The organism is Vibrio sp. NFR (assembly GCF_027587095.1).
Taxonomy (GTDB): domain Bacteria; phylum Pseudomonadota; class Gammaproteobacteria; order Enterobacterales; family Vibrionaceae; genus Vibrio; species Vibrio harveyi.
The window spans coordinates 1-57,671 of the sequence record NZ_JAPPTN010000005.1 but is presented as its reverse complement, the minus strand read 5'-3'; the positions used below and the strand labels follow the sequence as shown (position 1 = coordinate 57,671).

At 45.5% G+C, this 57,671-nt stretch carries 52 protein-coding genes, 2 tRNA genes and 1 pseudogene (1 of these 55 running past the window's edge); 20 read left to right on the top strand and 35 right to left on the bottom strand.

What is annotated here, in order from left to right; all coding sequences use genetic code 11:
- Positions 1 to 83, bottom strand: partial view of a NupC/NupG family nucleoside CNT transporter gene (locus OH463_RS10970; RefSeq protein ID WP_005432553.1) — the 5' end (the start) only. Its footprint begins 1,126 nt before the window's first position; the window shows 83 of its 1,209 coding nt (coding positions 1-83); it begins with the start codon at positions 81 to 83; its stop codon lies beyond the left edge, outside the window.
- A 561-nt stretch (positions 84 to 644) separates the two neighbouring features.
- On the opposite strand from OH463_RS10970, the gene OH463_RS10965 reads away from it, so the two are divergent.
- Positions 645 to 728 (top strand) — tRNA-Leu (locus OH463_RS10965).
- 29 nt (positions 729 to 757) lie between these two features.
- On the top strand, positions 758 to 1,369 hold the full coding sequence (locus OH463_RS10960) for a DUF2913 family protein (RefSeq protein WP_009703776.1): 612 nt from the start codon (positions 758 to 760) through the stop codon (positions 1,367 to 1,369).
- A gap of 97 nt (positions 1,370 to 1,466) precedes the next feature.
- Here the strand turns inward: OH463_RS10960 and OH463_RS10955 are convergent, their stop codons facing one another.
- Positions 1,467 to 2,867 (bottom strand): tryptophanase, encoded by a 1,401-nt coding sequence (locus tag OH463_RS10955; RefSeq protein ID WP_269991253.1) that lies wholly within the window; start codon positions 2,865 to 2,867, stop codon positions 1,467 to 1,469.
- Between the two features lie 296 nt (positions 2,868 to 3,163).
- The gene (locus tag OH463_RS10950; RefSeq protein WP_269991252.1) at positions 3,164 to 4,408 is read right to left on the bottom strand and encodes an NADH:ubiquinone reductase (Na(+)-transporting) subunit B; all 1,245 of its coding nucleotides are present in this window, start codon (positions 4,406 to 4,408) and stop codon (positions 3,164 to 3,166) included.
- Positions 4,409 to 4,577: 169 nt separating this feature from the next.
- Here OH463_RS10950 and OH463_RS10945 point away from each other — a divergent pair, with 169 nt between their 5' ends.
- Positions 4,578 to 4,985 carry a cystatin gene (locus OH463_RS10945; RefSeq protein WP_269991251.1) on the top strand — a complete coding sequence of 136 codons (408 nt, stop codon included), beginning with the start codon at positions 4,578 to 4,580 and terminating at the stop codon, positions 4,983 to 4,985.
- A gap of 47 nt (positions 4,986 to 5,032) precedes the next feature.
- On the opposite strand, the gene lhgO is transcribed toward OH463_RS10945, so the two are convergent.
- The 3 genes from lhgO to OH463_RS10930 all read right to left on the bottom strand — a co-directional run bounded on the left by lhgO (position 5,033) and on the right by OH463_RS10930 (position 9,490).
- On the bottom strand, positions 5,033 to 6,259 hold the full coding sequence (gene lhgO, locus OH463_RS10940; RefSeq protein WP_269991250.1) for an L-2-hydroxyglutarate oxidase: 1,227 nt from the start codon (positions 6,257 to 6,259) through the stop codon (positions 5,033 to 5,035).
- A gap of 8 nt (positions 6,260 to 6,267) precedes the next feature.
- Positions 6,268 to 8,391: a TRAP transporter permease gene (locus OH463_RS10935; RefSeq protein WP_269991249.1), complete on the bottom strand. Its 2,124-nt coding sequence runs from the start codon at positions 8,389 to 8,391 to the stop codon at positions 6,268 to 6,270.
- Positions 8,392 to 8,479: 88 nt separating this feature from the next.
- Positions 8,480 to 9,490: a TAXI family TRAP transporter solute-binding subunit gene (locus tag OH463_RS10930; RefSeq protein ID WP_005374185.1), complete on the bottom strand. Its 1,011-nt coding sequence runs from the start codon at positions 9,488 to 9,490 to the stop codon at positions 8,480 to 8,482.
- A gap of 836 nt (positions 9,491 to 10,326) precedes the next feature.
- Here OH463_RS10930 and brnQ point away from each other — a divergent pair.
- Positions 10,327 to 11,637 (top strand): branched-chain amino acid transport system II carrier protein, encoded by a 1,311-nt coding sequence (gene brnQ / locus OH463_RS10925; protein WP_045487086.1) that lies wholly within the window; start codon positions 10,327 to 10,329, stop codon positions 11,635 to 11,637.
- Between the two features lie 63 nt (positions 11,638 to 11,700).
- On the opposite strand, the gene OH463_RS10920 is transcribed toward brnQ, so the two are convergent.
- Complete coding sequence (locus OH463_RS10920) at positions 11,701 to 13,050, bottom strand: sigma-54-dependent transcriptional regulator (protein ID WP_045487088.1); 1,350 nt, start codon at positions 13,048 to 13,050, stop codon at positions 11,701 to 11,703.
- Positions 13,051 to 13,228: 178 nt separating this feature from the next.
- Here OH463_RS10920 and OH463_RS10915 point away from each other — a divergent pair, with 178 nt between their 5' ends.
- Entirely contained in the window at positions 13,229 to 15,289 is a 2,061-nt protein-coding gene (locus OH463_RS10915) for a sensor histidine kinase (RefSeq protein WP_269991248.1), read from the top strand.
- 146 nt (positions 15,290 to 15,435) lie between these two features.
- Complete coding sequence (locus OH463_RS10910; RefSeq protein WP_269991247.1) at positions 15,436 to 16,827, top strand: glycoside hydrolase family 1 protein; 1,392 nt, start codon at positions 15,436 to 15,438, stop codon at positions 16,825 to 16,827.
- Positions 16,828 to 16,942: 115 nt separating this feature from the next.
- On the opposite strand, the gene OH463_RS10905 is transcribed toward OH463_RS10910, so the two are convergent.
- Positions 16,943 to 18,979 carry a PhoX family protein gene (locus OH463_RS10905; RefSeq protein ID WP_269991246.1) on the bottom strand — a complete coding sequence of 679 codons (2,037 nt, stop codon included), beginning with the start codon at positions 18,977 to 18,979 and terminating at the stop codon, positions 16,943 to 16,945.
- Between the two features lie 255 nt (positions 18,980 to 19,234).
- Here OH463_RS10905 and OH463_RS10900 point away from each other — a divergent pair, with 255 nt between their 5' ends.
- Positions 19,235 to 19,573 (top strand): YggL family protein, encoded by a 339-nt coding sequence (locus tag OH463_RS10900; RefSeq protein WP_005453308.1) that lies wholly within the window; start codon positions 19,235 to 19,237, stop codon positions 19,571 to 19,573.
- Between the two features lie 706 nt (positions 19,574 to 20,279).
- Here OH463_RS10900 and OH463_RS10895 read toward each other — a convergent pair.
- On the bottom strand, positions 20,280 to 21,146 hold the full coding sequence (locus OH463_RS10895) for an AraC family transcriptional regulator (protein WP_009703629.1): 867 nt from the start codon (positions 21,144 to 21,146) through the stop codon (positions 20,280 to 20,282).
- A 166-nt stretch (positions 21,147 to 21,312) separates the two neighbouring features.
- Between OH463_RS10895 and OH463_RS10890 the strand changes: the two genes are divergently transcribed.
- Entirely contained in the window at positions 21,313 to 21,558 is a 246-nt protein-coding gene (locus tag OH463_RS10890; RefSeq protein ID WP_005453301.1) for a hypothetical protein, read from the top strand.
- Between the two features lie 543 nt (positions 21,559 to 22,101).
- Complete coding sequence (locus tag OH463_RS10885) at positions 22,102 to 23,004, top strand: LysR family transcriptional regulator (protein WP_005453299.1); 903 nt, start codon at positions 22,102 to 22,104, stop codon at positions 23,002 to 23,004.
- Here OH463_RS10885 and OH463_RS10880 read toward each other — a convergent pair.
- Both OH463_RS10880 and OH463_RS10875 read right to left on the bottom strand, forming a co-directional pair.
- The gene (locus tag OH463_RS10880; RefSeq protein ID WP_069218553.1) at positions 22,969 to 23,319 is read right to left on the bottom strand and encodes a DUF5329 family protein; all 351 of its coding nucleotides are present in this window, start codon (positions 23,317 to 23,319) and stop codon (positions 22,969 to 22,971) included. The two genes, OH463_RS10885 and OH463_RS10880, sit on opposite strands and share 36 nt — an antisense overlap.
- A 93-nt stretch (positions 23,320 to 23,412) precedes the next feature.
- Positions 23,413 to 24,426, bottom strand: coding sequence for an MBL fold metallo-hydrolase (locus OH463_RS10875; RefSeq protein WP_069218554.1), 1,014 nt, complete (start codon positions 24,424 to 24,426; stop codon positions 23,413 to 23,415).
- A 155-nt stretch (positions 24,427 to 24,581) separates the two neighbouring features.
- On the opposite strand from OH463_RS10875, the gene OH463_RS10870 reads away from it, so the two are divergent.
- The 3 genes from OH463_RS10870 (at position 24,582) to OH463_RS10860 (ending at position 26,917) form a co-directional block, all read left to right on the top strand.
- Positions 24,582 to 25,196, top strand: coding sequence for a TetR/AcrR family transcriptional regulator (locus OH463_RS10870; RefSeq protein ID WP_005453294.1), 615 nt, complete (start codon positions 24,582 to 24,584; stop codon positions 25,194 to 25,196).
- Between the two features lie 323 nt (positions 25,197 to 25,519).
- A complete protein-coding gene (gene rimK, locus OH463_RS10865) occupies positions 25,520 to 26,425 on the top strand; it encodes a 30S ribosomal protein S6--L-glutamate ligase (protein WP_005453290.1) in 906 nt (301 codons plus the stop codon).
- Positions 26,426 to 26,488: 63 nt separating this feature from the next.
- Entirely contained in the window at positions 26,489 to 26,917 is a 429-nt protein-coding gene (locus OH463_RS10860) for an ATP-dependent zinc protease family protein (protein ID WP_005432588.1), read from the top strand.
- A 59-nt stretch (positions 26,918 to 26,976) separates the two neighbouring features.
- On the opposite strand, the gene OH463_RS10855 is transcribed toward OH463_RS10860, so the two are convergent.
- Complete coding sequence (locus OH463_RS10855) at positions 26,977 to 27,735, bottom strand: MBL fold metallo-hydrolase (protein WP_269991403.1); 759 nt, start codon at positions 27,733 to 27,735, stop codon at positions 26,977 to 26,979.
- A 336-nt stretch (positions 27,736 to 28,071) separates the two neighbouring features.
- Between OH463_RS10855 and speA the strand changes: the two genes are divergently transcribed.
- From speA to OH463_RS26320, 5 genes and pseudogenes are all read left to right on the top strand, one after another.
- Complete coding sequence (gene speA / locus OH463_RS10850) at positions 28,072 to 29,982, top strand: arginine decarboxylase (protein WP_009696853.1); 1,911 nt, start codon at positions 28,072 to 28,074, stop codon at positions 29,980 to 29,982.
- A gap of 1 nt (position 29,983) precedes the next feature.
- Positions 29,984 to 30,904 (top strand): agmatinase, encoded by a 921-nt coding sequence (gene speB / locus OH463_RS10845; RefSeq protein WP_005432598.1) that lies wholly within the window; start codon positions 29,984 to 29,986, stop codon positions 30,902 to 30,904.
- A gap of 262 nt (positions 30,905 to 31,166) precedes the next feature.
- Positions 31,167 to 32,372 carry a multidrug efflux MFS transporter EmrD gene (gene emrD / locus OH463_RS10840; RefSeq protein ID WP_009705122.1) on the top strand — a complete coding sequence of 402 codons (1,206 nt, stop codon included), beginning with the start codon at positions 31,167 to 31,169 and terminating at the stop codon, positions 32,370 to 32,372.
- A gap of 253 nt (positions 32,373 to 32,625) precedes the next feature.
- Positions 32,626 to 34,791, top strand: a complete 2,166-nt coding sequence (locus OH463_RS10835; protein ID WP_026000149.1) for a S9 family peptidase — start codon at positions 32,626 to 32,628, stop codon at positions 34,789 to 34,791.
- A gap of 38 nt (positions 34,792 to 34,829) precedes the next feature.
- A pseudogene (locus OH463_RS26320) lies at positions 34,830 to 34,895 on the top strand (zf-TFIIB domain-containing protein); the annotation flags it as partial.
- Positions 34,896 to 34,969: 74 nt separating this feature from the next.
- Here OH463_RS26320 and OH463_RS10830 read toward each other — a convergent pair.
- The 21 genes from OH463_RS10830 to OH463_RS10730 all read right to left on the bottom strand — a co-directional run bounded on the left by OH463_RS10830 (position 34,970) and on the right by OH463_RS10730 (position 54,166).
- Positions 34,970 to 35,980 (bottom strand): porin, encoded by a 1,011-nt coding sequence (locus OH463_RS10830; protein ID WP_005453282.1) that lies wholly within the window; start codon positions 35,978 to 35,980, stop codon positions 34,970 to 34,972.
- 213 nt (positions 35,981 to 36,193) lie between these two features.
- A complete protein-coding gene (locus OH463_RS10825) occupies positions 36,194 to 37,063 on the bottom strand; it encodes a metal ABC transporter solute-binding protein, Zn/Mn family (RefSeq protein ID WP_005453281.1) in 870 nt (289 codons plus the stop codon).
- Positions 37,064 to 37,079: 16 nt separating this feature from the next.
- Positions 37,080 to 37,955 carry a metal ABC transporter permease gene (locus OH463_RS10820; RefSeq protein WP_005453280.1) on the bottom strand — a complete coding sequence of 292 codons (876 nt, stop codon included), beginning with the start codon at positions 37,953 to 37,955 and terminating at the stop codon, positions 37,080 to 37,082.
- Positions 37,955 to 38,680 carry a metal ABC transporter ATP-binding protein gene (locus OH463_RS10815; protein WP_009696849.1) on the bottom strand — a complete coding sequence of 242 codons (726 nt, stop codon included), beginning with the start codon at positions 38,678 to 38,680 and terminating at the stop codon, positions 37,955 to 37,957. Before OH463_RS10815 ends, OH463_RS10820 begins: the two co-directional genes overlap by 1 nt.
- Positions 38,680 to 39,603, bottom strand: coding sequence for a metal ABC transporter solute-binding protein, Zn/Mn family (locus tag OH463_RS10810; RefSeq protein ID WP_005453278.1), 924 nt, complete (start codon positions 39,601 to 39,603; stop codon positions 38,680 to 38,682). Before OH463_RS10810 ends, OH463_RS10815 begins: the two co-directional genes overlap by 1 nt.
- 24 nt (positions 39,604 to 39,627) lie before the next feature.
- Positions 39,628 to 40,179, bottom strand: a complete 552-nt coding sequence (locus OH463_RS10805; protein WP_009696848.1) for a DUF6162 family protein — start codon at positions 40,177 to 40,179, stop codon at positions 39,628 to 39,630.
- Complete coding sequence (locus OH463_RS10800; RefSeq protein WP_269991245.1) at positions 40,176 to 40,496, bottom strand: hypothetical protein; 321 nt, start codon at positions 40,494 to 40,496, stop codon at positions 40,176 to 40,178. Before OH463_RS10800 ends, OH463_RS10805 begins: the two co-directional genes overlap by 4 nt.
- Positions 40,497 to 40,540: 44 nt before the next feature.
- The gene (locus OH463_RS10795) at positions 40,541 to 41,371 is read right to left on the bottom strand and encodes a DUF4198 domain-containing protein (protein WP_005453274.1); all 831 of its coding nucleotides are present in this window, start codon (positions 41,369 to 41,371) and stop codon (positions 40,541 to 40,543) included.
- Positions 41,372 to 41,387: 16 nt separating this feature from the next.
- Positions 41,388 to 41,927: a DUF2271 domain-containing protein gene (locus tag OH463_RS10790; protein WP_009696846.1), complete on the bottom strand. Its 540-nt coding sequence runs from the start codon at positions 41,925 to 41,927 to the stop codon at positions 41,388 to 41,390.
- 25 nt (positions 41,928 to 41,952) lie between these two features.
- Positions 41,953 to 42,582: a PepSY-associated TM helix domain-containing protein gene (locus OH463_RS10785; RefSeq protein WP_009696845.1), complete on the bottom strand. Its 630-nt coding sequence runs from the start codon at positions 42,580 to 42,582 to the stop codon at positions 41,953 to 41,955.
- A 136-nt stretch (positions 42,583 to 42,718) separates the two neighbouring features.
- Positions 42,719 to 43,564 carry a CPBP family intramembrane glutamic endopeptidase gene (locus tag OH463_RS10780; RefSeq protein WP_050940805.1) on the bottom strand — a complete coding sequence of 282 codons (846 nt, stop codon included), beginning with the start codon at positions 43,562 to 43,564 and terminating at the stop codon, positions 42,719 to 42,721.
- 212 nt (positions 43,565 to 43,776) lie between these two features.
- On the bottom strand, positions 43,777 to 44,949 hold the full coding sequence (locus OH463_RS10775) for a tetratricopeptide repeat protein (RefSeq protein WP_005453266.1): 1,173 nt from the start codon (positions 44,947 to 44,949) through the stop codon (positions 43,777 to 43,779).
- The gene (locus tag OH463_RS10770; protein ID WP_005453264.1) at positions 44,946 to 45,566 is read right to left on the bottom strand and encodes an energy transducer TonB; all 621 of its coding nucleotides are present in this window, start codon (positions 45,564 to 45,566) and stop codon (positions 44,946 to 44,948) included. The genes OH463_RS10775 and OH463_RS10770 overlap by 4 nt, the downstream gene beginning before the upstream one ends.
- On the bottom strand, positions 45,566 to 45,970 hold the full coding sequence (locus OH463_RS10765; RefSeq protein ID WP_005453262.1) for an ExbD/TolR family protein: 405 nt from the start codon (positions 45,968 to 45,970) through the stop codon (positions 45,566 to 45,568). The genes OH463_RS10770 and OH463_RS10765 overlap by 1 nt, the downstream gene beginning before the upstream one ends.
- Complete coding sequence (locus tag OH463_RS10760; RefSeq protein ID WP_005453261.1) at positions 45,967 to 46,521, bottom strand: MotA/TolQ/ExbB proton channel family protein; 555 nt, start codon at positions 46,519 to 46,521, stop codon at positions 45,967 to 45,969. Before OH463_RS10760 ends, OH463_RS10765 begins: the two co-directional genes overlap by 4 nt.
- A complete protein-coding gene (locus tag OH463_RS10755) occupies positions 46,521 to 47,888 on the bottom strand; it encodes a MotA/TolQ/ExbB proton channel family protein (protein ID WP_009696843.1) in 1,368 nt (455 codons plus the stop codon). The genes OH463_RS10760 and OH463_RS10755 overlap by 1 nt, the downstream gene beginning before the upstream one ends.
- Positions 47,889 to 48,656: a DUF3450 domain-containing protein gene (locus OH463_RS10750; RefSeq protein WP_005453251.1), complete on the bottom strand. Its 768-nt coding sequence runs from the start codon at positions 48,654 to 48,656 to the stop codon at positions 47,889 to 47,891.
- A gap of 75 nt (positions 48,657 to 48,731) precedes the next feature.
- On the bottom strand, positions 48,732 to 50,816 hold the full coding sequence (locus tag OH463_RS10745; RefSeq protein WP_269991244.1) for a TonB-dependent siderophore receptor: 2,085 nt from the start codon (positions 50,814 to 50,816) through the stop codon (positions 48,732 to 48,734).
- Between the two features lie 196 nt (positions 50,817 to 51,012).
- Positions 51,013 to 52,386: a sensor histidine kinase gene (locus OH463_RS10740; RefSeq protein ID WP_269991243.1), complete on the bottom strand. Its 1,374-nt coding sequence runs from the start codon at positions 52,384 to 52,386 to the stop codon at positions 51,013 to 51,015.
- Positions 52,386 to 53,051 carry a response regulator transcription factor gene (locus OH463_RS10735; protein WP_239968234.1) on the bottom strand — a complete coding sequence of 222 codons (666 nt, stop codon included), beginning with the start codon at positions 53,049 to 53,051 and terminating at the stop codon, positions 52,386 to 52,388. The genes OH463_RS10740 and OH463_RS10735 overlap by 1 nt, the downstream gene beginning before the upstream one ends.
- A 161-nt stretch (positions 53,052 to 53,212) precedes the next feature.
- Positions 53,213 to 54,166, bottom strand: coding sequence for a lactate/malate family dehydrogenase (locus OH463_RS10730; protein WP_009702515.1), 954 nt, complete (start codon positions 54,164 to 54,166; stop codon positions 53,213 to 53,215).
- A 270-nt stretch (positions 54,167 to 54,436) separates the two neighbouring features.
- Here OH463_RS10730 and OH463_RS10725 point away from each other — a divergent pair, with 270 nt between their 5' ends.
- Entirely contained in the window at positions 54,437 to 55,153 is a 717-nt protein-coding gene (locus tag OH463_RS10725; RefSeq protein ID WP_005453243.1) for a glycerophosphodiester phosphodiesterase family protein, read from the top strand.
- A gap of 20 nt (positions 55,154 to 55,173) precedes the next feature.
- On the opposite strand, the gene OH463_RS10720 is transcribed toward OH463_RS10725, so the two are convergent.
- Entirely contained in the window at positions 55,174 to 55,656 is a 483-nt protein-coding gene (locus OH463_RS10720; RefSeq protein ID WP_009696839.1) for a L,D-transpeptidase family protein, read from the bottom strand.
- A 176-nt stretch (positions 55,657 to 55,832) separates the two neighbouring features.
- On the opposite strand from OH463_RS10720, the gene OH463_RS10715 reads away from it, so the two are divergent.
- Both OH463_RS10715 and OH463_RS10710 read left to right on the top strand, forming a co-directional pair.
- On the top strand, positions 55,833 to 56,828 hold the full coding sequence (locus OH463_RS10715; protein ID WP_269991242.1) for a 2-hydroxyacid dehydrogenase: 996 nt from the start codon (positions 55,833 to 55,835) through the stop codon (positions 56,826 to 56,828).
- Positions 56,829 to 56,912: 84 nt separating this feature from the next.
- Entirely contained in the window at positions 56,913 to 57,269 is a 357-nt protein-coding gene (locus tag OH463_RS10710) for a YibL family ribosome-associated protein (RefSeq protein ID WP_005530256.1), read from the top strand.
- Positions 57,270 to 57,492: 223 nt separating this feature from the next.
- On the opposite strand, the gene OH463_RS10705 is transcribed toward OH463_RS10710, so the two are convergent.
- Positions 57,493 to 57,583: transfer RNA gene (locus OH463_RS10705), tRNA-Ser, on the bottom strand.
- Positions 57,584 to 57,671 lie beyond the last annotated feature (88 nt).

Here is a 57,671-nt window from a genome sequence, read left to right as displayed (position 1 = left end):
TTGATTGAAGAACGGCTCTCTGACAGCAGGAACGCACAACCTAATAGTGCAACAATACCAAATAGACTAAATAGAACACTCATGAATCGGACCTACTGAACGTTGAAAAAGAAAGGAATGCCAAAAGCATTGGCAGAAGAAAGGGACAACGCATCGAGTGACAACGCACTCGTAGATCCAAATTGAAGGAAGAACGGATAGTTCGACATCTTATTTTTACCTTATACAAGCAATTGAACGTAGCTGGTCCGGTCCGTGGGGTCATTCACTGCTGGAGAGCTCTCGACTCTTCCTGCTCCATGTGACGGCTTGTATGGGTAAGGGTCCTGAACAACGAACCCTAATTCCCGCTTAAACGGGTCGCAAGTATAGCCAACAAAAAGAGATATTCATCACATTTATTTACGCAAACGTTCAAGCGTTCATAATTTAAGCAAAGATGCTATTTTGTGGTCATACTTGTAGGGAAAATAGGGGTATTAGGAGGGTGACCAATAGTGAAATCACCAAAAATGAACAATAAATGTCCAATCGAACACCAAAGACCAAAAATGAGCAATTTTGCTCTCGCCAATCTATGGATTTTGGATATACAATTTGGAACGCTTCATTTCGAAGCCTCTGTGTATTCAGAGCATCATGATGCCGAGATGGTGAAATTGGTAGACACGCTAGCATGAGGTGCTAGTGCCTTAGGTGTGAGGGTTCGAGTCCCTCTCTCGGCACCATTCCTTTCTTTCAAAGAATTTAGAGTGTAATGCAAAGTTCTAAACAGGCAAAACAGTCCGCTGACGCTAATCAATTACTTAGCGAGCTTGCGGTGCACGCCTTATTACACCTGCACTTCAAAATCCACGCATCATCGCGAATTCTTCCTCTTAAAGAACGTAACGACCTACTGCAAAAATGGCTTAAGCCTAAGCTCAAAAGTAATCGCTACAAACTGATTAAAAAGCCATTAAAGTCTCTGACTCAACAGGCAAAAGGGGAAAATGGCAATCTAGAAGCTTTACTTGAACGTTGTGTAGGTGCCGATAAACCTAGTAACCCACAACCTCACCTCGATAGCTACCTACTGCTGATCAACGAAGTCGAAAAGAAATTAGGTACGACGGTTCTGCTTTCTCGTCCTGAAGATGTCGATTTATCCCACGACCAACATGGTTGTTTGCTATGTGTTCTGTCTGATAACTTAAACCAACACTTCGACGATAATAACGCCTTAATCGCACCTATTTCGATGCTTTTCCGTGGACCTATGAGTCAACGTTCTCTGTTCTTAGGTAGTATTTATGCCAGCAATACCTTCAATTACGAAGTGCTGTACCAAGACGAGCAGTTTGTGCGAATCACGCTGGATTTAGCATAACTCGACACCCAGATGAGTTAAAAAAGCCGCGAAGTTCGCGGCTTTTTGCTTAATTAACGTTTATCAATCTCTGACGTATCGACAACCCGAAGAGTTCTCAATCCAGTTCGCGGAAACGAGCCGTAAAGTGGCGAAGTACTGGAGGTTCGTATTCAAACGTCAATCCTTTTAGTTCATCAGCACGATTCTTCAACTCGATGATCGCATCGGCGATGTAATCCATGTGATCGTTGGTGTAGACACGACGTGGAATGGTCAAACGCATCAACTCAAGTTCTGAAGCTTTTTGTTTACCCGTTTCCGGATCTCGACCAAGCAACAGTGAGCCAATCTCTACCGCACGAATGCCTGCCTCTAAATACAAGGCATTACACAGTACCTGTGCAGGGAATTGATCCGCGGGGATATGCGGTAAGATCTTCGCCGCATCAACGAAGACAGCATGACCACCTGTTGGGTATTGAATTGGAATACCCCCTTCGCGTAGACGTTCACCCAAATATTGTACTTGGCTAATACGGTAGTGAAGATAGTCTTCATCCGCACCTTCATACAACCCGCGAGCCAAGGCTTCCATATCACGACCCGCCATACCACCGTAAGTGACAAAGCCTTCCATCGGTACACATCGTGTTTGAACCGCTTGGAAAAGCTCTTGATGATCGCGAATACAACACATACCACCAATGTTCACCATCGGGTCTTTCTTCGCAGACATAGTGAGCATGTCGCCGTATTGGTACATCTCGCGAATGATTTCGAGAATCGATTTGTTCTCATAACCCGCTTCACGCTGCTTGATAAAATAAGCGTTCTCACAGTAACGAGCCGAATCAATCACCACAGGGATGTCGTACTTGGTTGCGATTTCGTACACGCTGCGCATATTTTCCATCGACACAGGCTGACCACCAGAGCTGTTACACGTTACCGTCGTGATGATCGCACAGATATTGTTAGAACCGTGTTCTTCAATCGTTGCCACCAGCTTATTGAGGTCAAAATTACCCTTCCAGTCGTATGGTGTGGTGGTATCAAACGCTTCTTCCGTCACCACGTTAATCGCTTTACCGCCATTGAGTTCAATGTGACCCGCAGTGGTATCGAAGTGGTAATTCGAGATAAATACGGGCGTTTCACCACCGCGAACCTGACGCATACGCTCAATCAAAGCTGGGAATAGAATTTGCTCCGCCCCGCGACCTTGGTGCGCTGGCACAGTAAGCTTGTAACCAAAGAAATGCTCCACCGCATCGCACAAGTTGTAATAGTTACGACTGCCAGCATAGGACTCATCGCCCATCATGATGCCTGCCCACTGATTGTCACTCATAGCACCAGTGCCAGAGTCGGTCAGCAGATCGATGTAGACATCATCACTACGAAGAAGAAATGGGTTGAAGCCCGCTTGTTTAAGGGCAACTTCTCGGTCAGCCAAGGTCGTCACTTTGATTGGCTCTACCATTTTGATACGGAACGGTTCTGGGATACGTTTCATTGTTAATTTCCTTATACGCACGACCCTACGCACTTAAGCGTAAGATTAAAAACAAACTGATAAATTGCTTTTCAATGCGGAAGCATTGAGGAAATTAACGTGCAGAGATTTTGCTAAGAAGAGACAAGCAGTAGTCTAGGTTGTACCAGAACGACAGCACCAAACGGCTATCGAGAATATCCTTAATTCTCATCGTCTTCGTCCTCCTGATAAAAAGAAAAGCCAGAAACCCCATGTCTCTGACCTTTTCAATATAGTGCAGTTTTCAACCAAATTTCAGTGAAGCTTACCTCATTTTACGAAGGTCTCACCCTTTTCATTCTGCGTTTGATGTTGTTCTCTTTGACCATGTAGTCGAACAAAGGAGCAAACAAGTTGGCAAACAGAATCGCTAACATAATGCCTTCCGGATAGGCGGGGTTGAGTACACGGATAAATATCGTCATCACACCAATCAAGATACCGTAAGCCCACTTACCACCGTTAGTGAACGCAGCGGATACTGGGTCTGTCGCCATAAAGAAGGTACCAAACGCAACACCACCAATCACAAAGTGCCAGTAAAACGGCATAGAGAACATAGGATTAGTATTCGAGCCAATCGCATTAAGCAGTAGCGATGTCACAGCTAACCCCACAAAGACCCCAGCAACAATTCGCCACGAAGCGATCTTCATAAAGATCAGCACCAAACCTGTGAGCGCAATCAACAAGGTCGAAACTTCCCCCATTGAACCCGGAAGGTTACCAACAAATGCATCCATCCATGAGATTGGTTGGTCCGTCATGTTGTTCGTCAAAGCACTTTGACCACCTTCATACCATTGGCTCAGCGGTGTAGCGCCAGAGTAACCATCTGCCGCAACCCAAACAGCGCCGCCAGACATGTTAGCGGGATAAGCAAAGTACAAGAACGCGCGCCCAGCCAATGCTGGGTTTAGGAAGTTACGCCCCGTACCGCCGAAGATTTCTTTCGCCACTACGATGCCAAAAGTGATACCCAACGCGGCTTGCCACAATGGGATGGTAGGCGGGAGAATTAAAGCAAAAAGAATAGAACTGACAAAAAAACCTTCATTCACTTCATGTTTACGAACGATAGCAAACAGCACCTCCCAGAACCCACCAACCACAAACACTGTCGCGTAGACAGGCAGAAAGTACGTGGCGCCGACAAGCATTTTACTTGCCCAACCTGCTTGGCTTGCGACTTCTACCGAGCCCCAAACCCAGCTTAGCCCCCAAGAGGCATCAATGGCTTGCTGCGCTGCCACTTGGTCAAGGACATAGAGCAAAGCGTCGCTGGATTGTTGCCCTATGTTGTACATACCCCAGAACATCGCAGGGAAAACGGCTAACCACACCATGATCATGATGCGCTTTAAATCGATGCTGTCTCGAACATGGGTAACGCCATGATTCACTTTACCCGGCGTATAAAAAAGGGTTTCAACAGCTTCGAAGAGTGGGTAGAACTTGTGATACTGGCCTCCTGGTTCAAACTTTGGTGAGACCTTTTCAAAATAATGCTTCAGACTCATAACGTCTCCTCCTCTAAAGAGTGTTACGAATAGCCATCGAAAGGCGATCGTTTTTAACTCTTTCATCTTTCCGATACGTATCTATGAGCTGTTACGGAATGCCTCGTGATTATGTAAACCGTGAAAGTCGTGCTTATACTCAATCAATAGCAAAACAACGGAGTGAATTATGAAGTTAAGGATGATGTGGACGGCTGTTTTGGTGTTATCTGCCCTGCCATTTGCAACCAGCACATTTGCAGTCGACAAACAAATGTCACCAGCTTTGAAGAAGAAAATGCAAGCCATCTGCAGCTCACAAGGTGGTATACCAGGTGGTTGGCAGATTGCGAAAGTTACACCAGATGCGGAGCGCTCACTCAGTATGATTCTGCATCAAATGAACGCGACGGATAAGCTAAAACAAATCAATGATGTAAGAACTCAAGTCGTTGGCGGCATACACTACGCGATGGAGTTTGAACTCAAAGACGGGGAAGTGTGGAATGCGATTGTGTTGCACAGCGCCCGCGGCGATTACATGATCGAAAGACACGCCAAGAAGGGCGAACTTTGCCCTAAAGATGGCAACTCCTAATTCCCAGATTCAAATACAACAAAGGCGACAGGTTAGTCGCCTTTGTTTTATACCATTTTCGCCTCTATCTTCTCATTCACTTTATCGCAAATATATTCCCCAATGGGCATTGCAGATGTCGCTGCGGGAGACGGTGCGTTGCAAACGTGCAGGCTTCTTGCGCTTTCAGCAAACAAGAAGTCATGAACCAAGGTACCATCAGACAACACCGCTTGCGCACGAATACCCGCAGGATATGGTTTGAGATCTTCCACCTTGATGCTTGGGCAGTATTTGTTGACCAATTTGAGATAGCCCGGCTTCCACCATGAGTTTTTAAACTCATCCAATCCGGTTTTTAGATGCTTTTGTGTCACCTTCCAGAAACCGGAGAATCTGAGCATTTGCATGGTATCTTGCAAGCTAAAGTTGACCTTGTCGTACCCTTCCCGCTTCCAGCCTTGCACCGCATTTGGACCGACGGTCACACTGCCGTCAATCATGCGAGTCAGGTGGACACCTAAGAATGGCAAATCAGGGTCTGGAATTGGATAAATAAGATGATTCACCACTTGGTCGTGTTTACTATCTAAGCGGTAGTATTCACCACGATAAGGGATGATTTGGAAATCGGTCGGAATAGACATCATCTTAGTCATGCGATCCGCCATCAAGCCGCTGCAAGTGACCAAGAACTTAGCATTGAGCTGCATGGTTTGACCGTCTGAAATACAGGTCAGTTGAACTTCTTCGTCCTTCTCTTCGGCAGCCACCACTTTGGTTCTCAGGCTGATTTGCCCGCCGAGCTTTTTGAACTCTTCCGCCATCTGCTCAGTGACCAAACGATAGTCGACAATACTGGTGGTTTTGACATAAATCGCGCCCAAGCCAGTGATGTTTGGCTCAGCCAGTTTGAGTTGAACTTCATCTAGTAGCTTTACGTCGATGCCGTTGACATGGCAGCGCTCATAGAGGGCATTCATGCGTTCGACTTCTTGCTCGTTTGTCGCAACAAGTAACTTGCCACAGTTCTCCACCGGGATATCGTGCTCTGCACAGAACGAAATGGTTCGCTCTACCCCACGCTTACAAAAATCCGCTTTTAAGCTGCCCGGAGCGTAGTACACCCCAGCATGAATCACACCGCTATTGTGTCCGGTTTGGTGCTTGGCAAAACCGGACTCTTTCTCAACCAATAAAATGGATTTGTCTGGGTGACGTTGTTGCAGTTGCCATGCTGTCGATACGCCGACGATACCGCCACCGACAATAATGTAGTCATAGACTGATTTCATACGACCTCTTATAAAACCGATAGTTGAGATTGTTGCAATTTGAACTTACGACCACTGTAAATGAACACCGCGACAAATACCGCGCAGCTTGCCACACGAACCAAGATTGGGATGTCGTGCCAAACCAGCAATGTACCCACCACTACCAACAAGAGACGCGTCAGAATGTTTAGAGGACCTTCCAAGTAGCCTTCAATCGCACCAATCAATGCATAGGTACCGATGATGGCAAAGAAACCCACGGTAATCACTGACGTCACATCCCAACTTACTAAGCCTGTGTAAGCAATCAACAGCGGTACAAGATACAAACCTTTGGCGATTTTCCACGCCATCAAACCAGTGCGCATTGGGGGTGTTTTCGCGATAGTTGCCGCAGCGAATGCGGTCAAACACACTGGAGGCGTAACGTTGCTGTCTTGCGATAACCAGAAGATGATGAGGTGAGCAGCCAGCAATGCCAAGCCTACCGCTTCCATACCCAAACTTTGCTCTAGTAGGGTTTCCATAAAGTCCGCAGGTACTAGCGCCACCATTTGTTTCGCGGTTTCCAACGCCATTGGTGCGTTAAGCAGTTCCAACTTTTCTGGCGCCGCCAACATAAAGATGGCTTTTGCTTGTTCAGGCAATTGACCCGATACCATCAATTCAAGCAATTGGTTCTCTGCAATCAACTTGTAAAGCGCAGGGGCAGACAGTGTACCCAATACAATATACGCCGCTGTCACAGGTAAACCCATACCCAAAACAAGAGAAGCGAGCGCAATCAGAACGATCATGATGAACAAGTCGCCATTCGCCCAACCGTCGATCATCAATGAGAAGGTGTTGCCGATGCCCGTTGTACTGATCACGTTGATCACCAAACCGATACCCACCAGCAATACGGCTGTTGTCGCCATGTTTTTCGCACCTTGCGATAGCGCTTCGATGATCGCTTTTGGTCCCATCTTGTGATCTTTCGAGAACCAAGACGCCACCACTACTGAAATGATCGATAGACCAGCAGCGTAAGTTGGCGTAAAGCCTTGAACCAACAAAGTAACCAATACCGCCAGCGGGATAAGGTTGTGCCAACCGCTGATCAACACTTTTAATAGAGACTCATCACTGGTCGTGATCTTCTGAACGCCGCTGCGTTTGGCTTCAATACGCACAAAGAACGCAACAGACAAGAAATAGATAAGAGCAGGAATGAAAGAAACCGCAATGATATCAACATAAGGAATTTGCGTGTAAGACGCCATGATGAAAGCACCCGCCCCCATCACTGGTGGCATCAACTGACCACCTGTCGACGCTGCAGCTTCAACCCCCGCCGCAAAGCGCGAAGGGAAACCTGCTTTTTGCATTAAAGGAATACTGATAACACCGGTGGAAACCGTATTTGCCACACTTGAGCCAGATACTGAGCCCATCAAACCGGAGCCAATCACTGCGATAAAACCCGGACCACCAATGATTTTGCCAGCCGCAGCACGTGCCACATTGATGATGTAATCACCAACACCAGAGCGAACGAGAAACGCACCAAACAGAATGAACATGAATACGAAAGTCCAACTGATGCGCGAAATAGAGCCAAACATGCCCTCAGAGGAATAGAAACTGCGGTAGAGCAAGGTTTCCATGCTCAAACCCGGAAAGTGGAAAATACCTGTTGCCCACTTACCCCAGAGCACAACGTAACTGAGACACACCACAATCAGCACTGGAATAAACCAGCCCATGGTGCGTCGAATCAGCTCAATAACAATCAGAATTGCCATGATGGCGAAGACCCAATCGCTGGTCACGAACTTCACACCGCGTTCGTACAGCGCATCTTCGGCATAGGGAATGTAGAGCAAACACGCGACCGCGCCCATAGCAATTAACACATCGATACCGAGTGCAATCTTACTCTGCTTGAGAGAGATATGAGCCGGATACCAAAGCGCACAAATCACCGCAAAGCCAGCAAAGTGGGTCGCGGAAATCCATAACTCTGGTAACGTCGATAAGGTATTAAACCAAATGTGCAAAGCAGACAACACCACGCCAAACACTGTAATTGTGGTGGTTACCCACGGAAAATCAGTGCGCGTGGGCAGCTCAAACTTCTGCAATTCCTTTTCTATTGAGTCGCTCATCTCATACTCCAAGCTCTGGCGGCTTTTTCCATCTTAGAAATCGGTAGGGATAAAATGCCCCGAGCCGAAACTCGGGGCTAAGTAGGCGTTATTTCGCCATTAGATCTGATGGGATTTCGATGCCCATTTCTTTGTAGTAACGCGCTGCGCCTGGGTGAAGAGGCACTGGCAAACCAGCAATCGCTTTCTCAATCGCCATTGCTTTTGTTGCTTTGTGGATGCCTTGTAGGAACGGCAGGTTCTCGTAGATCGCTTTGGTTAGCTGGTAAACGTCTTCTTCCGAGATATCTTCACGAACAGCCAAGAAGTTTGGCTGTGCAATGGTGGTGATCGGTTTATCTAGACCTGGATAGGTGTTCGCTGGGATCTCGTACTTCGTCCATAGGTTGTAGTTACCGTTCGCCTCTTTAATCTGCTCATCGGTAAACGAAAGAATCGAAATGTCTTTACCCAACGCAGCAAAAGCTTGAGTAACCGCACCAACAGGTACACCTGCAGGCGTGTTCATGCCGTCAATGGTACCGTTTTGAAGTGCGCTCGCGCTGCCGCCGTAGCCCATGTAAGCAAGATTGAATTTATCAGGGTCGACCTTCAGACCTTTCATGATTTGGCGACCCGAGTTCTCAGTACCAGAGTTCTTCTTACCGATAGAGAACTTCTTGCCATCTAGGTTGTTCAGGTCAGTCACTGTGCCAGTTTTTGCTAAGTCAGAGCGAACAATAAAGTGCTCAACGTTTTGCCACAGCATAGAGACTGAACGCAGCTGCTCTTGGCGACCGCTCTTCTCATAAGGACCTTCACCAGACCAAGCCCACGCACCATAAAGACCTTGTAGAATCGCGAACTGTGCTTCGTTTTCGTTCAGCAGTTTGACGTTTTCACCAGAGCCCGCAGAGCTGATTGCAGAAAGGGAGAAGTGGTGCTTTGGTGCCAATTTCACTTTGCTTAACGTCGCCAACGCTACGCCCACAGGGTAGTAAGTACCACCTGTCGATGCCGTTGCAAGAATGTAACTACGATCTTCTGCCGCAGCGTTAGCAGCAATACCAAAAGAAGTCACAGCGACAGCCAAAGCTTTTACCAGCTTATTCATTTTCATTATTACTCTCCGTGTAGTCGTTTCACGATTGGGGATTTACATCATGTTAAATCTTTATTAACAACAAATTCCCTAAAGCAATTGAAATGCCAACTTTTAAGTCATTGTATTTATTGACATAAGTACAGAAAGACATCAAAAATGAGCAAAATTATGCTGATTTGATAGCAAAGCGATGAGCAAGATCTTGCTTATTCAAGAGGAGAAGGTTGCACGCCTAGATCGCAAAAGGTTAATAAAATGTGATCAAGACAAAATAAATGCACGATTCACTAATAAGCAATATTTTGCCGATGCAATTTTGGATTGAACTGCAACTAATGAGCGTCTTAACAATAAGAAGAAAAAGCGCATCATTCTAAACTGCTCACTTTACCAGCGGAGGTTTATAGCCTAAACGACTACAAATAGCACAAAAATACAGCAAAACAAGCCATGTTAATGAAATGAAAAGTCATTTATTCTAATTTTGAGTTTAAAAACCAGTTCGATCCACCAGTTCAGAAACAAACATTGACCGTATCAACTTATTTTCTACTTCGGGGTTGTGCCAATAGCCTCATGTTCGTTAGGGTAACTACACACCAAGGCAAACGTATTCCTTGGTGCTTTTTTGTCACTAAGGATCACTCATGTCAGCAACTGCGCAATCACAATTCGCTTTAAAACGCCCATCTGGCGTTGCTGCTGCGATCCTCCTGCTCTCTCTGGAACTGATTCAGAGCTGACAGGCTATATCTAAACTTTCTGTCAGCTTGAGAAGAAGCTGACGGGAACACCACATACTCCTCCCATTCCTTTCAGTTTCTTCCAAGCGAAACATAAGAGGAATAACAATGTTAAGCGCACGCAATATCGCCGCTTTGGGCTTCATGACTTTCGCCATGTACTTAGGCGCGGGTAACCTGATCTTCCCTCCATTTTTGGGTTACCAAGCAGGTGAAAACTTTCTGAGCGGGATGTCTGGCTTCCTCTTAACGGGCGTAGGTCTGCCTGCAATGGCACTGGTGATGGTCGCTATCGTAAACGGTTCAGACAAATTAACCGCCGCCCTACCTAAACCTTTGGCGACCAGTTTTTGGGTAATGGTATTTATCGTGATTGGTCCTGCATTCGTAATACCACGTGCGATTACCGTGGCTTACCAATTTAGCTTTGCACCAATGTTTGGTGATGCCGCTTTGGTACCTTTCACAATTGCTTTCTGTGTTATCACCATTTTGTTTGCGCTATACCCGGGCAAATTAGTCGACAACCTAGGCAAGATCTTAACCCCGGCATTGATGGCTATTTTAGTGATCATGTCTGTAACCGCTCTGGTTTATCCAGCCGGCGAGCTTACTACTGCAACGGGACCATATGTATCTGGCGCATTTGCTGAAGGCTTAACCCAAGGCTACATGACCATGGACGCGCTAGGTTCTATCGGTTTTGGTTGGATCATCTTCCGAGCGATTCGCAGCATGGGTGTGGATTGTCCGAAAGCCACCGCAAAATACACGCTGATCGCAGCTTTGATGTACGCCGTTGCCATGGCATTTGTCTACATCTCATTGGCTTACATTGGTTCGACAAGCTCATACTTGGGTTCTGAGTTCAGTAACGGCGGCGACATCTTAACGGCATTCACCTTCAGCCACTTCGGCGCATTTGGTTCACTATTACTAGGTGCCGTGATGGTATTGGCGTGTTTGACTACTGCTATCGGCGTAACCACAGCAGGCAGTGAGTTTTACGACAACACTTTCAGCAAAGTGAACTACAAAGGCTGCGTGATCACGACCATGGTATTGGCAGGTTTGATCGCTAACGTAGGTCTAGAGCAACTATTGGCTATCACATTGCCAGCCGTTGTGGCGCTTCACCCAGTAGCGATTGCATTGATGATCATGGCACCAGTGCGTAACAAGATGTCGCAAATCATGGTCGTCGCGACGGCGTTCACTGCTCTAACGTTTGGTTGTGTTGATGCGCTGCACATCCTAGGTTACATGCCAGAAGCCGCAAACCAATGGTTAGACAGCAACATGCCGCTGTACCACTACTTTGCAAGCTGGATTGTTCCGACGATTGCGATGGTGATTGTGGGTGTCGTCTTTACCCGTAAGGCAAACCAACAACACACCGAGTTGGTAAACCAAGCGTAGATTAGCGAGCACCTCAACAAAAAATACTTCAATAAAAAACGGCTTCCTCAGAAGCCGTTTTTTCTATGTATAGTCAGAGCGATTTAAACCAAACTTCTGCATCTTTTGGTTGAGGGTTCGGCGCGGTAAATCTAGCTCGACCATCACATCCGTAATTCGTCCTTCGTGTCGAACTAGCGAGTCATGCAGCACTTTACGTTCAAAGTTGTGTAGCTGAATCGCCAATGGAACGCCTGCTTGTGTCTCTTCGGTTGTAGAAGATGGTCGGCTGGAGAGAATTTCCATCACGGAGACGGTTTCATCCAGTGCAAAACGCATCGCGACATTCCTCAGCTCACGCACGTTACCGGGCCAAGCGTAAGCAAGAATGGCTTTTCTATCGGCTTCACTCAGCGGACGACTCCCTGGATTACTTTTCAGAGCAAAGTGTTCGAACAAGATCAACGCGTCTTCTTCTCGCTCACGTAGTGGTGGCAAATAGATCTGCGCCACATTGAGGCGGTAGTACAAATCCTGACGAAACTCGCCATGATCATTGAGATCTTCTTTCGCAGCGGCGATCACTCTCAAATCAACCGAGATCTGTTGATTGCCCCCAACGCGCTCTACTGTATGTTCCTGTAATGAACGTAAGACTTTCACCTGCATAGACAGTGGCATACTCTCGATTTCATCAAAGAATAAGGTGCCTTTATCCGCGTATTCCAATTTACCAATGCGCTTTTTACCTGCCCCGGTAAATGCCCCTGCTTCGTGCCCAAACAGCTCACTTTCAAACAGGTTCTCAGGAATAGCACCACAGTTGATTGGCACAAAATGATGGGGGCTGCGTTGGCTTTCATTGTGCAAACTGGTCGCTACCAGCTCTTTACCACAACCTGTTTCACCGTAAATAATCACGTTAGTATCAATGCGCGCTAACTTGGCAACTTGTTCTCTAAGCTGTTGCATCACTCGGCTTCGCCCAATCAACACTTCTTCTAAGCCGCTAACGCTAGACAGATACTCTTGGCGATCTTGAGTAGAAGTTTGTGCGCGATAACTCTCGACCGCATCGGTCACTCGCTGGGATAGGCGCTCAGGTTGGAAAGGTTTCTCGATAAAATCGAACGCACCGTTTTGCAACGCCCCTACTGCCATATCGACATCACCATGTCCGGTGATCAAGATAACCGGCGTTGGAATGTGATTGGCAATCAGGCTTTCTAGTATCGACAAGCCGTCGGTGTCCGGCAGGCGAACATCACTGACAATCGCATCAAATTCTTGGCTAAGAATGGCGGCTTTGCCCTCCTCCCCCAAACTAAACGCGGTCACGTCGAACCCCGCGAGTTGCAACCACTGACTGGTAGCCTGACGAACAATGTCATCGTCTTCGATAAGTGCAATTTTAGGGATGTCGTCAAAAGCCATGAGTTACTGCCTGCTTTATGGGGTGGGAAAGAAATCGCTCTTTGTTAACGGTAGCAAAAACCACTGAGGAGAAAAGGAGCTAGATCTCACTTCTTGATTACAAGTCTTTAACATCCAACCAGTTAGGCGCACTCTTTAATGACTCTCGGTGAGAACGCACTAGCTGAATGGAGTCAGTATGCAGCGCAAAAGGAATGGCAAAACATGGCTTGTGGTCGCAATTGCGGCAGTGCTGATGTTGTCTTGCTATAGCGCCAGTAGAGAGGTCGCCCGTCAATGGTTAAGTGTGCAAACTCAAACCGAAGCTCAGCAAAAGCTGCTCGACTATATTGGTGAAGTTCGCCGTGCACTTAAACGCTTCTACCATCTGCCTTACCTTGTTACCAACAATCCAGAAACCATCGCGTTTGTGAAAGGAAACCGAACTTATTACGAACCGTTGCAAACCCAGCTGACTCAACTCGATAAAGCTGCCAATACAGAAGGGTGGTTAATCCTGTCTAACTCTGGCGAAGTATTGGTATCGAGTTTGATCGAAGAGCGCTTTAGCCTGTCTGACCGGAAAGCCATTGTGGAACAAATTCACAATCAAGGCGGCGGTGTTTCCTTGGTGAACAAAACCAAAGGTTCGAGCCCGTTGTATTATCTTGCAGCCCCTATCTACGACGGTCTGGATATCGCAGGCATTGTGGTGGTGCAAATCAACCTCAGCCTGTTGACCGAACAGACCATTACTAGCCAAGACATCATTACGTTGCAAAATCGCCAACAACGCTTTTTCCTATCGAGTAGCTCGCTTTATAATGCTGACTGGTTTAACGAACCGAGCAACACCGTTCAGTTAGAAACGCAACGCTTATACGACAACACCAATATCAGTGTGTGGACGCTCAACCAACAACGTTATTTTGCGCACACCGTTAAATTGGATGATTTGAATTGGTACGTAAGCTACCTCACCCCTTCTAAGCCGATTCAACAAACCATAAACGTGATTGGTTGGAGCGTAGCGGCGCTGCTCTTATTGGCTGTACTACTCGTCATCATTGGTCTACAACGTCGCCAAAAGCACATCAACCAACAGCGAATTCAAGCCCTGTTGGAAGAGTCCCAACGCCGCTTGAAACAGATGATCAATAAGACCCACGTAGGTTTGCTATTGATTGATGAACAAGGACAATTGTTCGATCTCAACCCAATGGCAAAGCGCTTGTTCTGTTTGCCAGAAAGCGTCAATCGACACGCTTTTGCTTGGGAATTATTCGACGCAGGTAATCCCAATTCCACCACACTTAAGTTACTAAAGGACTTGCCTAAACATAAAGAGCTCGCAGAGATCAGCACGGTTGAAACCATTGCCAGACGCAGTGACGGTAGCGTCTTCCCTGTACTGTTCTCGCTGACCAGTTTCCCTTGGCATGGTGAGCAGTATTTCCTTGCAACAATCATCGACATCACTAAGCGGAAAAAAGCTGAGCAATCGCTGCAACAAGTAAACCAAGAGCTGGCGCAGCGGGTAGAAGAGCGTACTCAAGCGCTAAAAGAAGCGCAAAGCCAGTTGATTGAATCGAGCAAAATGGCCGCTTTGGGTCGCATGTCGAGCGCGATCACTCATGAGCTCAATCAGCCACTGACAGGCTTGCGTACCCTGCTCACCACAAACGAACTGTTGGCAGAACGTGGCGAAACGGAGATGATGAAAGCCAACAATGTTTTGGTACAGAAGCTGATTGATCGCATGGCAAGCATGACCAGTCAGTTAAAGACGTTCGCCTACAACAAACCAGAAAGCTTACAGACAATTTCTCTCACCTCTGCACTCGAAGATACTTTGCGGGTGTACCAATCCCAATTAGAGAACGTGGACGTACGTGTGCGCGTTCCTCATGACTTACCTAACATCATGGGTGAAGAACAACGGCTACTACAGGTCCTTGGCAACCTTGTGTCGAATGCATTGGATGCAATGGACCAAACCGCCAATCCACAGCTGAGTTTGATCGTCACCCCAACCGACAATCAAGTAGAGCTCACGGTAAGTGATAATGGCTGCGGCGTCTCGGATAAAATGCTTGAATCCATGTTCGAACCATTCCAAACCTCAAAGAAAATTGGTAAGGGATTAGGACTGGGATTAGCGATCACCGCTAATAATATGCGCGATATGAACGGGCAAATTATCGTGAATAAAAATGAACAAAATGGGCTGATTTTCACTTTATTGTTCAAGTCAGCGTGATTTTGGATCGATTACAAAACCACCGTTAGAACTAAGCATCCCCGTCGTTTGAGAAAAACACGATCTCGATACAAGAATCCCTCCTTGACCTACACTATTCTCGAACACAGAAAACATACACTTCAAAACGATAAAGAGTGAGAAACATGATTAAGTTTCCTGAACATTTTCTTTGGGGCGGTGCTATTGCTGCAAACCAAGTAGAAGGGTCGTACAACCTTGGGGGTAAAGGGTTATCGACATCAGACATGCTGCCAAACGGTATTTTGAGTCCGCATCAAACCCGTGAAGAACGTACGCCGGGTATCAAAGACGTGGCGATCGACTTCTACAATCGCTACCCAGAAGACATTGCGCTATTTAAAGAGATGGGCTTTAACTGTCTGCGTCTGTCTTTGGCATGGAGCCGCATCTTCCCGAACGGTGACGAGCTAGAACCTAACGAAGAAGGTTTGGCGTTCTACGATAAAATTTTTGATGAACTGGCGAAGCACGACATCCAACCTTTCGTGACCTTATCTCACTACGAAATGCCTTACGCACTGGTTGAAAATTACGGCGGTTGGGGTGATCGCCGCGTCATCGAATTCTTCGAACGTTATGCTAGCACCGTGCTGGATCGCTACAAAGACAAAGTGAAGCTGTGGTTAACGTTCAACGAAATCAACATGTCACTGCACGCACCATTTACTGGTGTTGGTTTGCAAGAAGATGCCAGTGAACAAGAGATTTACCAAGCGATTCACCACCAACTAGTCGCAAACGCAAAAGCGGTAAAACTGTGTCAGCAAATCGTACCAAACGGCAAGATTGGTAACATGCTACTTGGCGCAATCAACTACCCGTACACTTGTAACCCTGATGACGTGCTTGCTGCAATGCATGAAAACAACAAGTGGTTGTTCTTCGGTGATGTACAAACACGTGGTCAATACCCTGGCTACATGAAGCGTTACTTCCGTAAAAATGGCATTGAAATTCAGATGGAAGCAGGCGATTTAGAAGAGATCGCATCAGCAAGTGTCGATTTCATCTCATTCAGCTACTACGCAAGTGGTTGTGCGAGCGCGGATCCGAAACAAAAAGAAGTGGGTAACATCATCGATAGCGTACCAAACCCATATCTTGAGAAGAGCCAATGGGGTTGGTTGATCGATCCAAAAGGTCTGCGCGTTCTGCTGAACTTCCTTCACGATCGCTACCAAAAACCGCTGTTCGTCGTAGAAAACGGATTAGGTGCACGTGATGAAATCGATGAAAGCGGTGAGATTCAAGATGATTACCGCATCGCTTACTTGAACGACCATCTTGTACAAGCACATGAAGCGATCCTGGATGGCGTTGAGCTGATGGGCTTCACCAGTTGGGGACCCATCGATTTGGTCGCGAACTCAACCGCTGAAATGAGCAAACGTTACGGTTACATCTACGTTGATCGCCACAACGATGGTCAAGGTACATTAGAACGTAAACGTAAGAAGAGCTTCTTCTGGTATCAAGATGTGATTCGCACTGCGGGCGGCTCACTGAAAAACTAAGCTTATTATCTAGATACAAGCCTAGATACAAAGTGCATGTTTATTTAGATATAAAACAGCAAAGCCCTGCAAACGCAGGGCTTTTCTTATTCCCGATTCCAATTCAGTCACATGACTAAACGCCAATTTCACCACCGTCTTCACGGCGAATAACCACCGTTGCGGCACGTGGGCGCAGTTTCATACCCGCAGGTGTTTCTTCCGCAGCATTGTCGCTGTAAGGCCAGTTACCCGGATGCTGAATGTTCACGAACAAGGACTTGTAATCTGGGCTAATGGTAAAGCCCGTCACTTCACAGCCGTTAGGACCAACAAAGAAACGCTTCAGCTCAGCTTGGTTATCTGCACCAATCACCTCTTGCGTACCGTTTTCATCCGTCAGTTTTGAAGGCACGACAGCAAGCATTTGGTCATTGGTGTAAGACGTCACTTCATCTGCGCCGTTATCCGTTTGAATCCACAGGATGCCACGAGGATCAAACGCCAATCCATCTGGGCTCGCAAATTGATTCAGTTCTGTCAGGCTGGAACGGTTAGTGTCCGCATCGCCGTTAGCAGGAGCTCCAAACACGAAGATATCCCAAGTAAAGTCTGTCGCCGCTTCCCCTTCATCCCAACGGATTACGTGACCAAACTTGTTGTTCAAACGTGGGTTCGCAGGGTTGGTCTCATCCGTACGTTTGGTGTTATTCGTCAGCGTTAGATAAACCGAGCCTGTGAATGGGTCAACAGTACACCACTCAGGGCGGTCCATTGGCGTCGCACCGACAAGATCCGCCGCACCTGCTGTGTTAAGAATAATTTCAGCCAACGAGTTAAAGTTGTCTGCCAATGTGCCACCAGAGACTGTCGCGCTGTCTAGTGTCAGTGGTAACCAAGTACCAGAACTGTCTTCATTAAAGCGCGCCACATACAGTGTGCCTTCATCCATGTACTTATCGCCAGTGACCAAACGGTTTGTCGGGTTTGCATCTGCTGGGTCCCATGCTGCCGCCGACTCAAATTTGTATAAGTACTCGAAGCGAGAATCATGACCTGAGTAAAACACCACAGGTTTGCCTTCTTCAAGTTTACCAAACGTACAGCCTTCATGGCGGAAACGACCTAGTGCAGTACGCTTCTTCGCACGCGAGTTTTGCGTGTATGGGTCGATTTCAACAATGTAACCATGACCATTCGCTTCGTTACGGTAATCGTCCAATGCGCTTGCTCCGGTTGGTTCAACGTTAAATCGTGTAAACTCATCCAAACGCTCTTCAGCATTACCAGCCAACGTTTCCCAAAGATAACGAGTTCGCTCATCATCAACACCAATACGATCTTGTTCTTCAGTACGAACACCAGCATTAACGAAATAGCCCGGCCAGTTTTCTTCACACGTTAGGTAAGTGCCCCAAGGCGTAAAACCATTACCGCAGTTGTTTAATGTGCCACGTGCTTGGCTACCATCTTGCGAAAAGCGCGTAACAGTCAGGTCTGTATTTGCCACGGGGCCCGAGAGATCCATCACTGTCGCACCAGTATAACGGCGGTTTAGTGGATCGGTATCAACCAGTTTCCACATGTTGTCTTCAAGCTGAATGCGAACCACAGAGACACCGTGGGCGTTAATTTCTTTACGTACTTCATCGACGATAGTACGCGCACCGCCCACAACAGTAGGACCACTTGGGTGCAATGCTGAGGTATCAATGTATTCATGGTTAATACACAGTAATCCATCGGTGTCACTGTCGTTTAGTGAGAAGAAATGCATGCCGTCATGGTGCATACCAAGCGCATTAAGCTGATCGGCACTCGTGTTGCTGCCATCGTCTTTCCAAGCATTACCTTGTGCATTTAAAGGCGTCCCCCAAGGCACCAACACTTGTGCGACGTAACCTTGCGGAATCGAAACAGCATCTGTCAGTGAGCCAGGAATCGAATCAAAATTGAGGACTGCACTTGAAACGCCAGAGCTATTCCCCGCCGAAGTGCCCGAGCTAGAGGAGTTGCACCCAGAGAGACCAAATGCACCAAAAGCGGTCATTGCACCGACCCCCAAACCACCTTTCAGGATACTGCGTCGAGATAGGCTCGCTTCCAGTACTTCTTCAAAAGGCTTGTTATTACTCTGGTTGTAACGCGTCGCGTCGAAGGTTTCCTTACTCATGGTGTTGCTTTCCCAGTGTTAGGTTGAATTATAGGTTTGTATACCCAAGTGACTTCAAGATGCAGGATTCAGAGTGTTGTCATTGAGCGAGAGGAAGTTTGGAAGAGAAAAGTGACAGAACTAGTCTATCTTTATGAACTTTGTGTTTAGAAAATGTTATAAAACACACATCTATTCTATGTACTCCCGATTTTGCTTGGGCTAAGCCAGATTTGGGGGTATAAGGTGTACTCAAATCATCCACGAGAGATAATCATGAAACTAGATAAAATCGATAACAAAAATCGTCGTCTGCGTAAAAAGCTATTCCTAGGTGAATTCGCAATCCTAGGTTTTGAAATCAGCTGTGAAACAGACATCAACGACTTCGACCGTTACGATGCATTCGTAGATGAGTTTATCGACTACATTGATGGTCTAGATCTGTGCTTCGGCGGCGGCGGTCTAGAACTGTTTGAAGGTTTCCTATGTTCAACTGAGCGTTACGGCAGCGCGACAGAAGAGCAAAAAGCACAAGTTGTCGCTTGGCTAGAAGCTCGCCCAGAAGTAAGCAGCGCGAAAGCAGGCGAATTGGTTGACGCAAACTACCTGTAATTGCAGGGTCACTCTGTAATAAACAGAGTTGAGCAAGTAATGAGAAAGCTGGTCCTCGGACTGGCTTTTTTGCGTTTAGAAGCCGTGAATTTCTGAAGTACTGAGAACCGGAAGCGCGAACCACTTTGATGGCTTGGAACCGTTAGTCTTTGGGAGTATCTTGGTATTTGGGGATACGTAGATATCTGGAAAATGTGGTGAGCGAGAAATAATGGCAGTTTTAGATAATTTTAGAGCTGGCATTTTATGGAAGGTTATCCGTCCATTGCCAGCTCAGTGTCACGAGTGTGGTTAACTATGCTTTTTTGCTAGCGTCAGTTTTTGTGTCTTTCCAGTATTGGATACGTACACGATGCAACTGTGCTTTTCTCATCTTTTTCATAGCAATCTCCCTCATCTATATAGGTAGCGCTCATCATGAGCTTATTGTCTAAGGTTGTATTCCCCTCCAATCTATCGGGGAACGAATAAATTAACCGTGATTGATTTCACAACATAATGACAAAACACACCATGTTGCAGTCAATTTTTGAACAGTTCGACTGTGTTTTATCGTATGGCAAGGGTTAACCTATCCACTGAATATGACAGATTAATGGCAATCAAGTTCCCTATTCCATCTGTCATTGAATCTTAATAATGATTCTCGAATAGCCTAGCAATTAATATACCAGTTGCGCATAACGATACCACGCATGTGCTCAAGCTAAGGTTGGATTCGCTGCTGGTAATGTTGTCGGTAGTCTCGCGGAGTCAGCCCCTTGTAGGTTTTAAAATGGCGATTAAACAAAGCTTGATTGCGATACCCTACTCGCTCAAACACAATGCCAATGGGCAACTCAGTTGATTGCAGCAAGTCAGCGGCATGGTTAATACGCAGTTTCATCAAGCGTTGGCTAAAGGGTTCTTTAAAGTGCTTTTTAAACAGACGAGTCACCGCACTTTCACTCAGCGATAAATCATTAGCGAGATCGGCAAGTGTTATCTTGCGAGCGAAGTGTTGTTCTAGATACGCGCTCACCTTAGCAACACGCTCTCTTTCTTGTTGCTCATGTTCGCTCATCGAGAGATAAGAATGCGTCATCAGTGTTTTGGCTGCTTCATCATGCGCAAGTAACGAAAGTACATGAATAAAGCGAGCTAGTTGCTCCATCGCAGGTACTTTCATCAACTCATGAAGAAGCCCCACAACTTGTTGAGCAGTTCGCTCAGAGAACACTACTCCTTTATTTGCTGCCTTGAGCAACGGATCGAGTTTGCGCAGTTCCGTGCAATAAAACATCAGATTGGCAATCCACTCACGCTTAAACCAAATTACATGGGTTTCACAGTTATTTTCTACCAACGTGGAATGAATAGAATGAGGAACACCCGGCGCAATCAATAACATTTGATTGTGGGTCACTTCCAACTCGTGATGACCAATGTGCAGAGTTCCAGAAAAGTGTCGATGAATGACCAACTCGTACACATCATCATGAAAATGGAAGTCATACTCCTTTTTAGGCTCATCAATACGACGATAGCGCCAAGAAAAGCCAGGTCTCTGCGGTACTTTTTCGATGTGCGCCATTTGTCACTCCACAAGATAGTATTGTTATACGCGCAAATAATATCAGTATTACCGACACATTCTTTACTACGCCTCAATAGTATTGATATTGAGCGGTATACTATCAACTTAACTCTGTCACGTTCCTTATCCTTGCGTTGAAAAGAAGGCTAACCAAGGAGCTGTTATGAGTAATTTCAAAACTAAGCTGCGTCAGATCATGCAGAAAACTCGTGATGAATGGGCAATATTTGCAGTAAAAGAGATGGGAATTTCATCCGACACTGTCGCTAAGTCTTATGGCTACAACTCGAGTTGTGATCTTGAGCAAACTCTTAAACAAGACGAAAAAGACACCGATTCGTACATTCGCTCGACACCTTGTGCGAGATCTCTCACAAGCGATGTAAGTAAAAAGACCATTTTTGACTAAGAACAAATCAACCAATAAACCTAACTAATTGAAAATTATTAATTATCCTTTTTTAAGCAATATTCGCTGCCAAAGTTTTTTTACCTAGCTGATTGAGAGTAATCAGCAAAACAACAATACTAAACATGTCGACAGGATGTTGGCGGGAACAGGAAAAAAGCCTAAAGGATTGGGTATCTTCAGGATGAAGATTTGGTAGCTTAGGATGAGTTATCAGCAAGGATGTAGTTAAGCTCTAGGATAGAGTTCGCCCGTCAGGATGATAGGCAAGAATGGACACCGCTAGGAAGGCGATGAACAAGGAACTCGGTTAAAGGACTTAGCCACAATCAAGGATAGATGCAGGGAGCACCTATTAGTAGCCGGATTGCTGCGAAAAAGAATAAGCCCCGTCTGGGAAACCAGGCGGGGTTTTATTTTGCCCGTCATTTATGCTCCTCTCTACGTTCGGTCTTGCATCATGCTATTATTTCAGCAATTTCTTTAGCAGATTCATTCTCTGATAGACGCTTTCTTTAATAAACATCGAGCAAACGACGCCCTATGCTGAATCCAGTTTGGTTACACACATTCAAAACACTAGTTGAAGTCGGTCACTTTACTCAGACGGCAGAAAAGCTTTATATGACTCAACCCGGTGTCAGCCAGCACATTAAAAAGCTGGAGCGAGCTTGTCAGCATCCATTGATTAAGCGCGAGAACAAAAGCTTTGAACTTACGGAGCAAGGGCGCATGGTGTATGCCTACGCGCTAGAACTTGAAGAAAAAGAAAAAAGCCTACTAGAAGATTTGAGCTTTGATGATCCACACGCTGGATACTGCAAACTCGCATGCTCTGGTGCGCTTGCCTTGATGCTGTTTGATCCGCTCCTTGAAAAACAGAAACAACATAAAGGCTTATCGATTCACCTAGAAGCTGCGCCCAACCAATCTATTCTTAATGGCGTTGCTGAGGGTCGAATTGATATGGGCATCGTAACCTACTCACCAAATAAAAGCGTGTTCCAAAGCGAACAAATTGGTCGAGAGACTTTATGTTTGATCTTACCTAAATCCTACCGAGGAAAAACGCTCACACCGGAGTTACTGAAAAGCTGTGGTGTGATTGGTCACCCAGATGCTGAACATTACATGACGCTATTTTTCGATCAATGCGCCGAACCCTTACTAAAAGAGATCAAAGTCAGCGACATGCCGTTATCCGGGTACGTCAACCAGTTAAGCCAGATCTTACTGCCAGTGAGTAAAGGACTCGGCTTTACCGTTTTACCGCGCAGTGCGGTGGAGAGCTTTGCATTAAGAGAAGAGTTATATGTCGCCGAATTAAAGCAACCGGTATATGAAGATTTATTTTTGGTTAGAAAACGCAGCCGCACATTGCCACTGCGCTACCAAACCATCAAGCAGGTCTTATTGAATGTGATCGGTACTGCTGTTCATCAATGATGTCAGCCATTCTTCACTAGTAATACGCTTATCTTGGCAATCCACCCAATATTGCTTGCCAGATAACCAACTCTTTGACGCCACCTCTTTTATAAACACATCCACAGAATCAACGTCATCTTTGGCATAATCCCATTTGTTGCGCATGTGTTCTGCTGCCTCGCGATTGGTATACGCCTTGCCGTTACGGATAAAGGTGCAAGAGGATTGCTCAACTCGTTTTATCAACGTCGAGATATCTTCCTCTACTTCTGCTAATGCAAAGGTAGGCAGAATACTTAATGTAAGTAGCAACGACCACTTTGCTTTCATCATAGCTTTATCCTTATCCCTGACCACGTAACTACTACCAAGTAACTACTAATAAGTGGCTTAACTATTCAACTGTTTGGCTGTTTAGCTCGGCAATTATTGCCACCACGCCTTAACTGGCTGAGGCTCAGCAAGCTCCAAACGTTGCCCAATCTCAGGGCTAACTAAAGTCACACCACGTTCTTCACTGATGTCTAACGCACGTTGCATTGGTTCATTCCAATCGTGCATTGACAAATCAAATGTACTGTTATGAATTGGCATCATCACTTTACCCTGCACATCAATGTGTGCCTGGACACTCTGCTCCGGGAACATGTGAATATCTGACCAAAGGTCATTGTATGCGCCCGTTTCAATCATTGTGAAATCGAATGGACCGTACCTTTCACCAATCTCTTTAAAGCCATTGAAGTAACCTGAATCACCGCTAAAGAACACTTTATTTTGCTGTGCGTTGATAACCCAACTGCCCCACAGAGTCGTATCGCGGTCTGTCAAACCTCGACCAGAGAAGTGCTGAGTCGGAGTCAGTGTATATTCAATACCGTCGACAGAATGTGACTCCCACCAATCTAGCTCGACCACTCTTTCCTTAGGCACGCCCCAGTTCACCAGTAATTGCCCCACTTTCAAAGGCACCAAGAAAGTTCCAACCTTGTCACCAAGCTCTTTAATCGAGGCTTTATCTAGATGGTCGTAATGGTCATGGCTGATCACCACGACATCGATACTTGGCAAATCTTGCAAAGTGATTGGTGTTTGGTGGAAACGCTTTGGTCCTGCCCATTGGACAGGAGATGCTCGGTCACTAAAGACAGGATCGGTCATCACCAACTTACCATCAAGCTTCATCAACACGCTCGAATGACCAAGACGGTATATGACGTCATCTTGTTCTTCTAGTAGTTGTGTCGCAGTCATCGCATGCACTGGAATTTCAATTGTTGGGGTTGGATTCGCACGTTCAGTTGTGAAATAAGCTTTCATGATACCGAACATATCGCCCAAACTGCTTTTGTATTCCAACTCGGTGTTTGCAAATTTGTCCGGGTATGTTGGCGCTTTTTCAGTATCAACATTAGAACAAGAAATCATTGATGTACCCATCGCGAACGCTCCTACTGTGGCTAGCAAAGTTTTTTTCATAAAAAGTAAACCCGAACAAAAGTAAACTACACGGTGCAGTTTACATTCAAATTATCAAAAGTAAACTACTTAGTGTAAAATAGATCCAGAAATGATCTTCCTAACTTAACAAGTTTATGAATGTAAAAAGAAAAAGTCGTAGCGAGACCAAAAGAGAAGCGATTCTCTGCGCGGCGAAACAAGCGTTTCAAGAATTTGGGGTGCAAAACACCAGCATGGATAAGCTGTCTTCAATCGCTCAAGTATCAAAGCGAACCGTCTATAATCACTTCCCTTCTAAAGAGGCGATCGTGACCGAGTTGCTGACGGAGCTTTGGCGCTCATCAATGATGGACAGCGATATTGAACGTTTACCCACACTGCCGCTGAAACAGCAATTGATTGAATTGCTCTACAGTGAGATCGTCGTCGTGACGGAACCTAACTATATTGAATTAGCAAAAGTCGCGTTTGGACACTTTTTGTTTAAACCGGAAGATCTCAAAGAACAAGCTGAACGCATGTCAAAACAAGAAACCGCGTTACATCGTTGGCTCACCGAACATGCCCAAAACGGCGCGCTTAAGATCGAAGATGTGGATGTGGCAAGCATTCAGCTACATAACTTACTTAAAGGCAGTGCATTCTGGCCACAGTTAATGGGGATGCGTGCTTCTTTAACAGAGGAAGAGTCCAGAGCGCTAGCCACCCAAACGGCTGAACTCTTCTTAAGTCACTATAAAAACAACTAAAGTAAAGCGGTCAAATAGCCGCTTTTTTTAGTTTTCTCACATCGAAAAATGATGAATTTTTGACTCAATTTTCTTTTTCTCGTCCTTGACAGTCACACACAGCAAGGCGCGAGAGTTCGATAAATTATTTTTGTCGTATCGACGATATTTTTTCGTTTTCATCTCATGAGAAAACGCCCTAAGGTGCGCACCTCTGACGACGTGGTTGTCCAACCACAATTCTAAATCGTTGAAGCGAGTGGATTCTGTCACATCAATTAAACCCACTCACTATACTCTATATTTGTATTTTTAATTTGGTACTGACTTACTAAGGAATTGCCATGCGTATTGCTATTCTTTCTCGTAATGAGAATCTATATTCAACCATGCGCCTAAAGCAGGCGGGTGAAGAGCGCGGACATCAAGTTGATGTGATCGATACTCTGCACTGTTATATGGATATTACGAGTAACAACCCTAAGATTCGTTACATGGGTGAAGAATTGCCAAAGTATGACGCGGTTATTCCTCGCATTGGTGCATCTATCACTTTCTACGGAACTGCGGTTGTACGTCAGTTTGAAATGATGGGCACATTCTGTGTGAACGAGTCAGTAGCAATCAGCCGCTCTCGTGACAAGCTACGCTCTATGCAGTTGCTATCACGCAAAGGTATTGGTCTGCCTCGTACTGGTTTTGCTCACCACCCTGACAACATTCAAGACGTGATCAAAAACGTTGGTGGCGCACCATTGGTTATCAAGCTACTTGAAGGCACTCAAGGTATCGGTGTTGTACTTGCTGAAACAACGAAAGCGGCAGAAAGCGTTATCGAAGCATTCATGGGTCTAAAAGCGAACATCATGGTGCAAGAGTTCATTGAAGAAGCAAATGGTGCGGATATCCGCTGCTTCGTTGTAGGTAACAAGGTTATCGCAGCAATGAAACGTCAAGCAAAAGAAGGTGAGTTCCGCTCTAACCTTCACCGCGGAGGTTCTGCTCAGCTAGTGAAACTAACCAAAGAAGAGCGTGCAACCGCAATCAACGCAGCGAAAGTCATGGGTCTAAACCTATGTGGTGTTGATATTCTTCAATCGAAAAACGGTCCTGTTGTCATGGAAGTGAACTCTTCTCCAGGTCTTGAAGGTATCGAAACTGCAACAGATAAAGACGTTGCAGGTATGATCTTCGACTTCATCGAGAAGAACGCAAAACCAAACGCTAACCGTACTCGCGGTAAAGGCTGATAATTGTTTGAGTGGGAGCCTATAGACTAGGCTCTCTTTATCACTCATCGCTAGGATGACACTATGAATCAGAAAATGATCATTGGGAACGCCGAAGCAATTTGCTTACCTGAGTTAGGGATTACTCACCTTGAAGCGCGTATTGATACAGGCGCACAGACTTCTTCTCTGCACGTAGATAATCTAGAGTGCACTGAGCAAGACGGTCAGTCATACGTAGAATTCGATCTACACCCAGATGTTTACCACTTAGAACAAGTGGTTCGCTGTAAAGCTCCACTGAAGGCGAACCGCAAGGTGAAATCATCAAACGGAACGTTCGAACACCGCTGCGTGATCACAACGATGCTACGCATGGGCGACCAAGAGTGGCCTATCGACATCACGCTGACTAACCGTGAAAAGATGACCTACATGATGTTGCTAGGTCGTCAGGGTATGGCAGACAAAGTTCTGGTAGACCCGAGCCAATCTCACTTATTGGCTCCATAATCCCCGTAGCTTCAGATGAGCGAACTCCGTGGTCGCTCATCTGGCTCTTCTGTACTTTTCTAGCTGTCCTTTTCGCCATTCTCCTCTTTCATATTCTTACTTCTCAGTACAGAGCGCATTAACCCTTTAAGTTTTATCTTCGTCACTCGCCAATGCGTAATGGGTCTAACCGGCGCGGTATTGATGATGTGTTGATAAGCATCTTCATCAAACTCAACTTCACCACCATGTGCGGCCAATAAACAACTCGGGTTCATCTCAAAAACTCGTTTTAACGACCGACGATATTGGTTGGGATGAAAGATAGGAAACGGCGCAATCAAATGACTTTTTACCTGCACCATTAAATCCGCGACATAAAGCACATCCTGCTCAGCATGAAAAACCGATAAGTCTCTATCAGTATGTCCGGGGGTTTCCAATATTTGCCAATCAGAAAATCCTGGCACGGCGTCACCATCCACCAGCTCAATATCTGGTCTTAGTTTTCGCGAATACCATAGATTCCGCTTTGGTTTACGCATTCGATTCGCCATCCAACGCGCCAAAATCAAATCGGTCAAATGCATCAACCAACCATCAAAGCCGCCATACCAATGAGTGTCTCGTTTCGCAGCTAAGATCTGGCACCCCGTAAGATCTCGCAACTTGTGCGCAGCCCCCGCATGGTCAGGATGCATATGCGTGACCACCACCATTTTTAAGTCGGTGAACGAACGATTAAGCTGATGCTCAATAAAATCTTTGAGGTGTGGAATATCGGCTCGACTGGCGCCATCAAGCAACATTAACTTGTCTGGATACTCGGCGAGATACATGGTTTGGATGTATCCCTGAATTCTATGCAGCTGCAAAACATATCCTTGTTTTGTTGGGTCTTTATTCTTGTTTTTCTGCGACCAAATCCTTACTGGTCAGACCAACTATAACAGCAGAATGGACACTCTGTTAAATAAATGTTTACACCGCGACTCGACAACAGTTGTTAATCGAAAGAACAAATTTTAATCATTAGACTCTGATTGGGTTTTATCCGTTAATGCGCGCACACGGAGTTCGTGTCAGGGTATGAGGTTAGCGCCTCATGATTTGCTTTTTTGTATTTCCTCCTCCTATTTCAGCGAGGGTTTAAATACATTTTTGTGAGAATCGAGTTGGAAAAAGCAACTAAATTAGACCGCATCCGCGCGGACTACAACGTTCACTACTGGAGCCAAGGCTTCTACGGAATTGATGACCAAGGCGAGGTTTACGTATCTCCTCGTAGTGACCGTGCACACCAAATCCCTTTCAGTGCGATTGTAAAAGAGCTAGAAGCTAAGCAGTTGAACCTGCCTGTGCTAGTGCGCTTCCCGCAAATCGTGCACCAACGCGTGCATGGCATTTGCCAAGCTTTCAACCAAGCAATTGAAGAATACCAGTATCCAAACAAATACCTGTTGGTGTACCCAATTAAAGTAAACCAACAGCGTGAAGTGGTTGATGAAATCTTAGCGAGCCAAGCGCAGCTAGAAAATAAACAGCTGGGTCTAGAGGCAGGCAGCAAGCCAGAACTATTGGCGGTACTGGCATTGGCTCAACAAGGCAGCTCCGTGATCGTGTGTAATGGCTACAAAGACCGTGAATATGTGCGTCTAGCACTGATCGGTGAAAAGCTAGGTCACAAAGTATTTATCGTACTAGAGAAGCTATCTGAGCTTGATCTAGTACTTGAAGAAGCGAAAAGCTTGGGTGTAACTCCACGTCTTGGCTTGCGTATCCGCCTTGCATCTCAAGGTGCAGGTAAGTGGCAAGCAAGCGGCGGTGAGAAATCGAAGTTCGGTCTATCGGCATCACAAGTATTGAGCGTGATTGATCGTCTAAAACACGAAGACAAGCTGGATACCATGCAATTGGTTCACTTTCACCTTGGCTCACAGATGGCTAACATCCGTGACGTACGCAATGGTGTGAATGAATCCGCACGTTTCTACTGTGAATTACGTGCCATGGGTGCAAACATTGATTACTTCGATGTTGGCGGCGGTTTAGCAGTAGACTACGACGGCACACGCAGCCAATCTTCGAACTCGATGAACTACGGTCTTGCAGAATATGCGCGTAACATCGTGAATACAGTCGGTGATGTCTGTCAGCACTACGACCAACCGATGCCAGTGATCATCTCTGAATCGGGTCGTTCTCTAACCGCTCATCACGCTGTGTTGATTTCTAACGTCATTGGTACTGAAACATACCAGCCGGAAGAAGTATTCGAACCTGCAGAAGATGCACCAATCTTGCTACAAAACATGTGGCGTAGTTGGGAAAACCTGCAGGATGGTACCGATGCACGTGCATTAATTGAAATTTACAATGATACCCAAAGCGATTTGGCCGAGGTTCACTCGCAATTCGCTACTGGCGTACTGAACCTTGAGCAACGTGCGTGGGCAGAACAACTGTCTCTGCGTATTTACTTCGAGCTAAGTCGTCAAATGAGTACCAAGAACCGTTTCCACCGTCCTATTTTGGATGAGTTGAGCGAACGTCTTGCGGACAAGTTCTTCGTGAACTTCTCTCTTTTCCAATCCCTACCAGACGCATGGGGTATTGATCAGGTATTCCCTGTTTTACCGCTTTCTGGTCTTGGGGATGTGGAAGAGCGTCGTGCGGTGATGTTGGACATCACTTGTGACTCCGATGGCGCGATTGATCACTATGTTGATGGTCAAGGCATTGAGAGCACGCTACCAGTACCAGCATGGAGCAACGACAAACCGTACCTAATGGGCTTCTTCCTAGTAGGCGCATACCAAGAGATCCTTGGTGACATGCACAACCTATTTGGTGATACCCACAGTGCAGTAGTCAATGTTGATGAAGACGGTCAATTCGAGATCAGCTACATCAACGAAGGTGATAGCGTAGAAGACATGATGCGCTACGTTCACATCGACGTAGATGCGATTCGTGACAATTACAAACAATTGGTTTCAGAACGAGTTGAAACCAGTGAACAAGAACAAATCCTAGCTGAACTGGAACAAGGTTTGGCAGGCTACACCTATTTAGAGGACTTCTGATATGAATGATTTGTTTACGAAAACCGATTATTCGCTTTACTCCAACTCTATGTCGTTTCTACGTCGACCGTACATCAAAAATCCAGTATCGGCAGACGCAGACGTTGTGGTGCTAGGGGTTCCTCTGGACATGGCGACTTCTGGTCGTCCTGGTGCGCGTATGGGACCAGATGCGATCCGTCGTGCGTCAGTAAACCTTGCTTGGGAAGGCAAGAAGTTCCCTTGGGACTTCAACGTATTTGATAAATTGAAAGTGATCGACGCAGGTGACCTTGTATTCGATTGTGGTGACGCGGAAGATTTCACTTACCGTCTAGAAGCGGCAACAAGTGAGATTCTAAAGAGCGGTAAGACAATGCTAGGCTTGGGTGGTGACCACTTCATCACGCTACCGATCCTACGTGCTTACGCAAAACACCATGGTCAAATGGCATTGATTCACTTCGATGCGCACACTGACACTTACGCAAATGGCAGTTCTTACGACCACGGAACTATGTTCTACCATGCGCCAAAAGAAGGTCTGATTTCTGCGAAGAACTCAGTTCAAATTGGTATTCGTACTGAATATGACCAACAAGATCATGGCTTCAATGTCATCAACGCGATGCAAGCAAACGACATGTCGGTAGAAGAGATACTGGCAGAGATTCGTCGCACGGTTGCGGATAAGCCAGTGTATGTCACTTTTGACATCGACTGTCTGGATCCGGCGTTTGCACCGGGTACAGGTACACCAGTTTGTGGCGGCCTGAACTCAGATAAAATTCTGAAGATCATCCGTGGTTTCGCTGGCATGAACATCGTAGGTATGGACGTGGTGGAAGTCTCACCTCCTTACGACCACAGTGATGTAACGGCCTTGGCTGGCGCAACTATCGCACTTGAGTTGCTTTACGCCTATGCTTCAGGTCGCGAATAACGAAAGTTGTTCTAAATGAGCGCAGTATTTCAAGGGGAGCTTCGGCTCCCTTTTTCGTTTTCAACACTCAACAAAAATAGATTATATTTTCTAATCCAAATCATAGATTTTTATCTTGCTCAACTTCACACTTTTTGATTGCTAAGTCCGCACTCAAGCTCTAATATCTCGCGCCTAGATTCCCTAATTACTTTGTTTATTTGGCTCTCCTATATGGAGCGCTAAGGCTTTTTACGTCTTAAATTTCTGGAGAGATACGCAAATGTCCGCCTCGTTTCCATTAGCGAAACTTACCTTTTTAATCGCAATTCTGACTGCCGTAGGTCAAATGACTCAAACGATGTACGTGCCTTCTATCGGTCATATGGCGGGTGAGTTCTTGGTATCAGCGTCTTCACTTCAAGCTGTGATGGCGTGTTACCTGATCCCTTACGGTCTATCGCAGTTTGTATACGGCACGCTGTCCGATCGCCTTGGTCGTAAGCCAATCATCATTGCGGGTTTGATCATCTACATTCTTGGTACTTTGGTAGCGCTGTTTGCTCATGAGTACGAATGGTTTCTAGCAGGCAGCTTCATCCAAGGTTTGGGTATTGGCTGTGGCGGAGCTATGTCTCGTACACTGACTCGTGACTGCTTTGAGGGCGCTGAACTGCACCGCGCAAACAGCTTGATCAGTATGTGTGTGATTTTTTCGCCATTGATCGCACCAGTATTGGGCGGTTATCTAACCGAAGCATTCGGCTGGCGATCTAGCTACCTATTCCTTGCGTTATTCGGTATTGCCGTTGTGATCACCATGATGACAAGCATGATGGAAACCTTGCCTAAAGAGCGCCGCAAACATGAATCTGTTGCGAAGAGCTACAAGTTCGTACTATCAGACAAACGCTTCCAAGGCTTCTTATTGGTATTGGTTGCCACGTTTGCAGGCGTTGCAGTATTTGAAGCAGCAGCAGGTGTATTGTTGGGTGGTGTACTTGGCTTGCCAGCAACCACGGTCAGCTTGCTATTTGTCTTGCCGATACCGGGTTACTTAGTCGGCGCTGGTCTATCGAGCTATATTGCACAACGCCGTTCTGAACGCCGTGCTTTGAATGTTGGTCTAGTGGCTATCTTAGTTGGCTCAGCAGTGGTATTGATTCCGGGTCTGTTTGGTCTAACAACGGCGTTGACTCTGATTGGCGGTGCAACCATTTACTTCTTGGGTGCAGGCATTTTGTTCCCAGCGGCAACTACCGGCGCACTTTCACCATTCCCATACCACGCAGGCACTGGCGGTGCCATTTTGGGTGGTATGCAAAACCTAGGCGCAGGCATCGCAACGCTATTGGCTTCCTTCTTCCCAGCGCAAGACCAAATGCCACTTGGCTGCCTGATGATGGCAATGTCGATCATCGCCATGCTTGGTCTACGCTGGGTTAATCGCAAGCACGACCATTCAAACGAAATGCCATTGGCAATTTAAAACCTGCCTCTCATCACTCAAAAGGGACATGCTGAAAAGTGTGTCCCTTTTTTGTTGCACGCATCTTGCCCTCCAGCTCTCATCCACCAGCATTTACATTTAACATCCCTGTAAATCTTTGCTAAAAAGAACAGTTGCTTACACACATTTATAGATTTGCCATTCAACATTCATTGGAAGAAACCTGTGCTTTAACTCTTAAATAAAAGAATGGCGATACAACAAGAGTAAGGTACACAATAAGGACACACAGATGCGTTTCACTTTAACTACGTTGGCCGTATCGGTCGCGCTTGTCGCCGGATGCAGCAATCAAGGAATACCAACCATGAACCATTACTCTCAATCTCAACTCGTTGCTCAACAAACTCAAGCACCTGTTGCTAAAAAAGTGCCACATGCAATGACGATTCATGGTGACACCCGAATCGATAACTACTATTGGATGCGCGATGATGAGCGCCAAGACCCAGAGATTTTGCAACATCTTGAGCAAGAAAATCAGTATGCAGAAACCGTTCTAAAACATACTGAAGCACTACAAGAGCAATTATTCGAAGAGATCAAAGGTCGTATTGCGAAAGACGATAACTCAGTACCAGTACGTCGAGGTAACTACTTCTATTCAAATGAAGTAACAGGCGATAACGAATACGAAGTGCACATGCGTGCGAAAGACTTTGCAGGCAAAGACAAGCAAGTCATCCTAGATGTAAATGAACTGGCGAAAGAGCACGAGTTCTTTAGCACTGGAGGCTTATATGTGAGCCCAAATGAGAACTTGCTGGCTTACGGTGAAGATACGTTAAGCCGTCGTGTTTATACCATCAAAATCAAAGATCTTAATACCGGCGAATATCTACAAGATGAAATTGAAGGTGCGTCGAGTGCTATCGCATGGCAAAACGACAACAAGGCTTTCTATTACATCAAGAAAGATCCACAAACACTGCTTGGTTATCAAGTATACCGCCACGTACTAGGCACTCCGCAAAAGAGCGATGAACTGATTTACGAAGAAACCGACAGTGCTTACTACACTTACTTGAGTAAAAGTAAAGATGACGAGCAAGTGTACATTTGGCACTCAAGCACCGAAACGAGTGGTGTATCAGTCATTGACGCCAACAATCCAAACGCAAAAGCTGAAGCTTTTTACCCACGAGAAACAGGCATTGAGTACAGCATCGCTAAATTAGGTGATTGGTACTACATCTACACAAACTATCAAGCAGTTAACTTCCGTTTAATGAAAGTCAAAGCAGAAGAGATGCATGATCGTTCTAAATGGGTCGATGTCATCCCAGCAGACGACAATACTCAACTTGTCGATTTCGACTTATTTGATGACCACCTTGTGTACGAGCAACGTGCGAATGGTCTATCGACAGTTAAAATCCGCCAGCTATCAACGGGCAAAGAGTTCCCACTCGAATTTAACGACAGCGCGTTTGCTGCTTATCTAACAGGCAACTATGAACTCGATAATTCTAAAGTTCGTATCTACTACAGCAGCCTAACCACACCTGGCACTTACTATGATTTCGACCTGAATACGGGTGAATCTGAAATAATGAAGCAAACACCGGTGCTAGGCGATTTCGATGCGGATAACTATCAATCAGAGCGCATCATGGTAACCGCTCGTGATGGAAAGCAAGTGCCAGTATCATTGGTTTATCGCAAGGATCTGTTTAAGAAAGACGGGACCAATCCAATCTACCAGTACGGCTACGGCTCTTACGGATCAACAATTGAACCAACGTTCCGTTCAACCCGCCTCAGCTTACTTGACCGCGGATTCGTGTACGCTATCGCTCACATTCGCGGCTCAGAAATGCTTGGACGCCCTTGGTATGAAGATGGCAAAAAGCTCACTAAGCAAAATACCTTTAATGACTTTATTGACGTAACAAAAGGGCTTGTTGAAGAAGGTTACGGCGCAAAAGACAAAGTGTTTGCGGTTGGTGGCTCTGCCGGTGGTCTATTAATGGGCGCGATCATTAACCAAGCACCGGATCTCTACCGTGGTATTGGCGCGCACGTTCCCTTTGTTGATGTCGTAACGACCATGTTGGATGAATCGATTCCTCTAACGACCAACGAATACGATGAATGGGGTAATCCGAATGATAAAACGTACTACGACTACATGCTGAGCTACTCGCCGTACGACAATGTGAAGGCTCAGAATTACCCGAACATGCTAGTGACGACGGGTTTGCATGACTCACAAGTTCAATACTTTGAACCGATGAAGTGGGTAGCAAAACTCCGCGAGATGAAGACCGATGACAATGTCTTGCTATTCAAAACGGATATGGAAGCTGGTCACGGTGGTGCGTCAGGTCGATTCAAGCGATTAAAAGAAGACGCACTGGAGTACGCTTTCTTCCTTGATCTTTTAGAGACAAAGTAAACCTGGCGTCCTAAAAAGTGTTACACCCATTTTTATAACAGGGGTTATCCACTAAAAAATGCCCGCATTGTGCGGGCATTTTTGTTGACTCTCAGTCTATTTGAAGAAAAACGCCTATTCACAGCGAATAGGCGTCAACACAATAAATGTGTTTAGGCAGTAGAAACTGTCCTATTGATTAGAAGTAGTAACGAGCACCGATTGTCCAGTAGTCGTTCTCTTCCACGTTGTAGTCATTTCCGAGGTCAAATTCATAAGCAGCAAAGGTATAGAATGAAGGCGTAACTGCGTACTCAGCTTGTAACGCTGCTTCACTGTATAGAGTCTTGCTGTCTTTATCATTTTCTACCGCTTCGTAGTTCACACTGAACGTCCAATCATTCACCCCGTAGGCTAATAGACCTTCAAGTTGTACCGTTTCTTGATAAAGAACAGAAGTTGCTGCGCCTGGGAATTTGTAATCAAAGAAATAATCATTCATACCATATACGATTGCCGCATACAGACCTGAACCGTACTTACCGTAGTTAGCAGAGAAGACATGAGATGTCGCTGATTCTGATTTAGAACCGATGTCACGGTCACCGCCACTGTATACGTAACCAAGACCAAATCCGGCAAGGCTTGTGCTCACTGCAATCTGACCACGAGCATCGTATTCATCATGTTCGCCTTGCCAGCCAAGACCGAGGTTAAATCCAAAGCCTTCACCGAACTCAAAACCTTTACGGTAGCTCAGCATTCGCTCAGCACGAGCGGAACCTAAATTATATTGGTCTGCATACAAGAAGTCGTTGGCAAACGCGATTGGTAAATCCGCAACACCAGCTACATCGTAATATGGTGACCATTGTGTACCCGCTACCACGCGACCAAACTGTTCATGCGTTGCACCAATGTAGCCCAAACGTGTGTTGAACGAGCTCGCGCCCCCGTCCAGTAATTTGATAGACCATTCACCCTTGGCATCAACTGTCACACCATTACCAATGTCTTGTTTGCCGCCCACATTGATACGAGGAGATACGTCATGAATGCGAACATCTTCCTCAAAGTACTCACCAACGCCCACTGAAACGTGGCCGCCGATAGAAAGAGATGTGCCTTCGCTATTGTAAACTTCAGCTGCGAAAGCCTGAGAACCACATGCTAGTGCCGCCACTGCAACGGCTAGAGTTTTCATTTTCATTTTTAACATCCATATAGTTGTTTATACCGGTTCGTTACGACAGCAAGACAAAAATTTTCAACACAACGAACACATACAACGTAGTAATGAAACATAAATGAAACAAATAAATTATATGCAACCAATCCAATTGATCGCTCAAAATTTGATCAAAACCACATAAAAAAAGGGAACTTTTCAGTCCCCTTCATAATTTTTGTGGTGTTTTTCGTGTTACAACTGCCAGCGCGCGAGTGGTTTCTCAGTTTTTATTCCTTTACTCCCCCAACGATCAATGACGTCAATTTGCAGTATGCGATCTGGTGAAATAATCGATTGTAGCTGTTTTGAGGGTCTTTTATCTGTAATTAGCCACAGAGTTTTATCTTCTTCAAACTGAGCTTTTAAAGACAGTTTCTCTGCTTCTGACCATTCCAGTTCAGGCTTGAATTGACGATCAACAACGAACAGTTGGTTTCCAGACGCAAAATCCTCTAATGATTCCCCTAGCAAGACCACTGAATCAATCTCTTTCGCAAAGATAACGTCCTGTTGTTGATTAATCAGCTCACGTACTTCTAACATCAACGCTTGCTGGTTCTTTTCTATTTGAGCTTGATATTGAGGATAAACCTTTTGTAGATCCTCACCCACGATCGCAGCCATTCGAATTAAGTTAGTAGGATTCATCCACGCATACTTAGATGTATCACCATTGTCTAACGTCAGTGCCGCAACGCCCGGTGCTCTTGGAGATATCGCCTGAGACGCGTCAATCTCAATCAAGCGAATGTTCCCCTGACGAGCATAAACAAAAGTTGGGTCTTGATGCCAAATAGCACCCAACGTAATCGCAACGGTCGCCTCCTGCCCGGCTTTAATGGCTTGTTGTTGACCTTTACTTGCAAACCAGTTCACCAAACGTTCAACGCCATATCGCTTAGGTGGCAAGTAACTGGTTTCAATGCCTGTGCCTTGCATCAGTTGCTCAGACAACATGTAAGTCACAGGCGTGCTGGTAATAATATCTTTGCCATAAGAGAACGGTGCAAATGTACTCGTCAAAACCAAGCCCATTGTTATGATTTGTTTTTTCATCTTCATAATTGGTTATCCAGATTTAAGCTTTTCGCACAATGCGGTAGATCGTTGCCGTTAGGAAAAACGCAGCAGAGACAATAATAATTGAGGCGCCAGACGGTACCGGCAATTCAAGTTCCATTGGCAAAACGGTTCCAACCAAGCAGGCAACGGTAGCCAATAAGGATGAAAGCAAAACAAAACTGCCCATTCGCTTAGTGAGCAAGCGTGCCGTTGCCCCCGGAATAAGCAGTAACGCTCCAACCAAAACCGCACCGATAATCTTCACTGCTGCGATTGTCACGAGCGTAATCATCATGACGAACAGGTAGTCATAAAAGCTGGTGTTGAATCCACGAACACGCGCGATGTCAGGGCTAATGCAAGTCAGTAAGATTCGGTTAAAGGTCGGAATCAGTAACAATAGAATGATCAAACAGCTCACCGCAAGAATCGTTATGTCTCTGTCTGTCACCGTCAGGATCGAGCCAAACAAAACGTTCTCTAACATATGAATATTGATCTTTCGTGCCACATACATCAGCAGGGCAGCACCGACTGCCAAAGCAAGAGCGAGGAACACACCCACGAGTGTATCGTAGGGAACGTTGGTTCGATTTCGCACGAAATGCAGCAATAGCGCGAAAATCATGCAGAAGCTGAATAACCCGATAAATGGATTTTCCGGTGGTTCACCAAGTAGCACACCGATCGCTATACCAGTCAGCGCTGCGTGACCAACGGCTTCAGAAAAGAACGCCAAACGCTTCGCGATGACCAAGGTGCCCAAACCGCCCAGTAACGGACCAAGAATTAGCGCTGCAACAATTGCGTTAACCATAAACGCATAAGCGAAGCTGTCACTGAGCCACCCGGCTTCTACTCCGTTGAGGGCAAATTGTCTTAACCAATCCATTACGCCGCCTCCACTTTTGCCGTGTAGTGCTTAAACAGAGACTCAATACGCTCAGGACTCAATACTTCAGAGTGATGCCCCGAAGCGACGATTTGACGATTGACAACATGCACCTGCGCATCCAAACGGCGCACCGCTGTTACGTCATGATGGACAGCAAGAACGGTTTTACCTTCTGCTACCACTTCATGAATCAAACCCTCTAGATAACGTACCCCTTGCTCATCCATACCCGTTGTCGGTTCATCTAGAACAAGTAAGCTTGGATTATCGAGTAGAGCTTGGGCGAAGAGAACACGCTGTTGCTCACCGCCAGATAGTTGTCCCATACGACGATCACTTCTTGTTGCCATACCAACACGCTCTAATTGAGCTAACGCCTGTTGAGCTTGCTTGGTTTTACGGCGCCAAAACAGAGGCACACGCGTTTGGTTAAGCAGTACAAAATCCATGACCGTCAAAGGTAAGCTAGCTTCAAACATGGCTTTTTGTGGTACGTAACCAATTTTTCCGGCTTGCTCAGCCTCCGCCCAATGCACCGAGATGTCACCCGAAAATGGTGTAAGTCCTAAAACCGAACGTAACAATGACGTTTTGCCACCACCGTTTGGTCCCATAATCACATGGCATTGACCCGCTTCAAAACAAGTCTGAATGTCTTGCAGAATAAGGTTGTCCCCGTACTGCAAGCAGACTTTATCAAGAGAAATCGAAGGACCTCGCATTAGGCTTTCTCCTGCTCATGCTTGCTTGCAACAAACTTCATCGCCTCTATTAAGGTTGCTACGTTGTCGCGCATCTCCACCTCGACTTTGTCGGCTTCGTATTCCCCGTGCGTCATGTGAGAAAAGCGATATAGCTTCACGCCCGTCGCTTCTTCGATCGTATCAACAAAACGATTTGGCATATTCAGCTCGTAAAATAGAACATCAATACCAGATTGGCGGATCTTCTCGATGGTTTCCTGTAGCTGACTAGCGCTTGGCTCTACGCCATGAGCAGGTTCGATTACCGCGGCTACATCGACGCCAAACTCTTGTAGAATGTATCCATAAGCATTGTGCGTTGTTGCGACCTTCATACCTGCTGTATCTAGCTGCCCTAGAGACAACATCGCATCACGCTTTAAAAGGCGAAACGTTTTTGCGTACTTTCGCGCATTTTTTCGATAAAAAGCTGCGTTTTCTGGGTCAAGTTTGCTCAACTCACTGGCAATGGTGTAAACCTTTTGAATCGTGGTGGATAGTCCAACAAAGGTATGTGGATTCACTGCACCTTTACCAACGGATTGCCCCATAGCGGGCAATAGTGGAACTTCCTTATTTGCCTCAATCACCACCAGATCGTCGCGCTGCGCAGCTTGAATAACTTTCAGAGCAAAATCATCATGCCCAATACCATTGACGACAATCACATCCATCTGATTCAGTCTTTTAAGATCATTGGGTTGGGGCAAATAGTTATGAGGATTGAACCCTGCATCGACCAAAGGAATGATCTCAGCTTTATCACCGACCACCGCTTTTACATAGCTGTAGTAAGGTTGCAAAGTGATACCAATGTTGAGCGTTTCGGCAAAACTTGAAGCGGAAGCGACCAGTAAAGCACTAGCCGTTAGAATTCGACGTAAGAGAGAGCGTGTCTTCATAGTTGTTATCATGTTGGTTATTGCTTAATGCTTATGAGGGCTTGCAGGAGAAGAAGGCGTTAACACGATTTGTTGCCAACCACTTAGCTTTCGTTGACTTTGCTGAGTTAAGTCCTCGATATCGATAGAAACAGCCGTGGAAAACCAGATATCAGCATGCTCGTGACGGCTATCAAGTAGCATCGAAGCTGAACCTTCATCGTCCTGTCTCAAGCCAAGATAAAGTCCTGCATCCAACATCTGCCATTGATGAGAACCTTTGCGCTGCCAACTTTGGTCTTTAACAAATGGAGCGAGCCAAAACGTTTCAAGTTCACTGACTTCAGGCCACTTACCCTCATCAATGTGGAGATCACGAATTTCCTCATGAGCAAGTTTAAGCTCTGCAACCATTGCCAACTCTTCTTGCCCAAGGTCAGTCATCAACACTTGATGCTCGAGTGCTTCTGCGTGCTCAACTTCGGTCTGATGATAGGGCAATAAGGCGGCAGACACCGCAAGAATGCCGGCGATGGTTAATGCCACCCATTTACCTTCGCGACTGCCATTATCCGGTCGAATTTTCTGAGTGATCATTTCTCTTTCAACTCAACCACATCAATTTCTACTGGGTTTTCATGCCCTGCGTCGAAAACAAGATAAAAATCCATTTGAGGATGAGTGAACTCAGCGATAGAGCGCTTGTCAGTGGTTACTTTGGCAATCAAGTTGTCATCGTAATCGTACATTTCAACGTCATAGTCAACTGCGGTAGAACCATCGGAGTAACCTGCTTCACAGATGACTTTGTCTTGTTCTAAATGGCAGTTCATTAATGGAAAGTGCGCCGCAGCTTGAAAGGACAGTAAGCCGCCCGAAAGAGCGGAAGCGATAAGAATAGAGCTGTTTTTCATGGTGTATCCAAAATGGCTCAGTGGAGCACTGAGCCTAAACTTGATTAATTTAATTGCGTTTCGAACGTTAGATGAACATTCACACTGGCTTTATCTGCGAGAGGATCGTTTTTCAGCTCACCTTTATAGTTGGCTTTCATCAAATAGCGACCAGCCACCTCTGGAGTAAACGTAATTTTGCCTTCTTTATCACTCACGACATCCATTTGTTCTTGGTGGTTTCGGTAAAGGGTACCTTCACGAGTAATTTCGGCTGTGACACCTTGTTGAGGCTCACCATTAAAGAAGAATTGGAAAGTCACCGCTTCGCCTTCAATGATGTCTGATGGGTGAGTGATCGGTTTCATCTCTAGCAGCTTGCCTTCAATTTCCAGCGCTTTTTCTGTCGGCATCCCCACCGTCACGTAACTTTCCGCTCGGGTATAGCTCAGTTGCGTAACAACATCACGTGCTTTTTCTGGAATAACACTTGCGCGATCAGCTTTACTTGCTCGCGCCCACTTAACTGTGTCGCGGCGACCCGCTTTGTATTGGGTGTAGTAGCTTGGTTGGTTGTTGATCGCGACCTTGTGTGTGCCTTCTTCTTCAAAGTAGAAATCAAACATCGAACGACGTTTACCACGAACAACAAAGTTCGGACGCTCCGAACGACCATCCGGCATGATCACAAATGCTTGATCGCTGCCCGCTGGTTTATCAAAAACAAACGTACCGTGAGAGGCAGTCACATCAAACGTCAGCCAATCACCACCTTCTTTTGATACTGTAAAGTGAGAAGGCAAAACCCAACGAGGGTGCGCTTGTGCTGTTGTTGCAGCTGCTAGCCCCATCGCCATTACACTTGCTAGTGCCACCGCTTTCATTTTGGTTTTCATCGTTGTTCCTTCTCTATTACTTAACTTGGTAGTTGACGGTAATCATGCCCGTCTCTTGGGTTGGTTTGATTTGATAACGAACTTCGCTGTCCGCTAGTTGCATCTTTTGTCGCAAATAATTCCGTCCACCGTGCTCGCGTACCACTTCAACATGCAACGTGTAAGTACCTTGTTCGAGTCGCAGACCTTCATCATTGGTGCCATCCCAAATAAAACGGTATTGACCAGCGGGACGAGTAGCAGACGTCACGGCGTCCACTAATTCGCGATCATAACGACCCACCTTTCGCCACCAGCTTCGAAGATCTTTTAGCCATTCATCTTTACCAACCCATAACTGGATGGTTTTCACTGGCTTGCGCTTATCATCTTCAATCCATACTGCAACATAAGGACGGGCGTACATTGATGTATCAATTTTTGGCAACTCGAATTCAAAATCGACTTTGGCACGATCAGGCAAGGGGGCAGCAAAAAGCGAAAGAGGCATCAGCGCAGCAATAAGTGTTAGTTTGCTTAATGAGTTGCGACGCAAAAATCGGTCTGTGTTTAACATAGGGGAATTCTCTGAATAGAGGCTGTTATGGCACAGCAACAAAATAAATAACGAGCGACAGCAAGGTGCCAAAAGCCATCCACTGCATCGACGTTCTTAAAGTCTTTTTCTTTGGTAGTAGCAAACACACTCCGGTTAGAACAAAGAACACCATCAATAATGCAGTGATATCAATGAACCACTTCCAAGCATCGCCACTATTGCGACCTTTGTGCAGATCATTCAGTAGCGCGACAATGCCGTAATTCGTTGTTTCAACTTCAGCCTCTCCCGTGGTCATATCGACAAAAACGGTAGCGTTATAACCCGGACCTTTAAAATCCAAAGAAAGCTCGCCAATCACTAACTCTCCATCTTCGATTTCGGTATAAACATCCAAAGCCGACGGAGTGCCACGCAAATGGGTTTCTTGAGTTAGGAAGTTCAATAGAGCCGAACGATTGGGTTGGAAGCTGCCTTCAGTTGCAAAAAGTTGCTTTGAAGGGATCGTGAGTGTGTGTTGTTGAATGATTGGCTCACTGCGCTCAAACAATGTTGGTCTGTTCAAGGTGATGCCCGTTAAGGCAAAGAACAAGGTCACCAATAAAAGCGCCATGGAAACGTAAATGTGCAGACGGCGAGCCCAAGTTTGGACGCCTTTGCTTTTGAGCAACATAAAAAAACAATCATCACCAATAAATGAGGGCTTAATTTAGGTGATAATCATTCTTATTGGCATTTAATTTACATTGTTTACGTTTGATAGAATAGAAAGGCTCCCGCACATGGAGGCAAGAGCCTATAGGAAAATCTTATCGAGCTAAGATTGGGTAAGTAAAGAAAACCAAGTGACAGAAGTTGAACACAAAATGGGCTAACACAGCACACCATAGGCGCCCAGTGAAGTGGAAAACAAGACCGTACCCTATCCCTGCAAGTCCAGCAAATACCATCAACAGTGGACCGCCTGCAAAATGAGCTAAACCAAACAAAATGCTCGCCACCACCAAACCCAATCGCCAATCAAAACGACGAGATAATGACTGCTGGATAAACCCGCGGAATAAAGCCTCTTCTGCAACACAAGTTAATACGAGGTTATTCAAAGCAAACAGCCACCACCATGACGGCAAACTAAACTCCGGTTTTAGAGCACCAAGCATAACGGCAACTGGCAATAGTGAAAGCAGGGGGATCATCACCAGCAGCGCAGGTTTTATTCTTATTTTTGACTCACCGCCAAGCAGCATAGGATAAGCAAGAAGGAGAGCAAAGAAGGCAAGTGGCTTGTCCAGATTAAGATACATTGAGAATGGCGCACTCTGTGGTCCCGCGGATACCTTGTCGAGAACTTGCAGATTATTAAAGCCAGGGATCAAATGGACAAAAAGCATCACACACCAAAGGACGACAATCCCCCACCCTAGGTAGTAAATAGGTTTCATCTTTGGATTCAATGCCAGCATCGGCAACCGGTATGAGACTCCAAGAACAACCAACGAACTGATCAGCGCGATGAGCTCAATTCGATCAAAAACAAATGCACCTAGCAGTGTAAGTCCAAGCAATGCGAAGGCTGCCCTTTGTTGCCGAGCAAATGCCGCGCCAATTGCTAATACAAGCGGTAGCCAAATCAAAATGGCAGAATCAAGAATCATGTATTTATCCTTATAAAAACTGACGGTCCAGTCTTAGTGCTGGGTAGTTGTAATATAACCTTGTCCCCAAGTAACCTCGAGATATTTGCTGCAACGAGAATGACTTAGTTTGTAGACGCAGCAGCGATTAAAAGAAATCGAACCTGCTCACTTCTATAAAAACAAAAAGACCCGAGATCTGACTCGGGTCTTTCGATGCTATGAAATACGCATTAACTATTCTGGCTTGCTTTGGCTTTGCGCAATTGCGTTAGGTACTTCACCCAACTCTCAGCTTGAGTCGAAGGCTTAATTTCATTGGCACGTTTCGCATTTGCAAGCGCATCCTCAAAGCGTTTCAACTTGTAGTAAGCTCGGGCTTTCACCAGTGCCACATCAGCCTTACGACCAGTCACTTTATCCAACGTCGCTAACGCTTCTTTGTAATGACCTTCTTGCACTAATAACTGGGACAAGTTCCAGTTATATTTTCTGTCCAATTGAGCCGCGACATGCCAACTCTCAATCGATTTGTCCCACTCTTTTGCTATTTGCCAATATGTCGCTTGCTGCGCTTTTAACTTGCTGTCTGAGTTGATGTCTTTCACCTCTTCTAGCACCAAAGCTGCGCGCTCTGGAATACCACGCGCACCATATAACTGAGCAAGAAGTCGTAAATCGTCTTGACTAAGCGCGACACCCTTTAGTTTTGCAAGCGCCAATGCATCAAGAGCGCGTTTGTTATCATCAACACGAAGATAGAGCGCAGCTAGCTGACGCCACCACTCCACACGCTCAGGTTCAATCGCAATCAAACGCTTAATCGTACCGATGGCTGGCTTCCATTTTTGCAGCTCAAGTTCGGCTGACAACTTGATAGACAAAGGACCAATTTCGTCTGGCTGACCAAACTTTTCATAGCGCCCCATCGCAGACAAGACTTTGTTCCATTGACTCAACTGGTAGTGAGACTGAGCGATACGCAACCAAATCTCATATGCCTTCTGAGTTTCAGGAACAGATTTACTTAAGTCGTAGTAGTGAGGTAATGCCTTTGAAAATTGCTGCTCGTTAAGCAACATATCCGCTAACATCTTGCGCGTTTGCCAAGCTTGATCATCGTCTAAGAGACCGCTATTAACCGCAATCTCTAGCTGCTTGATAGCCGACTTCACTTGCTCATTTTGCCAGTACAAAATCCCAAGCATACGCGCGACAAATGCACGATCATAACCGCGCGATAACTCTAATGCTTCAAGCGTTGAAATGGCTTCTTGCAACTTTTCGTCTTGAACCAAATTATGCGCACGTTGAACACGAGTCGCGGTGTATTGACTCAGTTCATTGGCAGTCGTCGTAAAAGCGCATAGGCTCAATACTGCACCGATTAAGAATTTCTTCATCATTTGGCTAAATTGAACTCCACTTTTCGGGTTTGCCCGTACTGCTCAATTGAGACACCGTTTTCAACCTTCGGCTGATACTTCGACTTCTTCAATGCTCGAATCGCTTCTTTCTCAAACATACGTTTTGGCTTGGCATCAAGCACTTCGATATCCTTTGGACGCCCCGCAGCATCAATAGTAAAACGTAACATCACGTAACCTTCGATTTTGCGTTTCAGTGCCTTACTCGGATAGCGTGGCTCTGGGCTATACAAAGGGATCGCTTGCTGATTACCCATAGTGCCTTTCAAGTTTGGAGCACTAATAGCAATACCATCAAGAGAAGTGTTCAAGCCCAATGCACTGATTGGCGTCACTTGACTCATCGGCTCAACTTGCGTTTGAGCCTGAGACAAATCCATCGGCTCTGGCGCTTTTGGTGGCTCTGGTTGTTCAGGCACCGAGCGTTGACGACGCTGAACATCCGCATCATTCTCGATCATAACCATATCAAAGCGCACCGCTTCAGAGGGCTTTGGTGCTCGCTGATTGCCTTTATCGACCATCCACGCCATAAAGCTAAACAAGCTCACCGCAATCAAAACTGACACGGGTAGCGCGAGTAATAGCCTTTTCATTAAGGTTTCTCCGCCGCCAAAGCAATGTTCTTCACACCAGCGCCTTTCGCGGCATCCATGACTTTCACAACTGTGCCATTGTAAGCATGCTCATCCGCTTGAATTACAAGCGCTGCGTCTGGTTGCTCCAGCAGTAAGTGCTCAATGGTGGCTTCAACACGCTCAATATCCACTAAACGTTTATCGATGTAGACATCATTTGCTGCCGTCACGGCGATAAAGATGCCTGCGTCTTTTTGACTGACCACATTGGAAGCTTGTGGGCGATTAACTTCTACACCTGACTCACGTACAAATGAGCTAGTCACAATGAAGAAGATCAACATGATGAATACGATATCCAGCATCGAGGTTAAATCGATCTGGGCTTCATCTTGTTGATTTGGTCTACGTCCGAGTCTCACTTCTGACTCCTTAAAGATTGTTCTAACTGGAGGGCTTTGCGTTCACACACTTTGCTTAAACGAGCATGTACAAACATACCTGCAAGTGCTGCAACCATACCTGCCATTGTAGGTAGTGTTGCAAGTGAAATACCGGAAGCCATCAATTTCGGATTGCTACTGCCTTGTGTTGCCATCACGTCAAAAACCGTGATCATGCCCGTTACCGTGCCTAACAAACCTAGCATTGGGCAAATTGCAACCAATACTTTGATGGTTGATAGGTTTTGGCGCAGTTCAATTTGTGCCTTTGCAATCCATCCTTCGCGGATTTGATGCGCGTACCAAGAGTGGTGGTCTGCTCTTGCTAGCCACTGTTCACAAAGCTGTCTCTTCACCTTCGGAAATTCCGTTGTCAGATAAAGAACACGCTCCATAACCAGCAGCCAGCATACCGCTACAACGGCAGCCAGCCACCATAGGATCTGCCCGCCTTGCTGCATAAAGCTCGCCAAGGTCGAGGCCCAATCCTCACTGATCAAACCCAATGTGTTGAGTAGGATCTGCTCCATTACGCTGCGTTCTCCGCTACTGTGTTAGAGGCATTTTTACCCTTTGGCATATCACGTTCAGCTTGCTCTGCCACAAGACCAATACCTTGTTTTTCTAAAATATTGCGAATGTTCTCTGCTTGAGAGCTCAATACGTTATGAGCAAGAAGCAATGGCATCGCAGCCACAAGACCAAGGACAGTTGTCACAAGTGCCATTGAGATACCACCCGCCATGACTTTTGGATCGCCATTACCAAACTGAGTGATAACTTGGAAAGTTTCGATCATACCCGTTACCGTACCAAGCAGACCCAGCATAGGTGCTAGCGCGGCAAGCAGCTTAAGCATCGATAAGCCTTTCTCAAGGTGAGTTTGTTCATCAACTACCGCTTCCAATAGACGCAACTCTAACGCTTCAACACTACGGTGCTTATCCTTTTGGTATACCGCTAGAATTCGACCTAGAGGGTTATCCTCTGGTTGAGTTGGGCTCTTAAGTTGTTTCGCGATCTTTTGACGAGCGATGATCAATGACACACCACGAACCAGCGCGATGATCAAGCCAATAGCGAGTAAACCAAGGATGATCTTACCCACCACGCCACCTGCGTTTAGGCGATCTGCCATGGTTGGAGAATTTGCTAACTGGTCAAGGAGAATGCCACGCGATGGGTCAATCACGAGTGAGTCAATGTCTCCTGAGCTTAATGTGCTTGCCGTAGGACCGTTTTCAGGCTGACGCAGATAATTCACCGCATCACCACGCTGACCATTCCACTTCACATACCCTGCGTTGTCCAACAACGCCATTGAGCCTAGACGAACACCATCAACATTTTGCTCACGCCCCTCACCATCCAACAAGGTGAATGACACATTCGCCATCTCACCACTTGCTTTGACTTGCTCTTCCATACTGCGCCACATTGCACGCAGTTGAGGTAATGTCGGCAGTGATTTCGCTGCAACGATATCATCAATGTTTTTTTGGTATGAGTTAGCGTCGACACCTGTTACAGAGTACTTAAGCTCCGACTCCAATTCTTTTGCATTTTGACGAACTACGCCAAAAAGCTCACCTAAGCTGCCTGTTTCTAGGCGAAGTTTCTCTTCAAGTTGGGCAAGCTGCGATTCGTTTTCGCTGAACGTAACACTCAGGGTGTCCGCTTCTGCTTGCAACGCTGCACGCTCGGCAACAAGCTGGTTTTTCATCGCTTGCAACTCTTGCTGCGTTTTCTTAAAACCAGATTCACGAGCCACATTGTGCGACTGCTGTTGACGATTTTCTTGTTGTGCTTTCTGCAATAATGCGTCACTAGCGAATGTTGTGTGAGGTAGAAGAGCAGCAGAAGAAATCAGCGCAACCGATAGCCATTTTTTCATCATTTATTTGCCCTCCGCTACGTTAAGAGACACTGGCAGAGTAAGCATACTCGGTGCAATCTGTTTGTTCGCCATCGCAAACGCTTTGTCTAGTTCCGCTTTTTGCTCAGTGCCCACTGCTTGCCATTCTTTTTGTTGCTGTGACCAGCTCCAGAAGTGCTCACCTGATAAGCTACGTGCAACCAATGAAACACGACCTAGGTAAAGGATATCGGCTTCGACTTGATCATTACCATCTAATGCTATCTTGCCTTGGTAAACACCAATCTTAGAGCCATAGTCCATCTCAATTTGGTACGCCTCAAGAATACGGCGGAACTTCTCAGCATCTGCGACGTCTGCGCGAGTCATCATTGCATCCAGCTTTGCAATACGCTCTTCACGTTGTGCCTTGCGGATCGGTTTATCATTAGCGACGATACTCTTAAGACCATCAAGCATGTGGTACATCAGTGGCACGACACCTTGGCGAGTCTGAGCGATTTGTTCGATTTGCTCATTCAGACTAGCCACTTCTTCGTTTTGACTGTCTACCAAACTAGATAGGTGATCACGATAAATCTTCAAGTTGCCAACTTCTTCTTGTAACTGCTCTATTTCAGCCTCAAGAGTCAAAGATTTCTCTGCACTTACATCAATACGCTTCTGGCTAACAGCCGATGCTTGATTGGTTTTACTCTGCACTGCTTGTGCATCGTTAAGATTTTCCGCTTGAACGGGAATCAAAACCGATGAGATCAACAGAGCGATACTTGATTTCATTAGATTCATACGAGTTATATTTTCTGTTTTCTAAAAACGACTAAAGGGGAAGACCAATCTTCCCCTTTAAAAATCATATTGTTATCAGTACTTGAACTGAATTGTTGCCATGTAGTTTCGACCTTCGCCTATCACTACATTTGTTGCACCATCATAGTTGTCCGGGTTCGTACTACCGCCACCAGCTAGGTATTCAGTATCAAACACGTTTTCAACATTGAATCGGGCCACAATATCTAAGTTCTCATCATACTTGTGTGTGTACGCCACGCCCATATCAACACGCGCATACCCATCTTTCTTAAACGTGTTCGCTGCGTCACCGTAGCGCTCACCCTCATAAATCACGCCCAAGTTTACATTCGTATTGTCTTGGATCTTGTAGCTAGACCAGACGCTTGCAGAAAGCTCAGGCACATCAGCTGGGCGATTGCCTTTTAGTTTTGCACTTTCTGTAATCTCTGCATCTAAGTACATTGCAGAAGCAGTTAACGAAAGCTTATCTGTAACAAATCCTTGCGCTAAGATTTCAGCGCCTCGGTGCACTTGCTCACCATCTTGAGTAGCAATCTGTTTTTTTGAGTCGTTAGGATCGACGATATCTAATCGTACATTTTCTAATGTGATGTCAAACAGCGCACCGGTTAAGAATAAACGCTCATCAAACAATTCCCACTTAGTACCCACTTCATAAGAAATACCACGCTCAGCCTCTAGTTCTTCTCCATCATTGGTAAAGTCAGAGTCAGCCACAGCACCTTGTGGCATGAAGCTTTCAGAGTACTGAACATAGATTGAACCATTACTCGCAGGATGAAAGATAACGCCTAGCTTTGGTGACACTTGGCTTTCTGTTAATGTTTCACTGCGCTTTTCATCGTAACGAACACCTGCAAGTACCTGCCAGTAATCGTTAATTGTCATCATATTTTGCGCGTAGATACCCCATGTATCATGCTCGCTAGTCGGCCATTTTTTCGAGCTACGATACCCTGGCTTTGGCACCGTTTGACCCGGCTGGACACTAGACTCTTGGTGGAATGCCATAAAGCGGTCATAACTGTAATCTAGGTAGTTTGCACCAATTAAAAGTGTGTTATCAGTATCAAGCAAAGAGAAGTCAGTCGTAACGTCTACATACGCAGTATCAAACACCCAATTGTCTGAACGATCATTCCCTTTGTGCTTAATCACATTTTTTTCTTCATAGTCGTCAAACTTAGGGTAAGACTCCACATCAAAACGCTTGAAATCTTGACGGTTGTATCCTGCTTTGACGTTTACGTTATCCGCGACTTGCGCATTAATATCGATACCGTAGTTTTCTACATCGTTATCAATCTTCGACCATTGCGCATCCCAAATATACTTGTCTCCAAGCACAGGCTTACCGTCTACAATGTAAGCACCAGAATCCACACTGCCTTCATCTTTAGTCCTGTCATAATGAGCAGAAACCATCACGTTTTCGGTAATGTCGTATTCAACAACCAGACCACCGACAACTCGGTCAGTTTGTGGCTCTGTGCCATCACCATACTTACGCCAAGAGCCGTAACTCTCTTTTGCAAGAATTGCGCGCGCACGCAATGTCTCTTCTTCATTCAGTGCACCACTCACATCTAAAACAGTGCGTGAGTGATCGTTTGAACCAATATCTTGGCTCAAGCTAACTTGTGTTTCTGTTGTTGGCTTCTTAGAAACCATGTTCACAAGACCACCTGGCTCAGATTTGCCGTAAAGTAGACCTGATGGACCTTTAAGTATCTCTACGCGCTCTAAAAGCTCAATTGGCTGACGGTAGTGTGACCAGTGCTGACGACCATCACGTAAAAAGCCGTCAGAACTGCTAAGTTCAAAGCCGCGCAATGAGAAACGCTCACGGTTACGACTCGTACCACCGGCACTAACACTCGCGTCATTTTTTAGCACTTCACCTAACGTGCTTGCACGCTGCTCATCAATAACCGCTTCATCAATCACAGCAACTTGTCCTGGGGTCTCCAGTTGCGTCATTTCCATACGCATTGCTGTTGTATTGGTATCAGCTTTGTAACCAAACTCGCGACCTTCAACAACAAGGTGCTCATCCGCTTTTTGAACTTCCGCCACTGCAGGTGCTGCTAACACCGCCCCAATCACTAACGCCAGTTGGCTTTTAGAAAACATGCACATTCACTCCAAAATGTTGGGTTACACATAGGTGCTATGTGATTCCCTTCTACTTATTTTGCGAGAGAATATAAGTGATAACCATTACCATTTGCATTAAATTTACATTCTTTGCATTCGTAAACTTTTGTAAAGGGCATGAGAGTAATACTTTGTTCGAACGTGATCTAAATCACGAATAGCCGCGAGCGATCTATTGCCTAAACAACAATGTTACACTCAACCCACCATCCACTCGGTTTGTGGCGATGGCTTTTCCTCCCATCATTCGCATCGATTCTTTTACTATTGCGAGCCCAAGACCATAGCCACCAAGCTTTTTGTCTCTGGAAGCATCCAATCGAGTAAATGGGTCAAAGATGTCGGACAATTTATCCTGTGGAATACCCGGACCATTATCAGCAATGGTCACAGCTAAGTAGTGGTGCTTATCGGTGGATTTATTTGTTAAGCACACATTAATCTGCGCAGAGTCGCCCGCATACTTGATCGCGTTACCAATCAAGTTGTTCAAACAGCGCACGACTAAAGTGTCGTCACACTGGGCTTTTGTCCTTGTCGCGTCCGATTTAAAAGTAAGAGTTTGTTGAGCTTTTAGGTCGATCTTGCAACGCTCAACCTGAGGAGCAAGCAGAACTTCTAAGTCGCTACGTTTCATCTCAGTATCGTAGCGAGCGTTCTCCAATCGGCTGATTTCGAGTATCTCACCAATCAAGTGATTAAGTTCATTTGCTTCTTCTTCCATGCGAGTGACAAGGCTTTGCTCACTCTCACCCACACGCTTTCGCAACAGATGTAACACCAAGTTCTGTCGCGCCAAAGGTGTACGAAGTTCATGTGAAACATCACGTATTAATCGACGCTGTTTCTCAGCCAAAGAGTGGATCTCCTTGGTCATATGATCGAAGTCTTGCGCCAGTTCATTAAATTCTCGTGTGTTTGATTTCAGTTCATCAACCACACTGACAGTAAAATCACCATTTGATAGCCTCTTACTCGCCTCACGAAGTCGGTCTAAAGGTTGCTGTAAGTTCCTTGCCATTAATAGAGAAAACAGCGCCAGAATGACCGCTGCAATCACAACTTTCAGTATCGAAAAGTAGAGAATAAAGTCATGAGCTGGGTGTAAACGATGAGGCAGTTGGATGACCAAACTGTTGTTGCCCACAAGAGGAATACTGAAAATTGGGCGACTAACTCTGCCTTCTAGTTGTTCATCTAAACGTCTTTTAAACTTAAGTTTGAACTCAAAATGAGGGTGCATCAAGCGATGGGTAAGTGGGTGTTGATTTTCGTCTAACACGAATAAGTAAAAGTGTTGTGCATTCGCCCAATCCGCAAGCTCATCCATATCTCCGTCTTCGATCAAAACATTGGCTTGATGCGCTAAGTCCAACATTTCTGCTTTTACGCTCGCTGGTACTTTTAGCATTGCTTTTACTAAGGCTTGCTCAGCGACAGCTTGTACAACAAGGATACTGATGACGATCGCCGTCATGTAAGTAAATAGCTTAAAAGCCAGACTATCTCGACGCTTGGCTATATAGGATGGCCACACAAATTTCATTAATTCGTCACAGCCTCTAGGTAGCTATAACCTTTTCCACGAAACGTTTTAATGTGCTGTTTGGACAATCCCGCTTCCACCAATTTACGACGAATATTACTGATGTGCATGTCTAAGTTGCGATCAAACGGACTTAGCTCTTTCTTCAAAACCTCGGTTTGCAATTCGGCTTTAGAAATCACAACGCCTTGGTTTTTTACCAAATAGCAAAGTAACTCTGCTTCAGTACCTGTCAGCGGCAAACTGTTCAGCTGATCACTGATACTTTGTACTGTGCAGCACATAGCTTGTCTTTGACGTTCTAATCCTACACGACGAAGAATTGCTTTAATACGCATCAACAATTCAGGCACATTAAAGGGCTTGCCGATGTACTGATCTGCGCCCGCTTGGTAGCCATCTAGCATCGAGTTCTCATCATTTAATGCCGTTAGCATGAGGATCGGCGTCGCGAAACGTTGACAGATACGACGCGCAACTTGCATACCATTTAGATTTGGTAGCATGACATCGAGAAGAACAAGATCAACCGGCATCTTCTCCATGTATTGCAAAGCGCTTTCCCCACAATGGACAGATGAAACGGTGTAACCCTCTTCTTGTAACACCGCCTCCAATAATTCACACAACGGAACATCGTCATCTACGATAAGAACTCGGGACATTACCAATACCAACTCAAATAAAAATGGTTCGCATTCTATTACTCATTTGCAGATTAAACAACCATAGATTCTAAGGTTTCTGTACGAAAACTGGACATAAAAAAAGCCCACTTTTCAGTCGGCTTTTATCGCAAGAAATACTGATTTTTTAATTATTTAAATCAACACTTTAAACCTGTTACTTTGGCGACATCTTCAACGATGCCTCGTAAGTTGATACTAATCGAATGAAGTGTATCTAGCTCTTCTTGTGTAAATGGATGAGTGAGTACTGACTCTGCACCTTTCTTGCCAACGACAGTAGGCAAACTCAATACCACGCCATTAACACCATATTGACCAGTCATCATGGTCCCCACAGGCAAAACTGATCGTTCATTGATCTTGATTGCCTGAATAATACGAAACACACTTGCAGCGATCCCATGAACGGTATTTTGTTTACGACGGAAAATCTCATACCCAGCTTGCTTAACGGCTTCGAGCAATTCGTCTGCATCGATACGCTCTACATTATTGGCATCGCAATAGAAATCTGCAGGTTGTCCTGCAATTGAAATCAAACTCTTTGGCGTAAAACAATTGCTACCATGCTCACCGAGAACATAACCAAAGATGTTCTTCGGGTCCAAATCCACGCGATTGGCAACAATGCTCATCAAGCGCGCAGTATCGATCACGCAGCCACTACTGATCACTTTGCTATTCTCAAAGCCTGTATTGGTTGCAATAAAGTGCGCGACAATATCACAAGGGTTAGATACAACAATGAGGGTTGCATTTGGGGCTACTCGTTCGACTTTACGTGCAATCTCAACACCTATCTTGGCATTGATTTCTGCAATATCAATTCGCGTCTGACCTTGCTTAATCTGCGCTCCCGCAGTGATTACGACAATATCAGCTCCGAGAAGATCGAGATAGTCGTCAGTAGGAATGATGTGAGTGTTTTTCGAGAAGGTCAGTGCAGTGGTATGACGGAAATCGAAGACTTCCCCTTCAGCACGCTCTAAGTTTTGGTCCAATAGAACCAACTCACTTACACTGCCCATGGTCAGTAAGTAATTACATACTCCAACACCAACGGCACCTGCGCCAATTACACCAATTTTCATACTTCTCTCCCTGATAATAAAAGTTATGCCCTCACTTTGCGTTCCCACTAAAAACTTGGGCAGTAAGAGCATAAAAGTCCAATCACTTTATGTTACCCAGAATACCTACCTAAGCTAGCCTTTCTCGACTTAATGACGTTTAAATGATGGAAATTTCTTCTTTATATATGCATCAATAACCACATTTAATCACTTCATACATTTAAACTCTATTGCAGGTACAAAAAAGGAGTACAATTCTTTGCAGTTTCTAATTGAGAATAGACGTATATGACAACGCTATTGATTGGTCACCGAGGCGTGGCAGGCAAGTACCCAGAAAACACCAAAGTCAGTATTCAAGCCGCTATAGATTTGGGTCTTGATTGGGTTGAAGTTGATGTACAACCCACCAAAGACAATGTACTAGTGGTATGTCATGATCACACAGTAAACCGCTGCAGCAACGGCAAAGGTCGTGTTGATCAAATGACTTTAGCTGAGCTAAAAACGTTAGATTTTGGTGGTTGGCTCAGTACAGAGTTCAGCAATGAATCGATCATGACGCTGTCAGAGTTGCTGGGGCTCGCTGCGAAAAACAACCTAAATCTTAATATCGAAGTTAAAGTTGACCACCATTCAGCAGAGGATGTCGCGAAGATAGTCGCTAAAACCCTTTCTGAAGGACCATTGACCAAAGAATTTATCCTTTTGTCGAGCTTTAGTCACGACGTGATAAGAGCGCTATACAAGCACTGTGAAGGCTACAGATTGGGTGTGCTAAGTGAGTTCTTTACCCGTAAAGACGGGCTACTGTTAGAAGAAGTCAACGCATACAGTTGCAACCTCAATATTAACTGGGTTCGTTCCCGTCAAATTAAGAAGCTGCAGCAAGCCGGATATAAGGTAATGTGCTATACAGTGAATAACCCAAACAAGTTGAAACACTTGCCGGCGCTAGATGGCATCTTCAGCGATCATCCAAGCCGCTTTATGTCTCAAGAATAGGGTTGAAACTAGGCGCTCCATTACCACTCAATGGTGATTGGCGTTCCCATTTTAACTAGCTTTATAAACTCATCCATCTCTTCATTGGTGATGGCGATACACCCATTGGTCCAATCAAAGCTCTGGATAAACTGAGGGGATTGTGTCTCGCCATTTTTGAGGCCATGAATCTTGATCTCTCCGCCCGGAGAGACACCTCTTCGATGCGCTTCCAAGCGATCAATTGCATCTGGATAACTGATGTGGACAGAGCGATAGAAAGCAGAATCGTTAATCACATAATCTAGAGTGTAATCACCTTCTGGAGTCCTGTTATCCCCTTCTTCCTGCTTGTGCCCTTTCGGATTAGCCCCTAACGCAATCCGATATTCTTTAACCACTTCGCCATTGTCCATTAGGTACATTCTGCGTTTTGATTTGTCTACTTTGACCAAGTCCACAGCAGCCTGTGTAAAAGGAACAAAAGAACAACACAAGATTAAAGACAACCATTTTACTGACATCGCCAGAACGCCTAACTCACCCATTCTAAGGGAACACAAAAAAGAGCAACCATGCTAGTCACAAGGTAATACTAAAGCAAACTTAATATGTGCAAATTTCACTACTCATTATGACTAACTTGGATTACTTTATAAGGAGATTACTTTATAAATTCAGCACAAATAGAGAGGGTATTATGCTCAACATTGCTTTTTTCAGTGCGAAATCCTACGACGAAGCGTCTTTCAATAAAATTAAAAACCATCGAGACTTCGAATTTCACTACCATGATTTTAGATTAACTTCAAAAACCGCAAAAATGGCTCAGGGCTGTGAAGTCGTATGTGCGTTTGTAAATGATGATTTATCCGCACCAGTACTTAAACAGCTTTCTCTTGGTGGGACCAGATTAATCGCGATGCGATGCGCAGGCTTCGACAAAGTCGATTTAGAAGCAGCAAAGGAGCTTGGACTTCAAGTAGTGCGCGTCCCGGCTTATTCCCCAGAAGCTGTCGCTGAGCATACTGTCGGTATGATGATGTGTTTAAATCGACGCTTACACAAAGCCTACCAGCGCACGCGTGATGCAAACTTCAACCTGGAAGGCTTGGTTGGCTTCAACTTCCATGGCAAAACAGTTGGCGTTGTGGGTACAGGCAAGATTGGCATTGCAACCATGTGTATCTTTAAAGGTTTAGGCATGGAGCTGCTCTGCTACGACCCATATGAAAACCCTCTAGCATTGGAAATGGGCGCTCGCTACTGCTCTCTTGAAGAGATCTATGCGAACGCAGATGTCATTTCGCTGCACTGTCCAATGAGCGAAGAGAACTATCATTTATTGAATGAGAAGGCATTCTCGCAGATGAAAGATGGTGTGATGATCATTAATACCAGCCGTGGTGAACTGCTTGATTCTGTCGCCGCAATTGAAGCACTGAAACAAGGCAAAATTGGCGCACTAGGTTTAGATGTTTACGACAACGAAAAAGACCTATTCTTCCAAGACAAGTCAAACGATGTCATTGTTGATGACGTGTTCCGTCGTCTATCCGCGTGTCACAACGTGTTGTTCACTGGACACCAAGCCTTCCTGACTCACGAAGCACTAAACAACATTGCCTCAGTGACTTTAAATAACGTGGATGCTTTCTTTGCTGGCAACGCATCAGGTAATGAACTGATCAACTAAATCAATAGATCGAACAGTATAGTAGAGCGTTGAATTTCAGCTATGCTATACTCCTCGACCATTAAAAATTTGAGTCCAATTACCATGAGCATAAAAACCGATATTCAAAAGCTGCACAACCGTTTAGATACTTGCCAACGCAAACTGGATGCGGCACGTTCTCGTGGTGATCATGAAATGATTACTAAGTTCACGAATGAAGTTGACGACCTAACGAAGAAACTTAACCAACTTAAGCACAAGCAAACATACGAACTGAACAAAGAGCGTAAGAGCCTGCTTGATATGCCATTTTCTCGTGAAATCACAAAAGCTGAGCAAGCAGACATTGGTAAGCTTAAGAAGCGTGTTCGTGGTCTAGTTATCGTTCACCCATTAACAAAAGTGGGTAAAGAATTGCGCCTAGACGTAATGACAGGTTTTGCTCCGAAAGAGTTCTAATCACTCTTTTTAAACAACAGATATTAAAAAGCCCAAGCTGCTTAGCTTGGGCTTTTTTGTGCCCAAAATTCATAAAGTTAAGCTTAGAAAAATCACCATTATAGATAATGAGTGACACTGCAACCTGTTCGTTTTCAAATTCTCGTGGTGGCAAAGCTTTAGCTAATTTCCAAATACTAAAAACGACAAAAGCCCCGCTATTTCTAGCGAGACTTCTTAATAGTGGCGGAGAGATAGGGATTTGAACCCTAGATACGCTATTAACGTATGCCGGTTTTCAAGACCGGTGCTTTCAACCACTCAGCCATCTCTCCACAAATTGTTACTAAAATTTAGTCTTACTTAAATAATGCTAAATCTCAGTTTTGCCTTTAGATTTTTTAAAATCTAAAAACAGTAAGC

Coding starts and splice junctions, on each gene's coding strand:
- OH463_RS10960 (WP_009703776.1), top strand. CDS start 758: ATGCAAAGTTCTAAACAGGCAAAACAGTCCGCTGACGCTAATCAATTA.
- brnQ (WP_045487086.1), top strand. CDS start 10,327: ATGTTAAGCGCACGCAATATCGCCGCTTTGGGCTTCATGACTTTCGCC.
- OH463_RS10730 (WP_009702515.1), bottom strand. CDS start 54,166: ATGAAAATTGGTGTAATTGGCGCAGGTGCCGTTGGTGTTGGAGTATGT.
- OH463_RS10855 (WP_269991403.1), bottom strand. CDS start 27,735: ATGTATCTCGCCGAGTATCCAGACAAGTTAATGTTGCTTGATGGCGCC.
- OH463_RS10915 (WP_269991248.1), top strand. CDS start 13,229: ATGCAGCGCAAAAGGAATGGCAAAACATGGCTTGTGGTCGCAATTGCG.
- OH463_RS10950 (WP_269991252.1), bottom strand. CDS start 4,408: ATGAGTCTGAAGCATTATTTTGAAAAGGTCTCACCAAAGTTTGAACCA.
- OH463_RS10785 (WP_009696845.1), bottom strand. CDS start 42,582: ATGTTGCTCAAAAGCAAAGGCGTCCAAACTTGGGCTCGCCGTCTGCAC.
- OH463_RS10805 (WP_009696848.1), bottom strand. CDS start 40,179: ATGATCACTCAGAAAATTCGACCGGATAATGGCAGTCGCGAAGGTAAA.
- OH463_RS10770 (WP_005453264.1), bottom strand. CDS start 45,566: ATGAAAAGGCTATTACTCGCGCTACCCGTGTCAGTTTTGATTGCGGTG.
- OH463_RS10890 (WP_005453301.1), top strand. CDS start 21,313: ATGAGTAATTTCAAAACTAAGCTGCGTCAGATCATGCAGAAAACTCGT.
- OH463_RS10860 (WP_005432588.1), top strand. CDS start 26,489: ATGAATCAGAAAATGATCATTGGGAACGCCGAAGCAATTTGCTTACCT.
- OH463_RS10825 (WP_005453281.1), bottom strand. CDS start 37,063: ATGAAGATGAAAAAACAAATCATAACAATGGGCTTGGTTTTGACGAGT.
- OH463_RS10740 (WP_269991243.1), bottom strand. CDS start 52,386: ATGAAATTTGTGTGGCCATCCTATATAGCCAAGCGTCGAGATAGTCTG.
- OH463_RS10775 (WP_005453266.1), bottom strand. CDS start 44,949: ATGATGAAGAAATTCTTAATCGGTGCAGTATTGAGCCTATGCGCTTTT.
- emrD (WP_009705122.1), top strand. CDS start 31,167: ATGTCCGCCTCGTTTCCATTAGCGAAACTTACCTTTTTAATCGCAATT.
- OH463_RS10815 (WP_009696849.1), bottom strand. CDS start 38,680: ATGCGAGGTCCTTCGATTTCTCTTGATAAAGTCTGCTTGCAGTACGGG.
- OH463_RS10880 (WP_069218553.1), bottom strand. CDS start 23,319: ATGATGAAAGCAAAGTGGTCGTTGCTACTTACATTAAGTATTCTGCCT.
- OH463_RS10790 (WP_009696846.1), bottom strand. CDS start 41,927: ATGTTAAACACAGACCGATTTTTGCGTCGCAACTCATTAAGCAAACTA.
- OH463_RS10900 (WP_005453308.1), top strand. CDS start 19,235: ATGAAACTAGATAAAATCGATAACAAAAATCGTCGTCTGCGTAAAAAG.
- OH463_RS10715 (WP_269991242.1), top strand. CDS start 55,833: ATGCTCAACATTGCTTTTTTCAGTGCGAAATCCTACGACGAAGCGTCT.
- OH463_RS10795 (WP_005453274.1), bottom strand. CDS start 41,371: ATGAAAACCAAAATGAAAGCGGTGGCACTAGCAAGTGTAATGGCGATG.
- OH463_RS10800 (WP_269991245.1), bottom strand. CDS start 40,496: ATGAAAAACAGCTCTATTCTTATCGCTTCCGCTCTTTCGGGCGGCTTA.
- OH463_RS10895 (WP_009703629.1), bottom strand. CDS start 21,146: ATGGCGCACATCGAAAAAGTACCGCAGAGACCTGGCTTTTCTTGGCGC.
- OH463_RS10935 (WP_269991249.1), bottom strand. CDS start 8,391: ATGAGCGACTCAATAGAAAAGGAATTGCAGAAGTTTGAGCTGCCCACG.
- OH463_RS10875 (WP_069218554.1), bottom strand. CDS start 24,426: ATGGGTACATCAATGATTTCTTGTTCTAATGTTGATACTGAAAAAGCG.
- lhgO (WP_269991250.1), bottom strand. CDS start 6,259: ATGAAATCAGTCTATGACTACATTATTGTCGGTGGCGGTATCGTCGGC.
- OH463_RS10810 (WP_005453278.1), bottom strand. CDS start 39,603: ATGAAGACACGCTCTCTCTTACGTCGAATTCTAACGGCTAGTGCTTTA.
- OH463_RS10720 (WP_009696839.1), bottom strand. CDS start 55,656: ATGTCAGTAAAATGGTTGTCTTTAATCTTGTGTTGTTCTTTTGTTCCT.
- speB (WP_005432598.1), top strand. CDS start 29,984: ATGAATGATTTGTTTACGAAAACCGATTATTCGCTTTACTCCAACTCT.
- OH463_RS10735 (WP_239968234.1), bottom strand. CDS start 53,051: ATGTCCCGAGTTCTTATCGTAGATGACGATGTTCCGTTGTGTGAATTA.
- OH463_RS10745 (WP_269991244.1), bottom strand. CDS start 50,816: ATGTTTTCTAAAAGCCAACTGGCGTTAGTGATTGGGGCGGTGTTAGCA.
- OH463_RS10870 (WP_005453294.1), top strand. CDS start 24,582: ATGAATGTAAAAAGAAAAAGTCGTAGCGAGACCAAAAGAGAAGCGATT.
- OH463_RS10830 (WP_005453282.1), bottom strand. CDS start 35,980: ATGAAAATGAAAACTCTAGCCGTTGCAGTGGCGGCACTAGCATGTGGT.
- OH463_RS10945 (WP_269991251.1), top strand. CDS start 4,578: ATGAAGTTAAGGATGATGTGGACGGCTGTTTTGGTGTTATCTGCCCTG.
- OH463_RS10820 (WP_005453280.1), bottom strand. CDS start 37,955: ATGGATTGGTTAAGACAATTTGCCCTCAACGGAGTAGAAGCCGGGTGG.
- OH463_RS10780 (WP_050940805.1), bottom strand. CDS start 43,564: ATGATTCTTGATTCTGCCATTTTGATTTGGCTACCGCTTGTATTAGCA.
- OH463_RS10710 (WP_005530256.1), top strand. CDS start 56,913: ATGAGCATAAAAACCGATATTCAAAAGCTGCACAACCGTTTAGATACT.
- OH463_RS10920 (WP_045487088.1), bottom strand. CDS start 13,050: ATGGCTTTTGACGACATCCCTAAAATTGCACTTATCGAAGACGATGAC.
- OH463_RS10725 (WP_005453243.1), top strand. CDS start 54,437: ATGACAACGCTATTGATTGGTCACCGAGGCGTGGCAGGCAAGTACCCA.
- OH463_RS10910 (WP_269991247.1), top strand. CDS start 15,436: ATGATTAAGTTTCCTGAACATTTTCTTTGGGGCGGTGCTATTGCTGCA.
- OH463_RS10755 (WP_009696843.1), bottom strand. CDS start 47,888: ATGATGAAAAAATGGCTATCGGTTGCGCTGATTTCTTCTGCTGCTCTT.
- OH463_RS10835 (WP_026000149.1), top strand. CDS start 32,626: ATGCGTTTCACTTTAACTACGTTGGCCGTATCGGTCGCGCTTGTCGCC.
- OH463_RS10930 (WP_005374185.1), bottom strand. CDS start 9,490: ATGAAAATGAATAAGCTGGTAAAAGCTTTGGCTGTCGCTGTGACTTCT.
- OH463_RS10750 (WP_005453251.1), bottom strand. CDS start 48,656: ATGAATCTAATGAAATCAAGTATCGCTCTGTTGATCTCATCGGTTTTG.
- OH463_RS10955 (WP_269991253.1), bottom strand. CDS start 2,867: ATGAAACGTATCCCAGAACCGTTCCGTATCAAAATGGTAGAGCCAATC.
- OH463_RS10905 (WP_269991246.1), bottom strand. CDS start 18,979: ATGAGTAAGGAAACCTTCGACGCGACGCGTTACAACCAGAGTAATAAC.
- OH463_RS10760 (WP_005453261.1), bottom strand. CDS start 46,521: ATGGAGCAGATCCTACTCAACACATTGGGTTTGATCAGTGAGGATTGG.
- rimK (WP_005453290.1), top strand. CDS start 25,520: ATGCGTATTGCTATTCTTTCTCGTAATGAGAATCTATATTCAACCATG.
- OH463_RS10885 (WP_005453299.1), top strand. CDS start 22,102: ATGCTGAATCCAGTTTGGTTACACACATTCAAAACACTAGTTGAAGTC.